Consider the following 54774-nt stretch of genomic DNA (forward strand, 5'->3'; position numbering starts at 1 on the left):
GGTCGGTGCCGTCGTAGGCCATCTCCACGCGGAGTAGCTGTCCGAGGGGTACGGCGGACCCGTCCGAGGAGTCCCACACCAGCGGGGCCGCGGCCAGGTCCGGCGTCTGTAGTCGGGTGCCGACGTTCCCTCCGGCGGTGCCGTGCACCGTCCAGGCGTGTGTGGGCAGGACGGCGGAGGAACGCACTTCGTCGGTGCCGTGTCCGGCGTCCTGGAGCTGGGGCATCCACACGTACCAGCGGGCCGACCACGGACCCGATGCGGGCAGGGACACCTGCAGGGCGGGGGTTTCGCCGCGGTGTCCGCCGGTGTCCAGGCGCACGGACGGCAGGCCGTGCAGGGTCTGGGTGTCGTCGTAGACGGCGCGGGTGCCGCCGTTGGCGATGGTGACGGTGCCGGTGTCGGCGGTCGCCGCCAGGGTCACGTCGGACACCTGCACGCCCACGTCGCCGTTCAGGCGGTTGTCGATCGTCAGGGTCACCGGATCATCACCTGCACCGTGACGTCCTCCACCTCATCCGCCGGGTCGGACAGGGTCACCCGGGTGGTGACGCCGGTTCCGTCCGAGACGGCCGCGGCGGGGGTGACGGTGGCGGCCTGGGTGGTGGTGTCGAGGACGACAGCGGCCACGACGGTGGTGGCTTGGGTGTCCAGGTCGACAGTGAGAACCTCGACGGTGACGCTGCCGGTGGTGACGGTGGCCTCGGCGCGCACGGTCTCGATCTCCTGGCTCGTGCCCTCCAGGTTCACGTACCGGTGCGGGCTGGTGGAGTCTTCCACGGCTCCGGACATGGTCCACACCAGCGGGTGCGCGGTTGCGACGACCTCCGTCCCGCCCTGTTCCAGGGTGGTCACGCGCGCCTCGACTCCGGCGACGATGGCGGGCCAGTCGATCGACGTGAGTACCCACTTGTTCAGGTCCGGGGGGTCGTCGACTCCGTCGAAGGTGTCCTCGGCCTGGCCGAGGAGGAGGGTCTTGGCCTCGTCGGGGCCGCGGAAGCGCGGGATCCTGCCGTAGCTGGTCGCGGTGATCTCGGTGACGGCCGCCCCGGTGTGGTCGAGCAGGTCGGTGATGCGGGTGCCGGTGGTGTAGTCATAGGCCCACAGGCGCGCGCCGGGCATCAGGACGGCGTTGTAGCCGAGCTGTTCGTCGGCCCAGGTGTACTGCTCGCCGGGGCCGACGACGAAGTCGGTGGGGCTGTCGCCGAACCAGTAGCGCATGCGCCCTCCTCAGTCCAGGACGTAGGTGGAGCCGTTGAGGTCCACCCACGTCGGGTCGTAGTCGGTGTAGACGAGCAGGCGGCCCGCGTCGGCGGGGCTGACCGAGGTGGACAGCATTTCCAGGCGCGAGGTGGTGCCGCCGGAGCGGGACGTGGTCGCGACCGCCCACCGCCGGTAGGTGCTCGTGCGGATCGCGGAGGGCACCCGCGCGACGTACTCGCCGCTGGTCAGTGCCCCGCCGCTCTGGCGTCGGATGCGTCCGTCCAGGCGGATGATGTCGGGGGCGTCGTAGCGCCACCTCGGCGTGGTTCCGGGGGCGGGCTCATACCCACTGCGCAGGGTCAGTAGCTGCCACGGGGACGGGTAGGTGGTGTCGGCGACCAGCCGCCAGGCTCCCTGCGTGTAGGTGATCAGGCGGCCGGTGTCGGTCTCGAAGGCGAGCATGCCGTCCCACGGGTTGGGCGGGCGGACGGTGGAGGCGCAGGGGATGGCCCCGGAGGGGGCTGTCCATTGGCGCACGGACAGGTCGACGTCGCCGGGGCCGACCACGGCGGTGGCTCCGGCGATGGTGTACCGGGCCAGGACCGTGTCCCAGGTTCCGGCCGGGTCACGCTCTGGCGAGGGCCAGGAGGACGAGCCCGCGGTGCCCTCGATGATGTGCGGGTAGCAGGTGCCGGTGCCGGTGTCGGCACGCAGGACCACCAGGTCCCGACGCTCCTGGCTGGCGCCGTTGGGTGGGATGGACAGCGGGACGGGGGCGTCGGTGCGGTACCACCAGCCGCCGACCATCGCGTAGCCGCTGCTCACGGTGAGCTGCGAAGTGGTGTTCGCGGTGACGGTGAGCTGGTTCCCCGCGTCAGGCCCGGAGGCCACCACACCGTCGGCGGCGTGGCGGCGCACCAGCCGCGCGTAGGAGGTATCGGCGGTGATGGGGGTGGCGGTGAACACCCCGTACTCCTCAGCCACGGGTCACCTCCTGTTCTGGAGTTGGTCGACGTCGCGCCGCAACCGGGCGACGCGCTGGTAGATGGCGGGCGCGTCCTGGGCGTCGCCGATGCTGGGCTCGATGCGGGGCCCCTCGTCGGGGGTGCGGGTGTAGGTCACCTCGCGGATGATGTCGGTGACGTCGCCGATCTCGGTCTCGGCGGTGACGATGTCGCCGAGCCAGTAGTCGCGCCCCCATCGGATCGCGTCGGTCTCGATCGGCTCGAAGGTCACCGAGGCTTTCCCCCCGGCTTCAGCGAAGCGCTCGTCAGCGCTCGCCTGGGCGGCGGCGTCCGGGTCGACGTAGCCGTCCGAGCCCGGCGTGGCGGCCGGGTCGACGTCGCGCCGGTCGATGAACTCCTCCCGGGCCAGGTCGGGCCACAGCGGGTCGGGCTGGGTGAACCGGTAGAAACGCCTGGCCTGGCCTTCACCGCCGACGCCGACGACGATGTCGGTGACCTCCGGCGGGGTCAGCGAGTAGCTGTACGAGCCGAGGGTCCCGAGCCCGGTGGAGAACCGCACCTGCGCGGAGCGGTCGACGGGCACGTAGGGCTCCCACACCAGGGACGCGCCCTGCTGCACGACCCGGAACCCGATCCCTCCGGTCTGGCCGATGCCCCACAGCGCGTCCAGGAGGACGTCGAACCTCGTCTTGGACTCGATCGTGGGGCCGCGACCCTGGGAGGCCGGGAGTACCAGGCCGGACACCTGCCGGTCGGCGAGCGCCGAGCCTCCGGCGTTGACGTCGATCAGGGTGCGCATGACCGTCTCGGCCGGACCGGTGGTGACGTAGTGGGCGTCGTCCTGAGTGGCTCCGGTGGTCGGGATGGTCTGGGACGGGCGGGGCCAGCACAACCGGGCCAGGGCGGCAGTGTCGGTGACCCCGGAGACGGTGACGGTGTCGGACTCGCCGTCCGCGGCGCGCTCGGTCGGCCGGGCTGGGCCGGACAGCAGCACCTGGCCGTCGCCGTCCAGGAGCAGGATGCCCGCGCCGGACAGGAGCAGGTCCGCCGACGTCGAGCCCGCCGGAACGCTGACTTTCCACGCGCCCAGGGCCAGGTGCCGCTCGGTGGCCTCCAGGGCCACCTCGTCCTCAATCAGGCCCGCCAAGGACAGGTCGGGGTTGCGCACGAGCAGCATCCACTCGTCGCTCATGCGGTCAGCTCCCAGGGGGTCAGGGCCATCTCCAGGAGGGACCCGGTGCCGAGCCCGGTGAGGATGATGTCGACGGTGTTGGCGCCGGGGGCGAGCGGCCACAGCACCGAACCCAGGGCCAGGTCCGAGAACCGGTTGGCTCCGGTGTGGTCGCGGACGGTCTTGTGTCGGGGGCGGGTGTCGATGATGATCTGCTCCCCGGCGGCCAGGGTCGCGGTGAACTCCAGCTCGGCGCCAGTTGACACGTTGCGCATGGTTGCGGTGCCGGAGAGCGGGCCGGTGATCGTCCAGACTGGCCAGCCCCGCACCGACCCGGGGTTGCGGATCGTCATGCCCTGGCCGACCACCCCGGAGTCGCGCACTTCCACGGGCAGGATCGGCAGCCAGGTGTCGGTGACGGGCTCCAGCGCCCACCGGACCGTGACCGGCGTCCGCTCCCAGTAGGGCTGGGCAGCGAGCAGGTTGAGCCCGTAGGTCGCCCAGTCCATGCCGGTGTCGCCCCCGCCCTCGGGGCCGTCCATGCCGGACACGTACCGGGCACGGATCCACCGCCGCTGGCCGGTCGACTCGGCGACCTCCAGGACGCCGTTGCCCCCGCCGTCAGCCTCGGTCGGGGAGAACGCCTGGGCGAGCGCGCGCCGCTTGGCGAGCACCTCGGGGCGAGTGGGCGCCTCGAGGTAGATGGGCAGGAACACCTCCCGCGCCTCGGTGCGGGTGCCGCGGATGACGGTGCCGTCCAGGAGGCTGTCGGACTGGTAGAGCTGGTAGGTCGGCATGGCCAACCCGCGCGCCCCCTCCAGGACCGCGTACCCCTGCCCGATGTCGGACAGAGGCACCTCCTGCCCGGCCGCCGAGGTCCAGGTGACCCGCGGCGGCGACCCGACCGGGCTGCCCGGCACCACCGGTTCCGGTGCCGGCACCACCGGTTCGGCTGGCAGGTACACGATGGGCACGACAAACCTCCTCTACGGGACGGGGTGCAGGCGCTCCCAGTCGGACAGCGCGGTCACGACACGGCGAGCCGTGCGGCGGCCGTCGCCGTCGCCGGTGATGTGGAAGGTGTGGCCGCTGATCTGGTGGCCGCGCCCCTCCAACACGCGCACGAGCCGGTCGATCCGGTCCTGCTGCGCCGAGGTGTACACCGCCTCCGGCTTCCCGGTGCGGTTCTCGACCATCGTGTAGCCGGGCCGGAGCCACCCGCCGTCGTCGTAGAGCTGAGCGCCCCCACCGGCGGTCGACTGGGAACCGGGGCCACCGACGGCGTAGGCCACGGGCGCGAACCCGTACCGGTCGGTGTACATCGAGTGCGAGGCGCCGCGCGCCGACGTGCCCTTGTGGACCCCCGCCGAACCGGAGGACTCGACGTTGACGCCGAGCAGGGTGCCGGACATGTGGCTGCCCCGGGCGCTGGAGCCGTTGACGACGCCGACCTCGAAGGGCGACCGTAGGCCGCGCACCCACCCGGACGGTGCGCGGGTGCCGCGGAAGTCCATCGTGGTGTACCTGCGTGCGGGCCGGAGGCCGCGGATCACGTTCTCGATCCCAGCCATGAACCCGGAGCAGTCCCAGGACGGGTTACCTCCGCCACCCCACTGGTAGGGCAGACCGACCTGGGTGTCGACCCACTCGGCGGCGGCCTGCAGGCGCCGGGAGGCGGTGGCGAGCCCGACCCAGTCCGCGGCCCCGCCGTTGGTGGCCTCCAACCAGGAGAAGGACTTGATCTTGTCCTTGAGGCCGCCGACCAGGTACTCCACACCCCGGGTGGGCAGACCCTTGATGCCGGTCCGGCCGAACTTGTCCTTGATGATGTTGACCAGCGGAGCGGCGACCTCGTCGACCGCGCCGGACAGGCCACCGGTCAGGAACCCGGTGACGATGTTCCGACCGAAGGACGACACGGCGTCGACGATGCCGCCCTCGGCGTAGCCCGGGAGCACACCGCCGCGGGCGTACCCGGCGCCCTGGGCGAGGTCGCGCACCCGCGGTGCGGTGCCCGACTGGGGGGCGCGTCCGGCCGCGTACCGCTGCAGCGCCGTCGTTCCGCCCTGCACACCGATCCGGTTCCACCGCAACAGCTCGGACCGCAGCGCCGGAACGCGCATCGCCTCGGACACCGCGACGCCCTCACCACGGCGGGCTCGGATGACCTGGTCGTCGCCCTGTCGCCAGGAGGACCGGCCACCGAGCACACCGCCCCGGGCGAACCCGGAGGGGAGGGTGACCTTGTCGATCGTGCCGAGCCCGACCTTGTCGGCGACCCAGTTCCACACCTTGCGGATGCCGGAGTTGTAGACGTCGTTGACGAAGAACTTCACGGGTCTCTTCGCCGCGCTGCGGATCTTGTCGAGGGCCTTGCCGATGCCCTCCTGGCCGCGGTCGAACGCGCGCTTGGTGGCGCCGATGCCGTCGCGCAGCCACCCCAGTGCGGTGCGCCCGCCCTCGACCGCGGTGGAGATCGCGGCCTTGACTCCGCCGACCGCTACGCCGACCCCGGTCCGGAAAGTGGTGAAGCTGCCCAAGACCTTGCCGACCACGAACTTGGTGATCGCGGCCAGCGGCGGCTGCAGGTACTTGTGCCACAGGTCGTAGCCGGTCGCACCGACGCCGAGCAGGGTGCGGGTGATCCACGCGAAGGGCGGCTTGATGCCCTTGTTGTAGAGCCACATCGCCCCGTCGGCGATCGCCGACAGGGCCGGAGACAGGTACTTGGTCCACAGGGCCTGGCCCTGTTCGCCCAGCCACGTCGCCGCGGCCCCGATGCCTGAGAACGCGGCGTTGACCAGGTCTCGGAACCAGCCGACCTTGTTGTAGGCCAGCACCACGGCGCCGATCAGCAGGCCGATGCCCACCACGATCAACCCGATGGGGTTGGCGGTCAGGGCGGTGTTCAGCAGCCACTGCACGCCGGTCCAGGCGATCGTGGCCAGGCGCACGGCCCGCTGGGCGACCGCGGTGGCGATGGTGGCGACTCGGGCCCGTGTGGCGGATACTGCCGCGCGGGTCTGGGCCAGGGCGAGCGCCCCCCAGTGTCGGGCGGAGGTGAGCGCGGCGCGACCGGCGCGGGTGGCGGCCGAGGCGGCGGTGGTGATGCCGCCCTTGGCGGCGGTGGCAGCCTTAGCTCCGGCGCCCTTGATGGAGTCCCCGGCGTACATGGCGCGCAGGCGCAGCCCGTCCAGGGCGGGGCGTCCCTTCCTGGCGAGGTCGCCGAGGGCCTTGCCGCCGTCGGCGGCGCCCTGGACGATGCCCTTGCCGACGTTCCAGGTGCCCGTGGCCACGGTCGCGGCGGTCGCGGCGACCTTGTACGCCGCCCAGGCCGCCCCGAGGCCGAGGACGGCGGCCCCGGCCTGCTTGACGGTGTCCATGTTGTTGGTGACCCACTCGGTCACCTGCGTCAGGACCGGAGCCAGCTCCTCGCCCAGGACCGTTTTCAGCTCGCGCCAGGCGGAGGAGAGCTGCTGGGCGTCGGTCTGCTCCATCGCGTCGGCGGCGTCAGAGGCGGCCCCGGCCACGGTGCCCAGCTCGGAGGCGGCCGTGCCCAGGTTCATCGAGTCAAGCGCACCGGCCAGGTCCTCGGCCTGGGTACCCATGAGGGCGAAAGCCAACTCGGAGCGCTGTGCGTCGTCCTCGACGCCTTGGAGACCGCCGAGGATCTCCTCGAGCGCGGTCCGGGCGGCAGGGCCTCCCTCGGCGAACGCGGCAGCCATCTGCTCGGCGCTGAGTCCGAGCCCTTCGAGCGCGCCGACGGCATTCGTGTCCAAGCTCTGGACACGGATGTTCAGTTCCTTCAGCGAGTCTCCGACCCGATCGGAGGACTGGGCGCCGTTCTGGGTGGCCTGGACGATCAGGCCCATGGCCTCCTCGCCGGACAGGCCCAAGTCCCGGAACTGGGTGGAGTACTCCTGCATGGTGTCGGCGAGGTCGTTGTACTCGTCCGCGCCGAGCTGGGCGCCCCGGATGAGCAGGTCCATCGCGGACTCGGCATCCGGGGCGATACCGGTGGTGACCATGTTTGCCACCGAGCGGGCGGCCTCGTTGACGTCGATGCCCAGGGTGTCGGCGAGGTTGATGGCCTGCCGGGAGATCTCCTCCAGGTCCGCAGAGCTGGCGTCGCGCATCCACTGCATGTTCTGCACGACCGACCCGACGGCCTGGCTGACCTCGGGCATGGACGCGCCGAAACCCGAGGCGTACACCTGACCGGCGACCGCGCCGATGCGGGCGGCCTCAGTCTCGGTGACGCCGAGCTGGGACTGGAACCGGCCGGTCGCGGTGGACATGTCCAGCGCCGAGGAGAACCCGGCGCCCAGGGCGGCGCCGCCGGCCGCGGCGGCTCCGGCCGCGACCGTGGACACGGCGCTGGAGATCTGCGACGCGCCGCGCCGGATCGAGGCTCCGGCGCGGCTGGTCAGCGTCGTGCCGAGGTCGTCCCCGGCCTGCCGCCCGGCCTTGACGATGGGCGCGTTGAGCTGGGAGCCCATCTGCGCGCCGATCCCGCGCACGGACGGGATGACGGTGAGCACGGCGTACCCGGCGTTCTCCGACGCCATGAGGGATCACCTCCCTCACAGCTCAGGACGCGTTGGCGTACCGCTTCTGGTGGTCGAGGAGCTTGCGCGACCAGTCACCGTCGGGTGGGGTGCCCCGCTGGGTCGTGCGCTGTCGGCCCTCGTCGACTGGTGGGCCCGGCCGGTCCGGGTGGGACTGCTCGGCCCACAGCTCCCACAGCCCGGCCAGGTAGTGCTCGGAGCGGGAGAGGTGGTCGACTCCGGCTGCGCGCCAGACCGTGGCGTCGGCGGGCAGCATCCGGATGAGCGTGCCCAGGCGCCGCCAGGTCAGGCGGGGCCCCGGCCGGTACAGGTCCACGAGGTCGACCTGGTAGAAGCGCAGCAGGTCGGCCTCCACCGCGTCCGCGTAGCGGCGGAGTAGGCGGAGGAGGCTCCTCATTCCCCCGCGGTCTGCCCGTAGGCGTCGCGCATGATGGTCTCCTGCAGGTCGCGGACGTCGCCGAACTTCATGGGCGTGTGTGCCCCCTTCAGCTCCGCCCACTGCTGCGATCCGAGCAGGGCGCGCAGGTGCTTCACGAGCTGGCCGTCCTCGGCGTACTCCTGGATCTCGATGTCCCAGTCGTCCACGGTCGGCGGGACCCGAACGTCGGTGCCGCGCCACTGCACGACCTTGAGCAGGTCGGCGGGCTCCATCTGCTCGCTGCGGGTCGCCTCGTCTTTCACGGCGGCGAGCCGCTCGGGGTGGGGTTCGGCGGCCGTCTGCGGGGCAGCGGGCTTGGCGGCGCGCGCAGTCTTCTTCGGAGCGGTCATGGGGTGCAGGTTCCTTCCTCGTGCAGGTGGTCAGAGGTGGGGTGGTGGGGCGGCGACCTGCACGCGCACCGCCCCACCACGCGGGGGACCCGTCGCTACGGGGCGACGTAGTTCGGGTCGGTCTTCAGGTCGCGCCAGAGCTTCCCGGCGCCGTCCGGGTACACGCTCAAGGTGGCGTTGTACTGCTGCATCGTGTTCTCCGCCATCTGCAGCTCGGCGACCTCGCCCAGCTCGACGGTGTCGATGACGCGGCGCTTGATCTTGTCGCCGTCGCGCAGCTCCAGGCCCATCTTGAGCTTGCGGCGCTGAGGGACGTACACCTCGTCGGTGATGACACCGGCCGCGACGGTGCGCGTGGAGTCGCCGGGGTTGATCAGCTCGAAGGTCGTGGCGTTGTCCTCGAGCATGACGACGTTGACGGTGCGCTTGTGCTGGCCGAACGTGGTCCTGACGAGGATGTTGCCCCAGGCGAAGTGGTCCTCGCTGGACTCGTCGCGGCCGTCGGTCATGCCGTCGTCGCCGTTGAGCAGCCCGGCGGGGATCCACAGCGGATCCCACGCGGTTACCAGGTCAGTGGGGCTGGGGGCGGTGCGGGTGAAGTCGAAGAAGACGTCCGCACCGCTCCAGATGTCGACGTTGTTCGGGTTCCCGGCCATGCCGGATCCTCCTCAGATAGATGGGTGCGCAGGTAGGCCCGGCCGGGCCGGTCAGATCAGGGTGGTGTGGCAGGTCGCGCGCAGCAGCGCGGAGCACACCGGGATGTCGGTGTCAGGATCGCGCCCGTGGACCAGGCCACCTGTCGGGCGCATGGACCGGATCACCTGGTCGTGGTGGTCGGCCAGGAGCGCCTGGGCGAGCACGGCCAGGTCGTGCGCGTCGTCCTCGGTACTCGCCCAGGCGGTGAGCCGGACCAGGCCGCGGGCGGCGGCGGGCCAGGCCCACGCGGTGGTGTCGTCGGTGGCGACCAGCACGTAGGGCAGGTGCCGCTCCTCCGGTGTCGCGCTGGCGGGCAGTTCGGTACCGACCAGGGCGTCGAGCGCGTAGGGCTCGGACCGGTCGGCGAGCAGGGCACGCAGAGCCACGGTGGCCGGAGCGCGGATGTCGGGCAGGGTCCTCACGGAGCGCGCACCTCCAGCCCGGCCTTGGCCGCGGCGCGGGTGAGCCGCCCGTGGATGGCCTGCTGCTCTGCAGGCACGCCCACGGAGGCCGCTTCACGGTCGGTGGTGTACTCGCCGACCGAGGCGTCCGGCCCGGCGCCGCGGGCGACCTTGCGGGCAGCCCGGTTCACCACGGCCCGCATCGGCGCGGCCTTGAGGATGCGGCGGATGCCCTTGGAGTCCACCCGCACGCTCCACTGAACCTGTGTGCCGGACACTGGATCACCCCCTATGTGGCGCGCTGAAGCGCGACCTTGACGTGGTGGACGAAGCTGGTGAAGGGGTCCGGCCACCGGGCGACGTCGCCGACGACCTCGCACAGGAGCCCGTCGAATTCGATCCGGTCGGCGGATGTAATGTCGGCGTCCGTGCCGGGGGCGGTCTGCAGCCACCACCCGGTGGTGACGCGGACGCCGGACTCGTCGCGGTCCTCCTCGGTCGTCCGGGGCGCGATGTTGAGGCGGGTGAGCGTCAGCCGATCCACGGCCTCCGGCGACCAGTCCGGGATCGTGTTGCCCGCCCGGTCCGTTCGGGTTCCGGCGCGGACCCGGACCGCTGACTGGTTGAACAGCAGGCTCACGCGCGATCACCTCGCAGGGCGTACCGGGTGACGGCGTCCGCCCAGGCTTGGGTGACACCGACCGCGGACTGGGTCCCGTAGGTGACCGACTGGCCGTCCACGGACACCGACTGCACGCCCTTGCGGATGTTGAACGCGGCCTCGGCCTGGTCCAGGACGACCTCTTGGACGTCCTCGGGAACGGCCATGTACCCGTGATCGAGGACGACCCGCACCGACCGAAGCCGGTCCGGCCAGCGCGCGCAGACCCTCCGCAGCACGCCCTCCTCCGACCACTCGAAATCGTCGGCGGCCAGGGCCTCGCCGTCGACCTCCACGGTGGTGACAGCGCGGACCGGGCACGCGGGCAGCAGCAGCGTGGTACTGCCGTCGCCGTTGAGCCAGATGGACGCGCCGTCCACCGGGGTGAACGAGGTCGGGCGTACCGCGCCGAGGAACCGACGCGACGCCGCGCGCACGCGAGCGACCAGCGTCGGGTCGTCGACTGGCACGCCCAGGACCTCGGCCAGCTCCGCAGGGTCAGCCAGCAGCCCCGCCGGAATCGGCATCGCCGTCCTCCTTCTTGCGGCGGCTGCGCACAGGCTTGGCCGTCTGGGTGCTGACGGGGTTGGCCTTGCCAGCGTCCTCAGCTGGGCGCTCTGGGGCGTCCTCGGGCCGGTAGCGGACGCCGTCGATGGTGATCATCTTGTGCTGGGGCACGCGCGCCTCCTTACGACGTGGCGGGCTTGGTGACGACCAGCCGGTTCGGGCGCCACAGGACCTGAGCGGCGCGCAGCTCGGCGCGCACGTAGGTCATGTTGCGCTGGGCGTAGTCCTTGTGCTGGTTGAACGCCATCACCGACAGGCCCTCCCTGTCGAGAAGCGCGACCTGGCGGAAGTCGCCGAGCAGCGGCTCGCCGACGGTCAGGCGCTCGGAGGTCACCCGGGTCCGGCCCCACAGGGTGCCGGGGCCGGACCCGAACGGGCCCTGCCCGTAGAACCGGTCGTTGGCGTCCTGAAGCAGGTCGATCGCCTCGTCGTCCTCGGGGGACAGCAGGATCGCGGTGACCGTCCCACCCAGCCGGGTGACGCGGGTGATGGACTTGCGGATGGCCTTGACCAGTGCCATCACGTCGGCGGGGTTGTTGACGTCGTAGATGAACGTGCCGGTGTCGGCGACGGTGTAGGTCTGCTCCTGCACACCCGTGGTGGCGAGGATGCCCAGCGGCTCACCGGAGACGCCGGTGCCGTTGAGCAGCTTGTCCTCCACCACCGAGTCCAGGCTGTAGCGCAGCTCGTTGTCCATGTAGGAGGCGAACGCGGGCGCGTCGGCCAGGAGCTGGTTGGTGACGTCGTAGCCGTCGGCGTAGGTGTAGACCTTCGCGTCGGCCAGGTTGGTGGTCATGTCCGAGGTGGGCTTGAGCGCGTTGGCGTCGGCCGGGCCGGTGGACTCGGGCACCACGGCGGCGTTGCGGGTCACTCCGGTCACCTGGACGTACTCGAAGTTGCCGCCGGTCTGGCCGCGCGAGATGAGGTCCAGCAGGGTCAGCCGGTCGCGGTCGACCAGGTCGACCATCGGCATCCGGACGTTCTGGACCAGGCCCGTCGCCGTGGTGAGGGTGGCCTTGCGCCCAGAGGCCCAGTCCTCCATCGTGCCGACCTTGACACGGCCGATGTTGATCGGCGTGCCGTGCCCGACACCGGACGGGTTGGCTTCCTTGAACGCCTGGTAGGGCGCGGACTTGGTGAACTTCTCGCCGAAGGTGCCGGCGCTCTTCTTGCGCCCCGAGCCCGGGGAGCCTCCGCCCTTTGCGCTGGGCGTGGCGGGCTCGCCGCCGTCGGGGTCGTCTTCGGGGGCGTCGCCGTCGTCGGCAGCCAGGCCCTTGACGAGCGCAGCGGCGTCGTCGGCGGCCTTGATCTTGGCGCGCAGGTCCTCGATGGTCTTGGCCAGCGCGGTCGCCTCAGTGATCTGCTCCTCGGACAGGTCGCCCTTGGCGGCGATGTCGTTCAGCTCCTTGGCGCGCTTGAGCGCGGCGTCGAGCTGGGCCTTGAGGTTCACGTCATGCTCCGTTCAGTGCGGTCATCAGGGTGAGCCGTGCGGCGGCCTGAGCGGACCGGCCGTGCTGCTTGGCGGGCGGGGCGTCCGGCTCGCGGGCCGGGTCGCTGCCGCTGGCCGCACCACTGGCGGGCTGGCTGGCGTGCTGCTTGGCGTCGTTGGTGTCTTCGGGGGTGGCTGCGTCCAGGACCGCGGTGATGGAGTCGCGGGCCTTGGTGAGCCGGTCGTAGTTGGTCTGGCTGAGTACGCGGCCGGCCTTGATCCCGCGGGTCAGGTCGGCAGCCTTGGCGGCGAGCAGCTCGGTCTCCTGGTTGGCGCCGATCAGGCACGGGCCGACCTCGTGGACGCGCATCTTGCGCAGCTCGTAGTAGCCGCCCCAGCGGTGGTCCTCCTTCTCGACGAAGGCGCCCTCCACCACGTCGTAGGCGAAGCTGAACTGCGTCACCCGCCGTCCCTTCAGGAGACGGTGGACCTGTCCGGCCTTCGGGTTGGTGTCCATGTCGTCGATCTGGGCGGTGACGACCAGGCCCTCTGCGGTCTCCTCTGCGTCCAGGACGTGGCCGACGTGGGAGAAAGGGTCGCCCCAGTCGTGGGACCAGATGAACGGGATCGGGTCGCCGCTGCTCTTCCAGCGGTCCAGGTCCTCGGCGAACGCGCCGGGGACGACCACATCGCCGTAGCTGTCCTCGTTGCCGAACACCGACACGAGCGCGCGGACCTGTCCGTCTTCGAGTCCCTGGTCGGCGCCCACGGCCTTGACCCGGGCGGGGAACGACTTGGTGTGCATCTCACTCCTCCCGGGAGTAGGTCATGCGGCAGTTGCAGTTCGCGGTCTCCTCGGTGCGCCCCGACCGGTCACCCGGCCAGCGCAGCCCGTTGGAGAACACGTCGTCGATGCCGGTGCTCTCGTTGTTCTGCGCCCGGTGCGAGGCGCGCGGATTGGCTCCGCCGGTCCGCCAGACCTTGAAGCCGACGCCGGAGGCGCGGGCGGCGTCGACACCGCCGAAGCCGCGGGCCTCGGTCGCGATCGTCTGGCCGTACAGGGCGGCCGTGGTCGTCCACCCAGCGAGCGCGTCGGCGAGGGAGTCCTCGACGTCGTCGGCGGCGAGTGCCTCCTCGGCGGCGGCCGTGGTGGTCTCCTCGAAATCCGTCGCCCAGGTGGCGGCTGCGGTGGTGAGCCAGGCGAGCATCACCTCGGGGTCCCACCCGTCGGCGGTCGGGTTCCACGAGGCCAGTGCCTCCCACGCGCCCACCTGGGCCAAGCGGTAGTTCCGGCCCGCGATGAGTTGGGCGAGCTGGTCGACGCGCTCCTCGGCGGTGGACCTCCAGGGGTCCAGAGTGCCAGCCGTATCGCCCAGGAGGTCGCGTAGCCGGTCGGCCTGGCCCTGGGCGTAGCTGATCAGGGCGGCCTCGAGCGCGGCGTGCTCGGTGGTGAAGTCGCCGAGGTCGTCGGGCCGATCCGCTTTGATCAGGACCGGCCCCGACCTTTTGGGGGCGGCGCGGTGTCCCGTGGAGAGGCGAGCCCGCCTACGGCGACGTTGAGCGGCACCACCAGGTCGTCGGCGCCCTCGATGGCGGGCAGGTTCGCGCGGGCGCGGGCCTCGGCCCGGAGCATCCACGGAGCGCCAACTGCCGAGGACAGCACGCGGGCCTGCTCCTCGAAGGACAGGCGCATCTTGGACTCGACGTTGGCCTCGACGTACAGCGGGCGGCCGTCGGCCAGGTCCGGGGTCAGCATGGCGTTGATGACCTGCTCCCACAGTGTGATGAGCGGCCCCAGTGCGTCCCGGTAGAGCATCTCTCGGTACGCCTCGACGTTGCTGTAGGTGCCTTCTCGGGCGCCTACCAGCTCCGGAGCGATGTGGTAGGCGGACGCGACCTCAGCGTCGGTGAGCTTGCGTCCCTCCAGGTCGGCGGTGTCGCGGGGGGAAAAGACGTCGACCTTCTTCAGGGTCATGCCGTCCTCGAGGATCGGCGTGCCGCCCTCCTGTCCGCCACTGCGCGTGTATCGGCGCCAGCTCTCTATGAACCGGTCCCGCGCTTTGGTCTTGTTCCAGTCCGGGGCATCGGCCGGGCGCTCGATGACCGCGGGCACCCGGGCGCCCCGCTTCCAGATACCGCGCCGATAGGCGACGGCCTCGGACGCCTCGGCCAGGATGTCCTGGAGGGTCTCCATCGGGCTGACGCCGTTGGCCCCGCGCGGGGAGTACCCGGCGTCGTACAGGTACCCGTCCGGGTCGCGGTCGGTGTAGTGGCCGTCGGCGGTCCAGATACGGATCTTGGTGACCCGGTCCAAGCCGTCGGCCACGAGCCGGAAGCGCCTGGCGGGGATGCGGACCAGCTCCATGCCGCCGTCACCTTGGGGGACCTTCTGCACGCACCAGCGGTCGTAGGTCAGGAAGTCGACCATGACCGAGTGCCAGAACCGGGCTGGTGCGGTTCGCGGGGCCGGGGTGCCCAGGACGGCGGCCAGCGGGTGGTCGGTGACCCGCTTCCGGTCGGTGTCGGAGACCCGGTCGTACAGGTGCAGCGGGATCGTGCTGATCTGCCGGGCGATGAAGTCGGTGACCTTGCGGACCGAGGGCTGGGTGTGCCACACGTGGCGGGCCCCATGGTCGCCAGTCAGGTCGGTCAGCGGCAGGCCCGGGTCGACGATCTCGATGCCGTTGGCGGTGACGTAGTCGCCGAGCTGGCCGAGGGACTCGAAGCTGGGCACGTCACACCACCTGCGTCCACAGCAGCGCGGCCCGGTCGATGACCACGGTCCCGTCGACCGGTGCGCGAGTGGTGCCCTGGACGAACGCGGCCCCGGTCAGCTCCACCTCGCGGCGGGTGACGCGTGACAGGGTGCCGCTCAGGGTCGATCCGTCGGCGAACTGGGCGTTGATCCGGCGGCCGATGTGCCTGCGCATCCTGGCCTCCTCTCATGGTGGGGCGGTCAGATGATCAGGACCTCGGCGTCCTCGCCGTCGTAGGCACTGCGCTTCGGAGGTTCGCGGGTCATGGTCTCGGCGAAGGCGTTGGTCAGCGCGGACACGGCGTCGATCTTGTCGCCGCTGTTCTTCTTGTCCGGCTTGACGTTCCCGGCCGGGTCCATCGCGACGGCCAGGTTGTCGACCTGCCATCTGACCGCGGGGTTGCCGCCGTGCCGCACCAGGGGCTCCTCGACGGTTCCCTTCAGCACGAGCCGCTGCAGCTCCTTGAGCGGTGGCGACTGGGTGACGAACCCCTGGCGGACCTTCACCATCGGGGCGCCGTCCTCGATCAGGTCGTTGGTCAGCGGGGTGGCGTTCCACGGGTCGAAGCCGATCGAGCGGACGTCGAAGGTGTCCATGTCGGTGTCGATGGTGCGACGGATGTACTCGTAGTCGGCGACGTTGCCCGGGGTGGTGGCCAGCAGGCCCTGGCGGACCCACACCGACGCCATTCCGGCCGTGCGCTTGTCCAGGCGCGGCAGGTTGTCCTCGGGGGTCCACAGCCGCCACAGGACGTCGATGCCGCCACGGTCGTCGTCGGGGAAGGCCCAGCACAGCGCGCACAGGTCGGACGTCGATCCCAGGTCCAGGCCGCCGTAGGCTTCCCGGCCGCGCAGGCGTGTCTCGTCGACCAGGCCCGCGTTGCGGTCCCATGCCTCCAGGTCGATGAACTTGGTCTCCTGCTTGGTACGGATGCCCAGGTGCAACCGCAGGTACTTCGCCAGGTCCGCCGGGGACTCCTGGGCCTCGGCCGCGGCCTTGCGCAGGTACGCGCGCGACGGCGAGACACCGAATCCGGGGTTGGCCTTGCGCTGGGTTTCCTCGGCGAAGGGGTCGGCGCCCTCCTCGGCGGCGAACACCACCCCGTAGGTGGTCGGGTCCTTCAGGGCGCCGCGGGCGAGCTGCTCGATCCGGCGGCGCTTGCGGTCGTAGATCGTGTTCTTCTTGCCGCTGTCGGCGGTGGTGATGATGGCGACGAGCGGCTGGGTGCGCGAGCCGGTGCCGGTCTCGATGGTCTCGACCAGCTCCGGGTCCTTGTGGACGTGCAGCTCGTCAACGACGGCGCAGTGGATGTTCCCGCCGTGCTGGGCATCGGCGACGCTGCTGACGACCTCGAAGTAGCTGCCCGACTTGGGGTGCAGAATCTTGCCAGTGAGCGGCTTGACGTGGCCCTTCAGTCCAGGGGCGCGCTCGGCGAGTTGCTTGATCGGCTGGAAGACGAACCCGGCCTGGCGGGTGGTCGTCGCGGCGGCCAGGACCTGGGCGCCCTGCTCGCCGTCGGCGGCGGTCATGTAGATCGCGATGCCACCGAGGAGCGTGGATTTGCCGTTCTTGCGGGGGACGTCCACGTACAGGGACGTGATGATGCGGACCCAGGCGTCGGCGTCGGCGTCGAAGTGGACCCACCCGAACACGGGGGCGAGGATGTAGGCGACCTGCCACGGGTCCGGCCGGAGTGGCTGTCCGGCCCACTTGCCCTGGGTGTGCCGGAGCACGGCGAACGCGGCGATGACCCGGTCGACCCTGACCGGGTCGAAGGCCGCGCCGGGCTCGTCTCGTGGCTCGGGCGTCTTCCACAGGGGCGGGCAGTCGGGCAGGCCGAAGCCGCGGGAGAGCAGGTACCAGGCGACCTCGGGCGAGATCTTGAGCCGGTCCAGCTCCTCGGCGTCCGGCAGCTCTACGTCAGGCGAACGGGTTGTCCTCGCCGTCATCGTCGGCCCCCCTTGCCAGGGCCTGCTCCGTGCTGGGCGTCAGGCCGAAGTGTCCGGCCCAGGCGCGCATCTCGCGTCCGGCGTTGCGTGCGATGGCGACGGCCGGGTGCGGCAGGGTGCCCTGGGCGGCGTCGATGGTCAGGCCCTCCCGCTGCACTTGGCGGGTTGCGTCGACGAACGTCGCCCACGCTTCGCAGTACGCGGCCAGTGCGGCGCGGTCGGCCTCCTTGATCAGGTCCAGGCGCGACAGCTCAGGGATGACGCGGCGCCACTCGGCGGCGGCTTCGCGCGACAGCCAGGTCGGGGGCTTGGGCGGGACCCGCTTGAAGGCCGGGCCGGTGTTGACCTTCCGGCCGCCGGAGTCGGTGCCGTTGCCGCGGCCCTCGATGAGCTTGAGTGCGGCGGGCTTGGGGGTGCGACCCATGACCAGACCCCCCTTCGGCATTCTGAGATCGCGAACGCCGAGTTAACCGCGGCGCTGTCCGCTATGTCCGATTCAGTGGCGTGAACTCCCCCTCCCCCTGGTGGGGGTGGGCGGTGACCCGCTCGGGTCGACTGGTGATGTTGCGGGCGTAGGACGGGCCGGTCGGCAGGATGCCGCCGCGCGCGTACCGGCCGTGGTGGATCGCGTGGACAGCCAGGGTGAACGTGTTCCAGGCGCGTGCCACCACGTCCCGCAGGGCCTTGCAGGAGGCTGTGAGGCGTGCCTTGAGGGTCCTCATCTGCGGTTCTCCTCTCGGCTCTTCGTGTCGTGACAGTCGTCGCAGATCGGCTGCAGGTTCGCCTTGTCGAACTTCGCGCCACGCTTCGACAGCGGTCTGATGTGGTCGACCTGCGTCGCGGGCTGACCGCAGCTTCGGCAGTTGGGCTCGTCGCGCAGAACCTTGTCGCGCAGCGCGCGCCACTTCCGCGAGCCGCCGGAGCCCCACGCCTTGGAGCGGCGCTGCCAGGGCGGCGGCTGGTGGTCCTCGCACCGGTTCTTCTTGGTGGACAGCTCGGGGCAGGGACGGCCGTCATCCCCCCGGTGGCCACACCGGGAGGGGGCGGAGTAGGGCACCGGGGGTCACCCCTCGGGGGTGGGGGCGTCCTCGGTGGAGGTACCCCCCTCGATATCGGTACCCACCCCCCAGATGGTGGGGAGAGGGCGGCCCCGGGTGTCGGTGGCGGGGGCCTCCTCGGCGTCGCCCTGGTCCTCGTCGGCGGCGAACCGGGCCTCGAAGTCGGCCTTGCCGATGACCTCCAGGGGCAGCACCAGGTAGTCACCGAACGCCGCACGAACCTTGCCGTCGCGGCTGCGGATGATCACCCCGGCGGTCAGGCCGAGGCCGGGGCCGGGCAGGTTGGCCAGTTCGCAGCGGACGTGTGCCCACTCCTCCACGGCCGCGAGGGTCTCGCGGGTGACCTGCATGGCCTGCACGGTGCGCGGCCGGGTGGTGTAGGTGCGGGGCTCAGACATCGGCGCTGGTCTCCTCGGTGTCGACGCGGATGCGGCGGGCGAACAGAGTGAGGGTGACCAGGGCCAGGCTCTGATCGTCCAGGTCGATCTCGTGGATCTTGACGGGGTGGCTGGCCGAGCAGAGGAGAGCCTGCCCGTTGATGCGGACCTCGGTGGGGACCACGACTCCGAGCGGGTGTTCGGCCGCGCCGGGCGGGAGCTTCTCGATGATCTCGATGACGACGCCCTTGGCGTCCTGATCGGTGGTGCTCATCATGGATTCCTCGTGCAGGTTGAGGGGTTGGTCAGGCCGGGTAGGCGTAGGCGCGCAGTTCCAGCTCGGCGTTGTCCACGTCGATGTGCAGCTCGCGGCCGTAGGCGCTGGCGGGGAAGTCGGCGAAGTAGTGGGTCTCGCCGAACGGGATGAGCTTGGTGCGGTCGGCGACGTCGAAGCCGTCCACGGTCGCCTGGGTGACGAAGGTGACGGTGTGGTCGGTGGTCGTGCCGACGTTGGCGACCTCCACGATCACCCGGCCAACGTTGGGCACGCTGTGGCCCTCGACGGGGTCGCCGACGACTGCGGCGGCACCAGTGACGCCGTCGCGGCTGATGGTGGTGACGGGGATGGCGATGCGTGCCATGGGCTCTCCTTGGCCGGGTGCGGCCATACCCTGCGCGGAGCGTGGCCTGTGAGATGTACTGGTCGGCGTCTATCCCTGAGGTGAGGAGAGCGCCATGAGGTGTGGTCTGGCGTGTGTGGTGTCCGTGCTGGCTCTGGCGGTGGCCGGGTGCGGGGGCGGCGAGGACGAGGCTGCGGCGGTGGACGTCCCGGCCTACGAGGTGGTCAAGGACGAGGGGCGCGTGACGGAGTTGCTGTCGGAGGGCGTGGACACCGAGGGTGCCGAGGCGATCATCGACCAGGTCATCGCGGAGAACGAGAACGGATGGGACCGGGAGCACAACGTTCAGGTGATCGCGGAGCCGGACGCCGGGATGGTGGTGTGCCGTGCCCGGTGGGTGGAGGACGAGCAGTCCTCGGAAGTCATGACCGGCGGGACGGTGACGTCCGAGGACGGTGAGTGGCCCGTGGTGGAGCTGGACTGCTTCGAGTAGAGCCCCGCCCCGGCTCGGCGCTCCCACCCCCCAGTGGCGCGGAGACGAGGACGGGACGGAGGGTCCCGGCCGCCTCCGCCCTTACAGGACGGCCGGGACGAGGGGGCGTCCGGCGGAGGAGCGTGAACCGCCGGGCACGTTTACGACGTCGCTACCACTCCAGATGGACACTGAGACCCCCTAATGGCAGGAGAGTCATGTCCAACCCAGCGGCACACGAAGCCATGAAGAAGAGCGGTTCCACCACGAAGCGTCTCGTCGCGAAGGCACAGAAAGCATGGGATGCCGGAGACAAAGAGGAGGCGCTCTTCCTCTCTCAGCAGGCGCATGCCTACGCGATCGGGAGCCTCCTCCAGCACGCCCCCGAGTTGGGGGCCATCGCCGAGGGAGCGAGCAACGATGTAGCGCAGACCCTCCGTGGTGCGCTTCGTCCGCTCAATGAAGCCCTAAAGCGCTCTGGCTGAAAGATGGAAACGGCGAAGGCCCGGTAGAACATCGCTCCCGGGCCTTGTGTGCCGTGCGGGCATAGCTCCGCTACGGCAACTTCATCACGAACTGTAGCAGTTCCTCAGGCAGCTAGGTTGCGGTCGGCGCGCTCGGAGATGAAGTCCATGATCTCCGGGGCCGGACGGAACCACTCGCCCTCGATCCGGTGGGCCTTGAACAGCTCGTGCAGCGCGGACTCGTGGGCGCGGCTCCCAGGCAGGGCTAGCAGGACCCGGTCGCCTTTCAGCGCGCGCAGTCGGGTGGGCAAGTTGGTGCTGTACCCGATCTTGATGCGGTCGCCGCGCCGGATGAAGTACACGACCGACTGGCGGGTGGGACCGGTGGCGGTGGTCATGCGGGCGGCTTCGATCAGGTCGCGCACGTACAGGTACGCGGCGGCCAGGTGTTCCACACACAACGGGGTGGGGGCGTCCTGCGGGGCCCTGTTGGTGCACCGCACGGGAAGGGCCTTGGGATCTTTCGGGGGGTGGCTCGCACGGCACATCGCCCCGCGCGTTCCAGCGGCCTCGGTGGCGAGGATGTTGGCGAGCATCTCCTGCGCCTGGTGCTGCCTGTCGGGGTCGAGCGCGGCCACCAGTAGCGGACTCCTCCACCGGTTGCACCGTTCGGCCTCGAACACGTCGGCGAGCCGGAAGGTGTTCTGCCGGCCCTTCTTACCGACGGGGGTGAGGTAGCCGCGGGACACCCACACGTTGACGGTGGCGGGGGCGACGCCCAGTTCTTCGGCGACCTGGTTGGTGGTGTACAGGGTCTCGGTCATGCGGGGATCCCTTCGAGGGCGGACCATTCGTGTCGGCGGGGGCGGTGTTCGTCGTGGCAGCCGCACGCCGGGTCGTCGCACCAGCAGCCGGGGTTCGCGCACACGACCACGCCCCGGTCGGGGAGTTCGCGCAGGGACCGTGCACCGCAGATGGGGCAGCGGTTGCGGAGCTGGCGGACGTCCTCGGTGTCGCCCAGGGCGTAGCGGACGCGGCGGTGGAGACGGCGAGTCTCGGACAGGACGTGGCCGAGGAGGTCGTCGTCGGCACCGACCTTGGTGAGCAGGGTGATGATCTGGGCGATGCGGCGCGGGTTGGTGGCGGACCGGCGGATGGTGGGGGCGACGCGGTCGCACACGGCGTCGAGGAGGTCGGCGAGGTCCGTTTCGACGTCGCGGAGGGTGTCGAGGACGATCAGGTCCGCGGGGGCGGGGGACGCTCCGATGGGGGCAAGGCCCTGGCGGAGTTGGTCGAAGGTCTCGGCCCGTTCGGCGGCGTGGCGGGCCCCGGCCTGGGCGATCTGCTCCGGCGACGGTCCCCATCCGGCCCACCGTCGGATTCGGCCGGCGCCCCTCAGGTCGCTGAGGTGGGCGAGGTCGGTGCGGAGCGCGGTGAGGGTCGCGCAGGTGGTGGCGGTGCGCTCGTGGTGGTAGCTGTCCATCTCATCCCCCGGGTGGTCGTGGTGGTCGGCGGGTGGGCCCGGGGCGCGGTTCGCGACGCCCCGGGCGGACGGTCACGTGGAGGGCTCGCAGTGATGTGCAGCGGCTGCTCGGATCATCGCGGCGAGCGTGTCCCCGGCGCGGATCAGCCGCACGAGGTGCCCCTCCTCGTCGGGGGTGGGGCGGTGGTAGAGCCAGGAGTAGCCGTCGTCGCGGTTGACGTAGAACTCGCTGAGTGCGGCGGTGTCGAGCTGCGCGAGGAGCTGGGCGACGCCTTCGTCGAAGCGGTCGGCGAGGTCGTTGATCCGGTCGGCGACCCGGCGGGCGGCGCGGTCATTCACGGGCGTTGTCCTCCTGGTTTCCGGTGAGCATGAGGGCGGCCTCGGCTTCGAGCAGCACGACCAGGGCGCGGTCGGTGCGCGGGGCTTGGTGTTCGAGGGCTAGGGCGAGGTCGTCTACGGCGGTGAACAGCACACCGATGGGGGACAGGCACCGGTCGTTGCCGAGTTGGTCGGCGGCCTGCACGACCCACCACAGTTCCTCGGCGAGCACCTCGGTGGTGGGGTTGTTCAGGATGCGGGGGAAGAGCAGGGACTCCTTGAGGTGGTCGGCGGCCGTGACGATCTCGGGGCGGAAGGGGGTGCCGTCGATGTGGCAGGCGAGTCGGACGGTCGCGACGAGGGTGTGGAGTTGCCCGGTGTCGACGGCGACGCGTTCGGGCGGGTCGATCAGCGGCATGGGCTGGTCCTCCCTGTGGGTGTGGAATCCTGTGGGGTGGACCGGGGCGTTATGGGCGCCCCGGTCCTTACTTGTTCAGGCCGGTCATCGGCAAGTGGGGCAGTTGAGTCGCCCGTCGGGGCGGACCTGCCAGGCGTCGGCTGGTTCCCACTCCTCCTGGTCGGTGCGGCCCGCGGTCACGGCGGCGGCGATCGCCTCGGCCGCGGTCGCGTAGTGGCGGCCGTTGCCTTCCCAACTCGTTCGGTGGGTCCCGCAGGTGGCGCACACCGCGGCCCGGCAGGTGCCGGTGTGGCGGACGGGGGTGTGGTCGGGGTCGACGAACCCCTCCTCGGCGAGCTTGGCCCGGTGGGCTTCGGCTTCTTCCCGGGTGGGCCAGTGGCCGTTGGCGTCCATGCGGGTGAGTTCCCGGGTGGGGTCGGCGAGGGTCCAGCATCCGGTGACGGCGACGGTGGCGAGCGCGGAAAGGTCGCCGGGTGTGGTGGGTGTAGCTACACCCGGTGGTGCCCACGCGATGTCGTAGTCGATGCCGTCGAGGACTTCCAGGAGCGGGCCGCGGCCTTCGAGGTAGTTCTGGAGGGTGACGGTCTGCCCGTCGGCTACCAGGACGGGGTCGATCATGCCGGTGCCGTAGTTGGAGGCGAGGGCGGCCCAGGCGACGATCGGGGAGGCCCACGACTGTCCGCCCTGGGTGAGGATGATGGTCCATCCGGGGGTGGCGGGGGTGAGGTTGAGGACCGTGCCGGGGGCGGGCTGGTTGGCTGTGGCCCGGATGTTGTCGGGGGTGACGTCGAGGTTCACGCACCCGTGGTGGGCGGGTCCGGCGTTGTCGGGGCAGAAGTGCCACCGGCCGTGGTCGAGGGTGGTGCACTCCTCGTTGGGCGGCGGGGCGGAATGCTTCTCACTCCCGACCATGTGCACCCCTGGGTCGATATGGCCCTGAGCTGCGTTTTTCTGCGATCCCGGGAAGTTCTCAGTGACGGTCACGGGGTCTCCTTCGTCTTGCTGTCGAGCTGGTGGATGAGGTCGGCGACGTTCTCGCGGAGCTCGTCGGGGAGGGTGGAGGCGGCGAGCATCCGCAGGGCGGCCTTGACGGTGCGGGCCTCGCGCAGGACCACGAGGGCGCACCCGGCGGCTTTCCTCGCGTCGCTGTTCGCTGGGGCCGCGAGGTGTCGGGCGCGCGCGGCGTCGGCCAGGTGCGCGAGCGGGGCGGTCACTGGATGCCCCTGATGGCCTTGGCGAGCTGTTGGATCCCGTCAGCCAGGAGGGTGTCCTTGTCGGCCCGGAGGTCGGTGGCGATCTCGGTAACGGCGGCGGCCTGCACGGCCGGCAACCAGTCGGCGAGCAGCTTCATGAAGTCGGGGAGGGTCGTCGCTCCGGTGACCTCGTACCGCTCGGGAAAGTCGACGATCACCAGGTACGAGGGGGACTCGGCTCGGTGGTAGGCGATGAGGGCGAGTGAGGCGTGCACGTTGCGGCCGTACTCGGAGAAGGCTTCGTAGCCCGAGGTGTGGAGTTCCGCGTCGAGGTCTTTGGTGAGGTCGATGGGCGACGGGGTGGTGGTCCAGTCGCCGTGCTGGAGGACGGGGATGCGGGGTGGATTGTTCATGAGGTGCTCCGTTCGGTGTCCGGGACATCGGGTGGTCCCGGATGTCTCTTGGGGTCTGACCTGCTATTTCCTGTGATCTCGGGGAGTTGTGATTGACGTCCGGGACGGCAGGTCCCGGATGTGGTTAGCGGTGGTGACCTGGGGTTTCGGTGGTCTGGGAGAGACGTCCGGGACATCCGGGACCTTCTTGGGGTGTGAGAGTTGGAGTGTGACCTTGTGTGCTCGAATGAGGGTCAAAAATTACAGAGAGTAGTAGTTACTATGAAATGGATTTATATAGAGGAGGTCCCGGATGTCCCGGATATCTCCGTGAGCGGTTGTTTTCGCAGGTGAGAGGGCTGAGACATCCGGGACCTGTGCGTCCCGGATGTCTCCCCGGATGTCCCCGAACGTCGAGAAACCGCAGGTCACCGCGCCCGGGACATCCGGGACCTCGAAGTCCCCGGATGTTCCACCGCTGAGCAGGGCCAACACAGCAGCCCGCCCACATGCAGGTCCCGGATGTCCCGGACATGTCCCGAACGCGGTCACAGCCGCTCCTCCAACAGCTCCGGGTGGACCACGAACGACCCATCGGGCATCCGCCGACCGGCCTTGTCGAAGCGCTGAACGCTCGCCAGCCACCCCTGGATCGCCAACCGGCCCAGCACCGTGCGGATCCCGTCGGCGCCGTGCTGCTGCACCCACTTGCGGCGCTTCATCCCGGACCGGATCTCATCGAGCGTCACCACGTCCTTCTTGTGGCGCCGCAGCCACGCCAGGACGTTTTCCTCGGCCTCCTGCCGGGTGCCCTTGCCTCCGCCAGCCCGGGTGCCCAGGACCTCCAGAGCGTGCTCGATGGCGTACTCTGCGATCTCGATCGCGTGGCTCATGGTGAGCTCAGAGATGGGCGTCTCAAGCTCGCTCCCACCGAGCAGATGTAGGAGCGCCGCGATCCGGTACGTGGTTCCCGGAAGCTTGTTCGCCCACCCCTCGATCACCGCCAGGTCGCCGGTGTTCGGGTTGATGCGCTTCTCGATTCCGGCCCTCCACCGAAGGTGCAGTCCTTCGGCCTCGGTGCCCACGAACAGACACCGGGACAGGACCGGTTCGCCTTCGGAGTCGAACTTCCCGCCTCCGGGGAGGACCTGGAAGAACGCGGCCCGGATGGCGTGCTCCCAGGACTGCTTCAGGTACTCGGGGACCTTGGGCGGCCGGGGGTCCCGGTGTCCGGCCAGGGATTCCGGCTGTGCGAACAGGACCCGGTTGAGTAGGCCGCGGTCGAGCACGGCCTTTGAGGAGGCCACGTCGTCGATCACGACTGGCTGCACGGCGAGGTTGACTGACAGGGAAGGGCGCTCGACTTCGAACGCTTCCCGGCCGACCCGGTCGACCCTGTAGGGCTCGGTCGAGTCGTAGGAGATCAGGACGAGTTCGAGGTTGGGGACCCCTTTGGAGTAGCGGCCGGACACGTTGCCGAGGAAGCCGCCTTCGGCGGAGATCAGCCCGATGTGACCGCCGACGCGCTTCATGATGATGCCGAGGGCTTCGGGTAGGACGTCGCCGACGAGGAGCTGGGGACGAGGAGGCGGTTCAGCCTCGCGCATCTCCTGTTTGGCGCTGTCGAGGTCGGCGAGGAGGTTCTTGCGCTTGTCCCCGCTGGCCTCGACGAGTTTGCTGACGATCTTGTCCTTGGTCTTGACGGCGATCTCGTAGAGCTCTTCGCGGTCGCCGAAGTCCTTGTCCCACGCCTGGCGGAGTTCCTTCTCCAACGCTCGGACCGGTGCGGTGATGGCGTCGAACGCGGGTGACTTGCCGCCACCGGAGCCGAGGATGGAGATGGTCCACAGGTTCAGAGTCTTCTCGGTCCAGTGCCCCTCGACCATGGCGTGCCCGCCGACGAGGGTGGGCAGGGTGCCCAGGACCGTGAGGGCGACCAGGTCGATGGGGACGCGGGTGAAGGTGGCGACGGCCTCGGCGAACTTCCCGATGTCGCCCGGCAGGGTGTGCACTGGGAAGGTGGGCAGGAGCCTGGTGTCAGCGTCGCTGGGCGACGGCCACGGGAGGGCCCGGACGTCTTCGACGTTGGCGAACACACCCCTGATCACCTGTTGGTCTTCTGCGGCCAGGGTGGCGGAGCGGACGTCTGTGTGCCGCGGGCGATCCCCAGGGGGCTCCCTGAAGTCCTCGTCGCTCCCGCCTGAGCCCTCCCAGGGATCTTCGGGGGGCTCCTCTTCGGTTGGTGGGGTGGATCGGGTTCGGCAGTTGTCCTTGATCTCGGCGAGGGCCTGCCGGGGCAGCCGTCGGGCAGCCGTTGAGGCGCGAGGGTCGTCGAGGGCAGCCCAGCGGAGGTCACGGGCGGCGGCCTTCTCGTCCCCGCCATGGTTGAGGTGGGTGAACAGTCGCCCCATCGTGAGGGGCTTGCCAGCGTGCTCCTCCACGGTGGGCAGGCCAGCAGACTCGGAGAACACGTTGAGGGTGGGGACGCCGTTGTAGCCGGCGCGCGCGGAGTACTTCGAGGTGGAGTCGCCGGGACGCAGCCACAGTTCAGCACCGTGGTCGTTGCCGACGTTCGTCCACCCGTGGGGGGTGAGCAGATCGGCCCATGTACAGGTGCGGGCCAGGACATCGAATGGTCCGTCGCCCTCGGCCCTTGAGGTCCGCTTCGGCTGGGTGAACTGGGGTGCGGCCTGGGCGGACACGGGGTGCGCGGCTTCGACGGCACCGATTGCCTCTCGGATCTCCTCCAGCGTGTAGACCAGTCCGGAGTGGGCGCCCACAGCCATCCGGTTCGTGCCGGGCTTCCTGTTGATGGTTCCTGGGACCCGAAGGACCCGGGCGAGATCCGATACGCCGGACCCGTAGGACCACCCGAGCTTCTCGCTGGTCGCCCGCAGTCCCCGGTGCCAGCGGCGCGAGAGCTCTTTGATTTCCTCGCGGGCCTCACGGCCGGACACGTCGACCGGGTCCCGCAGGACTACGTGGTGGTAGAGGCCACCGCCGGAGTTCACCAGGATGGTCGGCTCGGGGTACCCCGCGGCTTCGTATACCCGGCGCGCGGCGGCCTCATCGGGGGGAAGGTTGCCGTCCTTGTGGCCCGCGCCGGCATAGTCGACGTCGGTCCAGAACCCGAAGAACGTGTGGGAGTCGTCTGCGCCACCGCGCTTGCCTGGCTCCAACGGTCGGACGAGTGTGGTGGGACGGGCGTAGACCCCTTCGACGCCGGTGGCGTCACGTTGCCCGATGAGTTCGGTAGCTGCCTGGATGCCCTGCCAGTCGGTGGTGAAGGTCTGCCCGGTCCAGTCGCCCTTGAATGCGATGTGTAGGAGGCCGGGGGCGTCGCCGTAGTAGGTGGCCAGGAACTCCCGGACCGCGTCGAGGTCGGCCCGCAGCGGTGCGCTGACCGCTGCGGGCGTCGTCGGGGTGTTGTTCACGCCCCGCCCTCCCGCTCCAGGACGTCGGCGGGCAGGTATCCGTCTCGGGCCTGGCGTTCCAGTGAGGCGCGGCGTACTGCGCGGGACTCGGCGTCGTGGATGCGGAAGCTGCGCTCGATGTCGATGGCCTGCTCGACAGCGTTGTGCATGTAGGCCAGCCCGGTTCCGTGGGCCTGGATGAAGACGTCGTCGGCGTCCGCCATCGCCGCCCCCAGGTTGATGAAGGCGTCGCTGTCGACGAAGCGGACCTCACCGAGGATGAGGACGGTGACGGTCGCCCCGGTCGCGCCTGCCCTGGTAGTGGGGATGTGGTGTCTGGTGAGGTGTCCGTCGTCGACCTGGATGACGTAGCTGGGCTGGATGTGGATCTTGGTCATGCGGCTCTTCCCCCGAAGTCCGAGTGCGGTGGTGGTCCGGTCCGAGGGCGGGCAGTCGCCTCCTTCTGGGAGGTGACTGCCCGCCCGGTGGGGGTCAGGCGACCGCGCCCTGGGCGAACTCGGGCCGGTAGCGCGCGACGGTGTCCGGCGCGGCGGCCAGGAGCTCGTCGGGGTTGATGTCGCGGGTGGCGGCGATGAAGAGCACCGTCATGCCCTCGGGGGTGGTGAGCAGGGCGGGGCCGCTGCCGTTGCGGGCCGTCCAGTCGGGGTCGAGCTGGACCATGACGGTGATGGTGTGGCCGTTCACGGTGATCTCGCCGAGGTGGGCGGTGGTGAAGTCGCCGCCGTTGGGGTGCGGGTGGGTCACCCAGGTGACGGTCGGGCTGGTGCTGTTGTGCGTGCTCGTGTGCACGGATCCCCCTGAATCGGGTACGCCTCATGGCCGGACGGCGCGGTGCGTCGTCGGCGGAGGCGCAGGTGAAGAAGGGGCCGGCGGCTCAGGCCGGCAGGGGGCGCGTCAGAGGCGCCAGGTGTGGCTATGCGCTGGCGCGGCGGGCCTGGTCGGCGAGGCGCTCGGCCTCGAGGTGCGCGAGGACGTCAGCCTTCCATGCCACGACGCGGCGGCCTGAGCGAAACAGGTAGGGGGTCTGCCCGTTGTGGCGCAGCCAGCGCAGGGTGGCCTCGGACGTGCGCATGAGTTCAGCGACCTCGGGGAGCAGGAGGAGCTGGTCGTTGTCCCTGTTGGGGGAGGTCACGGCGGGTTCACCGGAATGCGATTGGGTGGCTCCTGTAGCCTGGAGAGGCATGCCTTAGTCCGATCAGTTGCTTGCCGGTAGCTGTCGAGTCGGTGTGCCCGGGCCGGTAGGGGGTGTAGGAGTCCCTTGCCGGCCCTTCGTCGTTCCCGGGTAGGAGACCGAGAACACCACCAACGGAAGCCACACTAACACCACGGCGACAAACTTCCGCGATGGAAGCTCGGTTCAGTGCACAGATTCTTCATTTTTGGAGGAATCTCCAAAGTCTGACTATGCACAAATTGGTTGGATGGCGTTGACAATGATGGGTATCCGTTGCGACACTCCTAGAGATAGGGGGCGTTCCGAGTCCCCTGCGCTTCCCCATGGACAAGGATGGTCGCCGTGTCTACCCCACAGACGCCCAGGTTGGGCGAGGTCTTCTTTCAACGCCGTGAAGCAGTGGGTGTCAGCCAAGCGGAGCTCGCTTGGCTGGCTAGGGTGAGCCGGAACACGATCTCGAACCTTGAACGTGGCAAAGGTGCCAGCCAAAACACCATCCGTAACGTGGCTCGCGTATTGGGGGGCGATTACTGGGACTTCCTCAGTTGGGAGAGTCGGGCCCACGAGCAAGCTACCGATGAGGTGTACGACTACGAGCCGATGGACCCGGCGGGGTCCTGGCTGATCCTTGAAGAGCAGGTTCGGGCGGTCCTGCGCGTAATCATTCGTTCGCGAGGAGATCAGCCAAGGGTGGCTCGGGGGATGGCAGATGCATGGATGAATTACAACTCAGCTCTTGCTGATCTGCAACTGCCAATGCCTAGTGAAGCGATGTTTGAGCGTGCTGCAGAGGAGCGCCAGGATTCGTTCAATGCACTCCGCAGGGATCTGGTCCCGTGCCTCCTTGGGGCGGAGGACGAGGGAGTTGTCTCGTGGCTTGAGGACAACGGATGGACCCCCGAAGATGACCTGCCAGCCGAGCGGCAAGCGGAGGCGGCTGTGCAGACGCCCACCGCCGGTGAGCAGTCCGGGGGCACGGCCTCCCTGGCCCTAGAGGACATGTTCACTCAGTTCGTGAAGGCGTGGGAAACGAAGGCGATCCCCACGTCGAATGTTCAAACTAAATCGGATGCCTTCTCGAAACTTCCGATGCTTGTCCAGAACGAACTCATGGCCAATGACGTTGGGAACGCTGTCGTGGATCACCCTGGAGGTGCTCCTGGGGTGACACACATCCTCCTCACTCTGACCAACGAAAATTCCCCAAGGTTCGATCAAAAGAAAGCACTCGACTCTCTCGGTGATGCCTTGTGTGCCAATAGAATTGCGCTTGATGTGATGTACAAGTTCGATGATCGACAGCCCACGCTGGACGAAGTGGTCGACACCGTCCGCGCCGCGATGTGGACGTATGGGGCCGGCAGGCGATCGGACGGTTGGAACCTGGACACTGAGCGCTACGGACAGAAGGAGAGCTCTGATGGCTCGACCGAGTAACGGACAGGTGGTCAAGCGGTGCGCGTGCCGCGACCCCGAAACCAACAAGCAGCTCGGAGCTAAGTGCTCAAAGCTGTCCAAGCGCGACCACGGAGCCTGGTGGGCCCGGTACACAGCCCCCACCAGCGAGGACGGCAAGCGGCGCCGCCCGTGGATCGGCCCCTACGACACCAAGACCGAGGCCAACACCGAGCTGCGCAAAGCCGTCAATGAGGTGGAGGAGCTCGGCTTCGTCCCCGACCGCACCGTCACCGTCGAGGCATATCTGCGGTCATGGCTCGAAGGTAAGAAGGGGCTGAAGCAGTCCACCCTCGACTCCTACACCGAGGCGTGCGAGCTCTACTACATCCCCGGCCTGGGCCACCTGAAGCTCACCGAGCTCCGAGACCACCACCTGGCAGCGCTCTACAAAGCCATGGGGCAGATCAACAACCTGCCCGAGGGAGAGAATGCATCAGAGATGCTGCGAAGGCTTCTCGCGGCGCGTGCGCTCGCTCCTAAGGTCAAGCTCGCCGAAGGTGAGAAGCCGGGGCTCAAGCGCAAGCGACCTCTGACCGCAGCTCGCATCCGACGCATCCACGCAGTGATCTCCTCAGCGTTGGGCAGCGCTGTGAAGCGCAAGCTCATCACGGTCAACCCGGCCGCGTTCGTGGAGCTGCCCAAGGCGAAGAAGTCCCGCCCGCTGGTGTGGACTGCTGAGCGGGTGCGCCGCTGGGAGGAGACGGACAAGCGGCCGGCGCGCGTGATGGTGTGGACTCCCCAGCAGGCCGGGGTGTTCCTCGACTACGCCGAGTCCACGCACGAGCGGCTGTTCTCCCTCTTCCACCTGGTGATCACCCGGGGGTTGCGCCGCGGTGAGGTGGCGTCGGCTCTGTGGGTGGACACCGACCTGGATGAGGCGAAGACCATGAGCGTGCTCGCCGGGCCGGACGACGAGGACGAGGGCCCCAAGACCGAGAAGTCGGTGCGCACCTTCAGCTTGGACGACGCGAACATCACTCTGCTGCGCAAATGGCGCGCGGTGCAGAACGCCGAGCGTCTGGCGGCCGGTGAGGACTGGGTCGACTCGGGGCTGATCTTCACCCGCCCGGACGGGTCACCGATCCGGGACGAGTACCTCAGCGAGCGCTTCGCGGCCGTGTCGAAGGCCGCGGGGTTGCCGCCGATCCGGTTCCACGACGCGCGCCACTGCGCGGCCAGCTTCGCTCTGGCGGCCGGAGTAGACATGAAGGTGGTGTCGGCGACGCTGGGGCACTCGCGCTACAGCTTCACGGCGGACACCTACACGTCGGTGGTGCCGGAGGTCGCGGCGGCGGCTGCGGAGGCCACGACGGCGATCATCCCCCGTGGGCAGAGGTTGGGCAGAGTGTGAGCCCTACGGGACGTTTGGCCTCACATTGGCCTCACATCCTGCCCTCTGGCAGAACGAAAGGGCCCCGCTCGATGAGCGAGACCCCTCGTGACCTGCGGAGGATCGGGGATTTGAACCCCGGAAGGCGTTGCCACCTAACCGCATTAGCAGTGCGGCGCCATAGACCTGACTAGGCGAATCCTCCTGGCTGTGACAAGGGTACAGACCTCATGGGGTGCTGCGCAAAACGAATCGGGAGGCTCCCCCTCGGCCGTCATCCGATGGCGCGCTCGATGATCAGGTCGGCGTCGCGGCGGAGCTTCTCCACCGCCCTGGACAGGGTGCTCTTGACCGTGCCGAGCGTCACCCCCATCCGCTGGGCGATCTGCGCCTCCGTCAGGTCGTCGTAGTACCTGAGCACGACCGTCGTGCGCTGGCGGTCGGGCAGCTTCTCGATGGCCCGCTCCACGACGTCGGCGAGGTCGCTGCGCCACGTCGGGTCGTCGACCCTCTGCTCGGGGATGTCGTCGGTCGGGTACACGTCCAGGTGGCTGCGGCGCCATTCGGAGATCTGCGTGTTGACCATCGCCCGGCGCACGTAACCGTCCCGGGCCCGCGGGTTCGCGATGCGGTCCCAGGCGAGGAAGGTCTTGACGAGCGCGGCCTGCAACAGGTCCTCGGCGTCCGCGTGACTGTTGGTCAGCGACCTCGCCATCCTCAGCAGCGCGGGGCCCCGTTCCTCCACATAGCGGCTGAACTCGTCGTACCGGGGCGTCCGGGTCGTTCCCCCCACACCGACCACCGACTTTCAGGCGCGCTCGTGAGCTCAGTCACTTTTCTTCCTCTCACTCTCACACAGCAAACGCAAACATCCAGGAACTTACGCACCACGTGCTGACAAACCGCATGTATGGGGCAATTCGCGCGGTGGCCACGAGCGCCCGTCCCAACTGGGACGCTGCCGCCATGGCCGTCGCGACCGGGGCAATGCCTGGGACATGTCACCGGCACGAACCGGTGCGGGTCGGCGTGTGAGCGCCCGAACGGGGTCGTGAGCAGGACAATGGGCACTGAGTGACGAGTCGGGTGACAAGGGGGCGCGGACGACATGTCAGTGATGACTGGGAGGGGGAGCGATCGCAGGCGGTTCACCGCGGCGGTGCTCGGCCCCGACGCCGTTCCCGAACCCCTCCCGCTCAGCGACCGCGTCGCCCGCGGCGTCGTCGTCGACGTCACCTCCTACATGCTGTGCCTGGCCACCACGCGGGGGGAGGAGCGCTTCCTCTTCGAACGGGTGACCTCCTTCTGGAAGGGCGACGAGGCCGACCCCACCGATCTGAGCCCCGGCGACGACGCGGTCGTCCTGTGCTCCCACGACGGCCGCCTGGTCGCCGAACGGGTGTGGGCCCAGCCCGCCCGCGCCACCGGGGTCATCGTCGGTGTCGAGGGCGAGGAGCTGGAGATCGACCCGGGCCACGGTCGTCCGCGGGTGCCCGTGGTCGTCCCCTACCGCTCCTCCGGCCGGATCGGCGTCCGCCACCCGCGCCTGGAGCCCGGCTACGTCTTCGACGCGATCGGCGTGTGGCGCGCGGGCGCGGTCTGGGCGACGCGCCCCGCCACCACCCAGCCCCCGTATCAGCTCCACGCCACGCCGCACCGGCCGCCCACGCTCCAGTACGCCGATACCGTCAGTGGGATCGCCACGTGGTACGACCCCGTGCTCGGGCGCTCGTCCCACCTGGACCCCCGCGCCCTGGCCAACGCCGCGGCCTACCCGGCGATCGACCCCGTCGGGCACAGCGAGGGGTGCGACCGGCGTACCCCGTGCGCGCCCCTGCCGCTGCTGTCCACCGGCGCCACCCTGCGCCTGCGCAACGACTGCACGCGCGACACCACGGTGGTGCCCGTGGTCGACTGCGCCGCCGCCGACAGCTGGATCTGCGACCTGTGCCCGACGTGTGGCGGTCAGGGAGCGGGCCGGATCGCCTCCCTCACCATGACCGCGTTCGTCGCCCTCGGAGGGCGGCTGGAGGACGGCTGCTTCAACGCGACCGTGACCGTCGCCCAGGGGGAGGGATGACCATGCTGCCCGAGATCGTCGACGTGGTCCGCGAGGTCCAGCTACCGCTGCTGGCGGTTCTGCTGCTGTTCGGCGCCGTCGCCAAGACCACCACCGGGGCCGCCATGTCCGGCCTGGCCGTCCTGCTGAACGAACGCCTGCGCAGACCGGTCACGGTGGCGTCAGGACTTCTGGAGGCCGTGCTCGCCGCCGGTCTGCTGGTTCTGGCGGGAACACCGGGCGGTCTGGCGCGCGCCGGTACGGCGGCCCTGTTCGCCGTGTCGGTCGGCGTCCTGCTCCTCGCGCGCCGACGCGACCCCGAGGCGGGCTGCGGGTGTTTCGGCGGACTGAGCCGGGCCCCGATCGGCTGGCGCACGCTGACCCGCGCCGGGCTGCTCTCGGTCGCCGCCCTGTCCACGCTCGGCCTCGACCCGACGGGGTGGCAGGTCGTCACCGACCCGACCGCCACGCACGCCGTGGTCATGGGTGTGGAGCTGGCCGTGCTGGCGGTGCTCAGCCCCGAGCCACGGGAGCTGGCGACGCGCCTCCTCAACCGGGAGCCCTGCGCCCTGCGGCCGGTCTCGCGGCGCAGGACCATGGCGCGGTTGCGCTCCAGCGACGTCTGGCGCACCAACCGGCCCGTGCTGCTCGGTACCGAGCCGGAGGACGTGTGGCGGCACGGCTGCTGGCGCTTCCTCCGCTACGACGGCATGCGGCACGGCCGCCGCGTGGACGTGGTCTTCGCGGTCCGGGTCGGCGGACGCGGGCGGACCGCCGTGCGGGCGGTGCTCGTGGACCGGGCGAGCGGGACCGTGGCCGCCTCCTTCGGCGCCGTGACCACGCGCCCGTTGCAGGGCCCGCCCCGCAGACTGCCGCGCCCCCGTGCGGCGGCCAAGCGGGACGAGGCGGTCCGCGACGCCGAACGGCAGGCCCGTGGGCTGCGTGCGGCCCGGGAGCACCCCGCCGCACGGCCGACCGGAGAGAGGGAGACCGACACGGGCCAGCTCGCGTGAGCGCGGTCCGGGCCACGCCGCCGCGGGTCAGCCGAGCATCTGGTCCTGTCGGTCGATGGCGGCCTCGGTGAACGCCGTCAGCATCTCCTCGTAGTCGGCCTCGTCGCCGCCGCCGAGGATGGAGGTCATGCCCAGCAGCGTGCCGTTGCGGTACATGACGCTGAGCATACGGCTCTCCTCCTCGCCGGTGCGCACCTCGATCAGGAACGCGCGCGACCCGTCGCCCATCTCGGGCATGTCGAGGTCGCGCACGCCGTACTCCGAGGACGTACCGTCGGCGTAGGTGGCGTTGTAGGACTCGCAGGAGCCGGGCGGTTCGACCGCCATCGCTTCGACGGCGGTCTCCTCGTCGACTTCGACCAGCATGCTGGACACCGAGCCCTCGGGCCACTCGTAGGCGGCCACCGACGCGGGCGCGCCGCGCACGCCGTCGAGGTCGCCCCAGCGGTTGGCGGCGTCCACGCATTCGGGTTTGTCGATCTCGGTGGACTCGCGGACCTGCTCGCTGTACTGCACGGTGGCGAGCTCGGAGTAGGTGCCGCTCTCGCTGCCCTCGGGCAACAGGGTGGCATCGCGGACGGACGTGGGCTGGGCCTCCTGCAGCCGGGTGGCGGCCTCGGCGTTGGGGTCGGCCGGGGGCTGTTCCTCCTCCGCGGAGCCGCCGCCGCACGCGGTGAGTGAGAGGCCGATGGATAGGGTCATGGGGAGGGCCAGTGAGCGGATGAATCGCCGACTCCTGCGCACACCGGTGACCTGACCTGCCAAGATCCGCACGGAACCGGCGGGGCGATGACGCGAAAGCATGGTGCTATCTCCTCGTTTGTGCGATATTTCCGCTTGGGAGCGGTGATCAATCCGGGCGCGATATCGCTGATCGTGTCGCGGGGATAACACAAAGTATTGAGGAAGGACAATGGTGTCGGAGCCGAAATCGCCATATCTGCGGTCGGTGCTGGAGAGCATCCCCGCCTACAAGCCCGGCAGGAAGGTCGTCGGGCCCGACGGGCGGTCCATCAAGCTGTCCTCCAACGAGAGCCCCTTCGGGCCGCTCCCGTCCGTGCGCGAGGCCGTCGCCCAGGCGTCCGCGGAACTGAACCGCTACCCCGACCCGGGGGCTACCGCGCTCGTCACGGAGCTCGCCCGGCACCTGGGGGTCCCCGAGGAGCACGTGGCGCTGGGCGCCGGTTCGGTCGGCCTGCTCCAGCAGCTGCTGGAGGCCGTCGGCGAACCGGGCGCGGAGGTCGTCTACGCCTGGCGTTCCTTCGAGGCCTACCCGCTCCTGGCCGAACTGGCCGGGGTGACGTCGGTGCGCGTCCCCCTCCGGGACGAGACCCACGACCTCGACGCGATCGCCGACGCGATCACCGAGAGCACCCGGATGGTGCTGGTGTGCAACCCGAACAACCCCACCGGCACGACCGTGCCCGAGGGCGAGCTGCTCGCCTTCCTCGACCGGGTCCCCGAGCACGTCCTGGTCATCCTCGACGAGGCCTACCACGAGTACGTGCGTGACCCCCGGGTGCCGGACGGCGTCGAGCTGTACCGTGACCGCCCCAACGTCGCGGTGCTGCGGACGTTCTCCAAGGCCTACGGTCTGGCCGCGGTGCGCTTGGGCTACCTGGTCGCCCACCCGCACGTGGCCGCCGCCGCGCGCAAGACCCTCGTGCCGTTCGCCGTCAACCACCTGGCCCAGGCCGCGGGGATCGCCTCCCTCGCCGCCCGGGACGAGCTGATGGAGCGCGTTGAGGCCACGGTCGGGGAGCGCACCCGGGTGCGGGACGCGCTGATCGCCTCCGGGTGGACCGTTCCGCCGACCGAGGCCAACTTCGTGTGGCTGCGGGTCGGGGAGGACACGCTCGACTTCGCCGCCGAGTGCGCGAAGGTCGGTGTCTCGGTCCGCCCCTTCGAGGGTGAGGGGGCGCGCGTCAGCCTCGGTACGCCCGAGGAGAACGACGTGTTCCTCTCCGTCGCCACCGCCTACGCCGAGCGCCGCTAGGGCGTGTTTCTGAGAAGGGCCACCCGAACACGGTCCGAGGCGAAGCGGCGGGACCCGAAGAACACCGCTGGTCGGTAGGACGCCGACGGGGGCGCCCTCCGGCGGAGGGCGCCCCCGAGTGGGCTGGGGACGGGCCGTGGCTACTTGCCCGCGGCGTCCTTGTCGAGCTTCTCCACGATCAGCCGGTACAGCTGGCGGGGGCGGCCCGGTTGGAGGGTGCGGTTGGGCGGCAGCGGCCACGCCAGCCCCTCCTCCACCAGGGTCCGCAGGAGCCGCCGGGCGGTACGTGAGGTGACACCGAGCATGCGGCCCGCGTTCTCCGCGTCGACGACCAGGGGGCCGTCCTCCTCAGCGATCTTCTCCGACAGCCGAATCAGCGTCTCCCGGCCCTTGGTCCGCAGCGGTTCGGAGGACTGCCGTGCGGGCGCGCGCTGGGCTGGGACCAGGGAACGACCCTCACGGTCCACCGCGAAGCTCTGACGCGACGCCTGAGCGCGGTTCAGGGCCGCGCGAGCGTGGGCCTCGGCGTCCTGGGTGGTGCGCCCCATGCCGATCCCGACCTCGATCGCGATCCCCAGCTCCGCCTTGATCCGCTCCACGAACGGCGGCTGCCGGAACCCCTCGGTCGCGGTGACCAGGGAGCCGCGGGTCGCGGTGATCATGAACGAATGGTCGTCCAACCGGTGCGCCGTCGCGTTGATCCGGTGGGCCTCCTGGAGCAGTAGCCGGTGCAGCGACAGGCGCAGCTCCTCCCGCCAGTACCGGGGGGTGGACCGCCGCGAGGAGTCGCGCAGCGTGGGCACGTCGACCACGACCACACCCAGCTGTGCCTCCTCCAGCCGGTGGTGTGCTCCCAGAAGCCCGGCGGTCTGGAGGGCGCTGCGCACACCCGCGTTGGTGGGCCGCAGCCGGACCACGGGGACGCCGATCGCCTCCAGCCGCTCGGCCACACCGCGCACGCACGTGATCGCCATCTTGGTGGCCTTGCGCCGCCACAGCCCCTCGTGGAAGGAGGTCAGCTGCGCGGTGTTGGTGAGCTCCTCGTGCACGTGGATCCCGTCCACGGGGAGGTCGACCTCGGAGTAGGCCTCCACGACGTCGGCGCGGCTGAGCACGTCCAGGCTGGCTCTGGTCGGGTCGTAGCGGTCGTCAAGTGTCGCTCGGAGCAGGGCCTCGTGCAGGCTCGCCCCGCCGAGCGGCACGAAGGTGGCGGGCATCGTCAGGACCCCGGCCTTGCGTGCGAACTCGTAGGGGACAGGGCTGGCGAACAGATAGGCGTCGATCGCCGAACCCAGCCTGACGACCTTGTCCGTCGCCTCTTGCTCATCTCGGTACGCGGCGGCGATGAGTCTGGCGTTGAGGGGTCCCGTGGACCCCGGACCCATGAGCATGACCCGTTCGACCACCTCATGGGGCCCTATGACGCCGATCGTCAAATCGCCAGTACGCTGGGCACTCACCTCGGGTTGCTCCCCGCTACCATTCCACGCTCTTCACTATGTGCGCCCACTGGTTTCCCGACCCGATCTCTGTCACGGCATGATTGCCGAGATCGTACCCATTGTGCGGGGCCAAAGAAGATCGTTTTCCATATCAACGCCGAAAGCCCGGGTGGGGGCGACCCCCCACCCCGGCTTGAACTGCGCCTTCGGCTCCTACGAGACGGTGATACGCTCCACGTCGCCGCCGAGCGCGGCGAGCCGCGTCGCGAACTGGGAGTGACCGCGGTCCACCAGATAACCAGGCGCCACGATTGTCTCACCTTCGGCGACCAGTCCTGCGAGGACCAGTGCCGCGCCGGTGCGGAGGTCGTGGGCGATGACCTCGGCACCGCGCAGGTGGGTGGACCCGTGCACGATGGCGCGGGTGCCCTCCACCTCGATCTTGGCGCCCATCTTGTTGAGCTCGTCGGCCAGGGCGAAACGGCCGTCGTAGATGGCCTCGTGGATGTAGCTCTCACCCTCGGCCAGCGTCGCCAGGGCCATCAGCGGCGACTGGAGGTCGGTCGCGAAGCCGGGGAACGGCGAGGTGACCGCGTTGATCGGGCGGAGCTGGACGGAGGGGTCCCGCTGGACGTGCAGGACGGCGCCCTCCTGGGAGAAGCCGACCCCCATCTGCTCGAGTTTCCAGCGGGCCACGCCGAGGTGGTCCAGCTGGGCGCCGACCAGGCTGACCTCGCCACCGGTGGCGGCGACGGTCATCGCGAAGACACCGGCGTCGATGCGGTCGGACATGATCGTGTGCTCGACGGCGGTGAGCTCCTCGACGCCCTCGACCGTGATCAGACCGGTGCCGCCACCGGTGATCTTCGCGCCCATGGCGGACAGGAACTCGATGACGTCCAGGACCTCGGGCTCCAGGGCCGCGTGCTCGATCACCGTGGTGCCGGGGGCCAGGACCGCGGCCATGATGAGGTTCTCGGTACCCGTGTGGGACGGGGTGTCGAGGTAGAGGCGGCCGCCGCGGAGGTTGCTGGCCTCGACGTTGATGTGGTTGCGCTCGGGGTCCTCGGTGACCTCGGCGCCCAGGCGCGCGAAGCCCCGGTAGTGGAAGTCCAGGTTGCGGCTGCCCAGGTTGCAACCGCCGACGCCCTCGATACGGGCGCGGCCGGTGCGGTGCATCAGCGCCGGGACGAAGAGCACGGAGCCGCGGAAGCGGGCCGCGATGTCGGCGGGCAGGACGGCGCGCTCGGGGTCGTTCAGACCGGAGGCGTCGATGACGACGGTCCGCTCGGCCTCATGGAACTCAACCTTGGCGCCCACGTGCTCGGCGAGCTCGAGTGCCCGGTAGACGTCCTCGATGACCGGGACGTTGCGCAGCACCGTACGGCCCTTCGCCGCGAGAAGGGCGGCGCCGATCATCGGCAGGACGGCGTTCTTCGCGCCCTGGATGAACGCCGTTCCGCTGAGGGGGCGTCCGCCGCGGACGCGGTAACGAACCTCCTGGCCCATGCTCTTGTGCTCCTTTGTGAGGCAGATGTGAAAAAAGGGTCGCCCTCGTCGGGCTTCGCTTGTATGCGGTTTGGACGCGGGTGGCCCCTCGAACGTTGCGACCGTCTTGCGCGTGACCTGCGTGGCCAGTGAACCGGTGGTTCGCGACGACTCTATAGCACCCACCCGCGTGTACCGGCCCAGAACGTGGTATACCCGCAGATCGCGGATAGAGTCCCGGCAAATCACCAAAGTGGCATAAGTCTGACGGAAGAGACCAGGGTGGGGGTAGCGCCTCGGGCGATGTTCCAGCGCCCGGACACGACCTCACCACCATACGTGCTCCGTGGGGCGCAGGCCGCGCCGCGTGCGCCGAATCACGCACGCGCCGCACGTCACAGCTCGGGTTTGGTGCCGGTCAGACGCTCGTGGATCTCGACGTAGCGGCTCAGGGTGCGCTCCACCACCTCGGCCGGAAGTTCCGGTGGCGGGGTGTCCGACGCCCGGTCCCACCCGGAGGCGGGAGAGGTCAGCCAGTCGCGCAGGATCTGCTTGTCGAAGGAGGGTTGCGGACCGCCGGGGGCCCACGCGTCGGCGGGCCAGTAGCGGGAGGAATCGGGGGTGAAGACCTCGTCCGCCAGCACCAGCCGACCGCCGGAGTCCCGTCCGAACTCGAACTTGGTGTCGGCCAGGAGGACGCCGCGCTCGCGGGCGACCTCCCGACCCCGGCGGTACACCGCCAGGGTGAGGTCGCGCAGCTCCGCGGCGAGTTCCGCCCCGTGCCGCTCCGCCACGACCTCGAACGAGACGTTCTCGTCGTGGTCACCGACCTCGGCCTTGGTCGCGGGGGTGAAGATCGGTTCGGGGAGCTCCGACCCGTCCGTCAGCCCCTCGGGGAGGGGCACGCCGCAGACCGTGCGGTCGGCACGGTACTCGGCCAGGCCGGAACCCGCCAGGTAGCCGCGCGCCACGCACTCGACCGGCACCATGTCCAGCCGCTCGCACACGAGCGTCCGCCCGGCCCAGGACGCGGGCGCGCCCGCGGGCGGGACGTCGGAGACGACGTGGTTCGGGACCAGGTCCGCCAACTGGTCGAACCACCACAGGGACAGCTGCGTGAGCAGGCGCCCCTTACCGGGGATCTCCGTGGGCAGGACCCAGTCGTAGGCCGAGACCCGGTCGCTGGCGACCATGACGAGCCGGCCGTCGGCGGTCGCGTACAGATCGCGGACCTTGCCGGTGTGCAGGTGGGTCAGCCCCTCCACCTCGACGTGCGGGGGCTGGACGACGAAGCCGCTCATCGGATGCCCCCTACAGCTGCGCCGCGGCGCGCTCGGCGATGTCGGCCCGGTAGAACGAGCCGCGCAGCTCGATCCGGCTCACCGCCTCGTACGCCCGCTCACGGGCCTGCCGCAGGTCGGCGCCGGTGCCGACCACGTTGAGGACGCGTCCGCCGTTGGACTTGACGTCGCGCGCCCCGTCCCAGTCGGTGCCCGCGTGCAGGACGTAGGCGCCGTCCAGGGCGTCCGCCGCGTCCAGACCGCCGATGATGTCGCCCTTGACCGGGTCGCCGGGGTAGTTCTCCGCCGCCACGACCACGGTGACCGCCGCGCCGGGCTTCCACTGGAGCGAGCCGATGGAGCCCAGGCCACCCGTGTCGGTGGCCTGGAGGACCGCGCCGATCGGCGTCGCCAGACGGTCCAGCACGACCTGGGTCTCCGGGTCGCCGAAGCGCGCGTTGAACTCCACCACACGCGGTCCGCGCGAGGTGAGCGCCAGTCCCACGTACAGCAGGCCCTGGTAGCGCATGCCGCGCCGGTTCATCTCCATGAGGGTCGGCCGGACGACCGACTCCATGACCTCGTCCACCAGACCCGCCGGAGCCCAGGGCAGCGGCGCGTAGGCGCCCATCCCCCCGGTGTTGGGGCCCTGGTCGCCGTCGTAGGCGCGCTTGAAGTCCTGGGCGGGCAGCAGCGGGAGCGCGTGGGCGCCGTCGCTGAGCACGAACAGCGACACCTCGGGGCCGTCGAGGAACTCCTCGATGACCACGCGGCCGCACTCCCGCGCGTGCTGCTCGGCGGCGGCCCGGTCCTCGGTGACGACGACGCCCTTGCCCGCGGCCAGGCCGTCGTTCTTGACGACGTAGGGGGCGCCGAACTCGTCGAGGGCCTCCGAGACCTGGCTCGCGTTGCGGCACACCCGCGCCTTGGCGGTGGGCACCCCGGCGGCCTCCATGACCTCCTTGGCGAACGCCTTGGAGCCCTCCAGCCGCGCGGCCTCCTGGTCGGGGCCGAACACCGGGATGCCGCGGTCGCGCAGCGCGTCCGCCACCCCGGCCACCAGCGGGGCCTCGGGGCCGATGACGACCAGTTCGGCGCGGACGCGCGCGGCCAGCTCGGTCACGGCCAGGCCGTCGGTCACGTTGATCACGTGGTTCTCGGCCAGGTCCGAGATGCCGGGGTTGCCCGGTGCGCAGTGAATACTGGTGACACCCGGGTCAAGGGACAGAGCGCGGACGAGTGCGTGCTCGCGGCCTCCGCCGCCGAGAACGAGGGCTTTCACTACAGGGGCCTCTTCGTGTTGAAGGCGGACTGACTGTGCGGCGTCGGATCAGACGAGGGAACGCAGTTCGAGCGTCTCGTCGCGGCCCGGGCCGACACCGATGGCGGAGATCGGTGCTCCGGCCATCTCCTCAAGGGTACGCACGTACCGCTGGGCGTTCTTGGGCAGATCCTCGAAACTGCGAGCTCCCGTGATGTCCTCGGTCCAGCCGTCGAGGTACTCGTACACCGGGGTGGCGTGGTGGAAGTCCGTCTGGGTCATCGGGATCTCGTCGTGGCGCACCCCGTCGACGTCGTAGGCGACGCAGACCGGGATGCGGTCGAGGCCGGTGAGGACGTCGAGCTTGGTGAGGAAGAAGTCCGTGACGCCGTTGATCCGGGTGGCGTAGCGCGCGATCGGCGCGTCGAACCAGCCGCAGCGGCGGTCGCGGCCGGTGGTGACGCCGTACTCACCGCCCTGCGTGCGCAGCCACTGGCCCTGCTCGTCGTGGAGTTCCGTGGGGAAGGGACCGGAGCCGACGCGGGTGGTGTAGGCCTTGAGGATGCCGACCACCTTGGTGATGCGGGTGGGGCCGATGCCCGCTCCGGCGGCCGCGCCGCCCGCGGTGGGGGAGGACGAGGTCACGAACGGGTAGGTGCCGTGGTCGATGTCCAGGAGCGTGCCCTGGGAGCCCTCCAGGTAGACCGTCTTGCCCTCGTCCAGCGCCCGGTTGAGGATGAGCGAGGTGTCGGCGACGAACGGGCGCAGGCGCTCGGCGTAGCCCAGGTACTCCTCGAGGATCGGCTCGACCTCGAGGCCGCGCCGGTTGAACACCTTGGTGAGGAGCTGGTTCTTGTCGTTGAGGGACAGCTCGATCTTCTTGCGCAGGATCTTGGGGTCGAACATGTCCTGCACGCGCACGCCCTGGCGGGAGACCTTGTCGGCGTAGGTGGGGCCGATACCGCGGCCGGTGGTGCCGATCCGGGCCTTGCCGAGGAAGCGCTCGCTGACCTTGTCGAGGGCCCGGTGGTAGGGCATGATCAGGTGCGCGTTGGCGGAGATGAGCAGCCGGGAGGTGTCCACTCCGCGTTCGTTGAGCCCCTCGAGCTCCTCCAGCAGGACACCGGGGTCGACGACGACGCCGTTGGCGATGACGGGCACCACGTTCGGGGAGAGGATGCCGGACGGCAGGAGGTGCAGGGCGTACTTCTGGTCGCCGATGACCACCGTGTGACCGGCGTTGTTGCCACCCTGGTAGCGCACCACGTAGTCCACGCGGTCGCCGACAAGGTCGGTCGCCTTGCCCTTGCCCTCGTCGCCCCATTGGGCTCCCACGAGCGTGATCGCCGGCATTGTCTCAACCTCTTCGCTCGACGCCTGACCGAGGCTTTCCCACCCCGAACATGGATGAACCCCTGGCGCAAGGCAGCGACAGGGGCCGTTGCGTATTGAGGGTACACGACCAGTGGTTCCGGGTTCGGGGTGGTGATGTCCACAGGGTGTGGACGGCGTGGAGTGTCCTTCGTCCACACCCTGTGGATACGCGGGTTCAGGCCTTGAGCGCCTCGGCGGCCTCGGCGCTGGACTCGCGCAGGAAGGTCGAGCAGCGCTCGGCCTCCTCCGTCTCACCGATCTCACCGGCGGCCGTGCCGAGCGCGTGCAGGGCGCGCAGGAAGCCCTGGTTCGGCTCGTGGTCCCAGGGGATCGGCCCGTGGCCCTTCCAACCCGCGCGGCGGAGCTGGTCCAGGCCCCGGTGGTAGCCCGTGCGCGCGTACGCGTAGGCGGTCACCGGCTGGCCCTGGGCGAGGGCGTTCTCCGCGAGGAGGGCCCAGGCGGCGGAGTAGGACGGGAACCGACCCGCGACCGGAGTGGGGTCGTCGGCCGCGGCCAGCGCCTCGCGGGCGTCAGCGTCGTCGGGCAGGCGGGTGGCGGGCGGTTCGCCCAACAGGTTCTGGTGCAGGTTCATGGGCCCAATCCTGCCATCGGGCGGGCCTCACCGCTCGGCCTCCGCCCTCAGATGCACGCGGGTGGTGGCGCCCCGGGTGGCGGCGTGGACGGCCACCGCCGCCAGGGCCGCCGTGACGGCCAGGCCGAACACCGTGCCCGGCGGCAGGAGTTCCGGGGCGACCCACCCGTCGCCGTCCGCGTACGCGTACGGGACCACCCGGTTCAGCCCGGGGGCGAGGTTGCAGGCGGCGGCGCCCGCGAACACGCCCGCCAGCACGGCGGCCCCCGCGACCACCGGGCCGAGGAAGGGGGTCAGCAGATACACGGCGGAAGCCGCGAACAGGACGTTCGTGACCATCAGCCACCGGTGGTCGACCGTCAACGCCGTGGGCAGGACGGCCAGGATCGCGAGTACGGGGAGCGCCACACCGACCGCGGCCACCGCTGCCGCGCGCAGCCGGGTGCGGACACCGCCCAGGCGCTCCCAGACCCACAGGCGGGGCCGGTTCCACCACGCTCCCGCCGAGGCCGCACACACGCACAACAGCTCCGCGACGGGGACGCGCTGCTCCTCGTGCGGCCAGTCGGCCACCGCCACCGGTACCACGGTGCCCGCCGCCGCCAGACCGAGCGCCGCGGCGGCCAGGGCGGTGAGTACGGCCCCGGCCATCGGCAGGAGCGAGGGGCGCGTGATCACGTTCGCCACGGCAGTTCCCCCGGATCCACGTCGCACGTCGACAGGCGTTCGGGGTTCCGCCGGATCCACTCCCGAACCCGCTCGGGGGCGGCTCCGGCGAACACTCCGTCGTCGACCGGTCCGTCTTCGTGGGCACGGGTGATCAACCAGGTCCGAAGGTCCGCAAGCACGGCGGCCCGGCGTGCTTCGGGCGGTGCGTCCGCCGCCAGACTGGCCACGCCGCCGGACCCGCAGCGGAACACATCGGGTACCAGCCACTCCGCGGCGGCCGAGGGCACCTCCTGTTCCGGCTCCCATCCCGGGTACACACGCAGCCATAGTGTTTGCTGATCCTGACTTAGCACCTCACCGTCGCTCTCGGCCAGGCTGAGGTCGCGGACCTCGTCGGGCGCCGCGTCCGCGAGGCCGTGTGCGTCGAAGATGGGGACGGAGAGGTCGGCGATCGTGGTGAGTTCGTCCCGGTGCCCCTCGTGGACGCAGTAGCGGACGCCCGCGCGCTCAGAGCAGACCTCGGTGCCGTCCCCGGCGTGGGCCAGGAGCGGGAACGGTCGCAGGTGCGGCAGGACGACGGCCACGGCCACGGCGGCGACGGCCAGGCCGTATCCGGCCGAGAATCGTCGCGGAGTCCGCAGCAGTGCCGCGACCGTCCACGCGAGCGCCACGGCCAGCAACAGGAAGAACCCGATCCGGTAGGGGCCGACGGCCGTGCTCTCCCGTGTGCCCAGGGAGGGGGAGACGGGCAGTTGGAGGGAGAGCGAGCTCCAGGCGTCCGAGACCAGGGGCAGGCTGGCGAGGAGGAACACCAGGCCGACCGCGACGGGGACGGCGAGCGGGCCGCGCAGCGTGACACCGCACAGGTAGCCGAACAGGGTCAGGGCGGCGAAGCCGGTCAGGGCGCCCGCGATGGCGGTCAGATCCGGGACCCCCGCTCCGTACGCGGCGACGGCGAGGGAGAGGGGTAGCAGCCCCACCAGGTAGGCGGTCAGGCACCAGCCCGTCACCACCGCACAGTGGCGCCATGGAACGTCCCGTTCCACGCGTGGTTGCCAGCGCTGGGCGAACACCAGGCCGGGCCGGGTGAATCGGGCGCCCACCAGGGCGGCGGCCCCCGCAGCCACCACGACGGGGAGTCGGGCCCGCGTGCCCACCTCCGCGGACAGGTACACCCAGTCGAGCGCCCGCCAGGACAGCTGGCTCCAGGTGTCGGCGAGGGTCAGCACGAGGATGAGCGCGGCCGGGACGAGGACGAACACCGGCGGCAGCGGCCAGAACAGGACCGAAGTCCGGGTTCGGGAGCAGGTGGATGTCATGCGCGTTCCCCGATCCGCGTGATCAGCCGGTCGTAGGCACGCTCGAAGCCGGAGCCGTAGGCGCTTCCCGCGGAGGTGTCCTCGATCATCGCCTCCAACTGGGGGAAGGTTCCGTGGAACTCGATCCGGCCTCCCGCCAGCACGCCGATCCGCGAACACAGGTGGGCGACGTCCTCGATGAGGTGGGTGGAGACCAGGACGGTCCGGTCCCGGCCGAGCCGGGCGACGACTTCGCGGACACGCAGCCGCTGCCCGGGATCGAGCCCCGCCGTGGGCTCGTCCAGGACCAGGACTCCGGGGTCGTGGGCGAGCGCGGCCGCGATGCCGACCCGCTGCCGCTGGCCTCCGGACAGCGTCCGGGTGCGGTGCCGGGCGAGATCGGCGAGATCGACCAGCTCCAGGGCCCGCAGGGCCGCCGCCCCGCACTCCCGCCGACTCAGGCCGTGTGCCCAGGCCGCGTAGGCGACCGTGTCCGCCACGGTGAGTTCACCGGCGAGGGAGAAGCGCTGGGGCACGAACCCCAACGCCCTCCGCGCGCCTTCCCGTCCACCCGCGGTGGCCAGGTCGTGGTCACCGACGAGGAACCGTCCGCCTCTGACCGGGAGCAGCGTCACCAGGAGCGACAACAGGGTGGTCTTCCCCGACCCGTTGGGCCCGAGCAGTCCGGTGATACCGGGATCGACGGTCCAGGAGAGGCCATCCAGGACCCTTCTCCCACGCCGGTACCCGAAATTCAGGTCCTCAGCGGTGACGCGCATGGGCTCGTCCGTTTCCACTCTCGAACTCATGTGTTGGCCGGGGGATTTCGGTCGGGCTTTTTAGCCCGGATCGATCAGCATCGATTGACGCGCCCGGAAGACAGCTTGTTTCCGGTCGAACTCCGGATCTCGGTGAAGTACGTTCCGTTTCCCTCGCAGTTGCCGTGCGCCGTGAGATTTCCAGATGAGAAATTGGTCCTTGTGGTTTCGGCCACGGACGAATCGGGCCACGCACGACGGTGCTTACGGACCTCGACGGTGAGAGTCACCGTTCCGCTGCACTCCGTGCGCGACCCTGTCCCCGAGATGAGGTTCCCGTATTGGCCGGGGTTCGCGGCGCCGAGGCCGCACGCCGCGGCCGCCCGGTTGGCCACGGTGTCGGTTCCGGCCGACGCCGCCGTGGAGGCTCCGACGAGCGCGGTACCCACCGCCAGTACGCCGACCGCCAGGGTGCGCGTGATGCTGTTCCTGGTCTTCAATTTTCCTCATTCTCCGCCGAGGGGTAGGGGCGTTGAGAAGAATTCCCGGGCGCGCACCGCTGAAACGGGGGTGTGGACAACCTTCTTCCCGATGGGCGATTGGTCATGGTTTGTTGGGTAATGTGGCCAAGATATTCCGTGTATTTGAGCTCTGGACTGTGGAAAACCTGCGGAAAGCGCGAAGGGGGTTCGCGGGCGCACCCGCGAACCCCCTCGTCGGTCGGTCCTACTTCATCTTGTTGCCAGCGGACTTCAGCTGCTGGGCCGCCTCCACGATGCGCGCGGCCATGCCCGCCTCGGCCGCCTTGCCGTACGAGCGCGGGTCGTAGACCTTCTTGCTGCCGATCTCGCCGTCGACCTTCAGCACACCGTCGTAGTTGCGCATGATGTGGTCGACCACGGGACGGGTGTACGCGTACTGCGTGTCGGTGTCGATGTTCATCTTCACCACGCCGTACTCGATGGCCTCGTGGATCTCCTCCAGGGTCGAGCCGGAGCCGCCGTGGAACACGAAGTCGAACGGCTTGGCCTTGCCGTACTTCTGGCCCACCGCGTCCTGGGCCTCCTTGAGCACCTCCGGGCGCAGCTTCACGAAGCCCGGCTTGTAGGAGCCGTGCACGTTCCCGAAGGTCAGGGCCGTCATGTAGTAGCCCTTCTCGCCCAGGCCCAGGGCCTCGGCGGTACGCAGGGCGTCCTCGGGGGTGGTGTAGAGCTTCTCGTTGATCTCGCCGACGATGCCGTCCTCTTCGCCGCCGACGACACCGACCTCGATCTCCAGGATCGTGTTGGCGGCCTTCGACGCGGCCAGCAGCTCCTCGGCGATCTGGAGGTTCTCCTCGAGGTCGACGGCCGAGCCGTCCCACATGTGGGACTGGAACAGCGGCTCCTGGCCGCGGCCGACGCGCTCCTTGGAGAGCTCCAGGAGCGGCCGGACGAAGCCGTCGAGCTTGTTCTTGGGGCAGTGGTCGGTGTGGAGGGCGACGTTCACGGGGTACTTGTCGGCGACCACGCGCGCGAACTCGGCGAAGGCGACGGAACCGGTGACCATGTCCTTGACCGAGGCCCCGGAGAGGAACTCGGCGCCGCCGGTGGAGATCTGGACGATGCCGTCGGTCTCCGCCTCCGCGAAGCCGCGGAGGGCGGCGTGGAGCGTCTGGCTCGAGGTCACGTTGATCGCCGGGTAGGCGAAGCCCTGGGACTTCGCGCGGCTCAGCATCTCGGTGTAGACCTCGGGGCTGGCGATGGGCATGCTTACTCTCCCTGGAATCGGCCTGGAGCGAGCGGCCGCCGGTCCTTCGCCCGGCGGCACCCCACGTGCGTTGCCCCGGTGGAGGCCGGCCGCCGGGGGGATGGCCCATGGGGAGGGCCGCGTCCGGGGGTGTCCACCAGGTGTGAATCCAGTATCCCGAATGTGCGGAGCCGTTCAACAGGTCTAGACCAAATTGACCCAAAGTAGGCACGTAAGCGCAGTTCGTGGGCTTGCTTCTCGGAAGCCGCGTCCAGCACGGACTTCGGATCGTGCGCGATGCGTACGAGAGTGGCCGGATTGATGATCACGTGAGGTATTCGGGCGTCTGCTGTCGCTTTTTGCCGTGATACACGCTACATTCAACGCCGTGGGAAGGCACAGGAATGATCCGCGCGGCGTTGGCCAGGTGATGGCCATCGTCGGAGCCGTCCTGCTCCTGGTCGCTCTGGTGGCCCTCGGAGGTTATTTCCTCTATCGGTCGCTGCCGAGTGACGGCGCCAGCGTCAGCGCCAACGCGTCGGGAGCCTCCTCCGACGGGGAGGAACCGGAGAACATGGGCGTGCTCTACGTGCGCGTCATCGGCGAGTCCAGCAACGTCTTCGTCCGGGAACCCGGCGGGGACGTCCTGCACGATCAGGTGATCAGGCAGGGCAGCTCCATCACCTACGCCGAGGCGCCCGAGGCGGGCCTCGAGGTCACCATCGAGGATCCCGCCGCGGTCGAGGTCTTCGTCAACGGCAACCAGCGCGACATCTCCGACCGCAGTGAGGGCTACACCTTCACCATCGACGGCTGACCACGCGTCGACGGCGGGGCCGTCGACCCCGCCGTCGGAACGCTCCGCGCCGGATACGGAGACACTCGTGCGCGTCGACCCGTGACCGGGTCGACGGAACCGGTACCTGGGCTCAGAGGTCCAGGTCGGAGGCCTCGAACACCGCCCGGTACTCCAACCCCTCCTTGGTCACGCGCTCACGCGCGCCGCGGTCCATGATCAACGCGACCGCCACGACCTCGGCGCCCGCCTCCCGGAGCGCCTCCACGGCCGTCAGCACCGAGTTGCCCGTGGTCGAGGTGTCCTCCAGGGCGAGGACGCGCCGCCCCTTCACGTCGGGGCCCTCGATCCGGCGCTGGAGGCCGTGCGCCTTGCCCGCCTTGCGCACCACGAAGGCGTCCAGCCTGCGGCCGCGCGCGTGGGCGGCGTGCAGCATCGCGGTCGACACCGGGTCGGCTCCCAGGGTCAGCCCGCCCACGGCGTCGAACTCCAGGTCCGCGACGTTGTCCAACATGACCGAGCCGACCAGCGGCGCGGCCTCCCCGTCCAGCGTCACCCGGCGCAGGTCGACGTAGTAGTCGGCCTCCATTCCGGAGGACAGGGTCACCTTCCCGCGGACGACCGCCTTATCGTTGATCTGACGCAGGAGTTCATCACGTTCGCTCATGATCAGTGAGCCTAGAACACCGGGCGGCCCGGCGCGGACGCCGCCGTCCAGGTGAGGAGGGGTGGCCGTGCCAGGACCCGAGGGCATCGTCCGGGTGGAGACCACCGTTGACAGCCGGGAGGGCGCCGAACGGGTGGCACGGTCGCTGATCGAGCACCGTCTCGCCGCGTGCGCTCAGGTCAGCGGACCGATCACCAGCTTCTACCGCTGGGAGGGCGAGGTCCAGACCGACGAGGAGTGGATGGTGGTCGCCAAGACCTCCGCCGATCGGGTGGACGGTCTCACCGCGCACGTGGTGGAGGTGCACCCCTACGACGTCCCCGAGGTCGTCGCCGTCCCGGTCACCGGAGGCAACGCGTCGTATCTGGCGTGGGTGGGAGACGAGACGCGGGGTGGCGGCACCGCGTGATCGCCGTCCTTCTTCCCCCACCCCTCGGACGTCCCTCACGCCTCCCCCGCCTCGCGGAGCGGCTGGCCGACCGGGGCGTCACCCCCATCCGGCCGGAGACGGGCGGAGACGAGACACCGCCGCACGCGGCCCGCTACGTGGCACGCGCCAGCATGGAGATCAATCGTCTGGTGGCCGCGGCGAGTCCGGTCGCCCTGGTCGGCGAGGGTGACGCGGGCCCCCTCGTCGGCGCGGTGGGCGCGGCGCAGCGGGCCGCGCACCGGCCGGTGTTCGGGTACGTCCTGGTGGACGCGCTCCTGCCCCAACCGGGCAGCCCCACCCGTGCGGAACTGGAGCGGGCCCAGAGCCCGGAGGGCGCGGTGGGCGACGGGGGAGAGGGCCGCCGGTCGGGCGAGCCTCCCGCCTACCGGTCCGAGCGCCTGCCGATGGTCGCGGACTGGCCCGACGCTCCGTGCGGCTACCTGCTCACCGATCCGTCCCGCGCGCACGTGGCGCGCCTCGCCCGGATGCGCGGCTGGACGGTGCGCGAGACCGCGCCGGAGGAGGCCGCCGAGGCCCTGCGGGAGCTGCTGACCGAGCTGCGGGGGACGGGCTGAGGGACGCCGCTCCGGGCGGGACGGGCGGTCGGGTGCGCGAAAACCAGGTGACGCGCGGGTTCCGTGGGGCGGAGAATCGGCGCATGCTGAGCACCTACTTCCCACCGATGGGACTGCGCCTGACCACCCCGCGACTCGAACTGCGGCTGCCCGGCACGGAGGACCTCGGGCGACTGGCGCAGACCGCCGCCGGCGGGATCCACGAGACGGATGCGATGCCCTTCGCCGAGCCGTGGACCGACGGGACCCCGACCGAGGTGGGGCTCAGGGCGGTGCAGTACAACCTGGCACGGATGGCCGAGGTGGGGCCGAAGAAGTGGAGCCTGAACCTCGTCGTGGTCCATGAGGACACCGTGCTCGGGATCCAGGACATCGGGGCACGGGACTTCGCGATCACCCGCCAGGTGAGCACCGGGTCGTGGCTGGGGCGCCGCCACCAGGGACGGGGGTTCGGAACCGAGATGCGCGCGGCCGTGCTGCACCTGGCGTTCGCGGAGCTGGGCGCGGTGGCGGCGGAGACGGCGGTGTTGGAGGGGAACACGGCCTCGGAGCGGGTGTCGCGCAAACTCGGGTACCGGCCGAACGGCGCCTCACTGACGGCGGTGCGCGGTCAGGCCGTCGTGGAACACGGGTACAGACTGACCAGGCAGGACTGGGAGAAGCACCGCACGGTACCGGTCACCGTGACGGGGTTGGAGCCGTGCCTGCCGCTCCTCGGCCTGGCGGCGGCCGAGTAGGCGGTGCGGGCCGGGCCCGTCCCGCCGTGGTCGTGTCACCCCCGGCCGGAGTCGCCCGGCCCCCGCAGAGCGGTCTGCATCAGCCGGGCCGAACCGCCGCGCGCCACCCACTTGCCGCGCCCGGGCGGCTGCGGCGAGGCGTACAGCCGCGGCAGCAGCTGTCCCTCGCTGCGGTCACCCGACATCACCAGGGCGCCCGTACCGATCTCCCGGATCGCCTGCACCAGCGGATCGAACAGACCGCGCCCCGCACCGGCCACCCGGCGCGCCACCACGAAGTGCAGGCCGATGTCGCGCCCGTTGGACACGAACGGCACGAACGGTGCCAGCGGCTTCTGGCCCGCCGTCGTGAGGACGTCGTAGTCGTCGGCCAGTACGACGATCCGGGGGCCCTTGATCGACCCCGGCTCCAGCGCGTCGAGGTCCCCGTCCTCCGGCAGACGGCCCTCCACCTCCTTGGCGACGCCGCCCGCCAGCCCCGCGCACACCCGCGGACTGCTCGCGTAGCCGCCCATGTACTCCTCGGGAACCACGTTGCGCAGGGTGCGCCGGGGGTCCATCACCGCGAACACCACCTCGTCGGAGCTGTACCGCTCCACGAGCCCCTCGGCGACCAGGCGCAGCAGGTTGGTCTTCCCGCACCCGCCGTCGCCCAGGACCAGCAGGTTCTGGTCGTTGTCGAACAGGTCGAGCAGCACCGGCTCCAGCGCCCGCTCGTCCACCCCGATCGGCACCTTCTTGGGCTCGGTGTCCCGGGTGGGAAGGGTGCGCGCCGACAGCTCGTGCGGCAGGATGCGCACCTCCGGCGCCCGCTTGCCCTTCCACGCCCGGTTCACGGAGCGCACGGCGGCCTCCACGACCTCGCCCAGGTCCTCGTCACCGGCCACGCCGTCGAACCGGGGCAGCGCCACCTGCCCGAACAGCTCCGCGTCCGTGAGCACCCGGCCGGGTGCCTTGGCGCTGACGGTCTCCGCCAGCTTGCGGTCGATCGTCGACTCCGACGCGTCGTTCAGGTGCAGCTCCACCTTCTGCCCGAAGTTGGACTGCACCGCGATGCGCACGTCGTTCCACCGCAGCATCCCCGCCACCACGTGGACGCCGTACCCGCCGCCGCGCTGCAACAGGTCGGTGACCATCGTGTCGATGTCCTCGAAGTCCTTGCGGATGGCGCCGAACCCGTCCACGCACAGCACCACGTCGGCGCTGGCCAGCTCGGGCACGTCACCGCGCGCGTGCATGCGCCGCAGCTGCTGCACCGAGTCGATCCCCCGGTCCCGGAAGACCTGCTGCCGGTGGTCCAGCATGCCGCGCAGCTCCTCCACGGTGCGCCGCACGCGCTCGGAGTCGGTGCGCACGGCCACGCCGCCCACGTGCGGCAGTCCGGCCAGGGACTGCAACCCGCCGCCGACCAGGTCCAGGCCGTACACGGCCACCTGCTGCGGCGTGTGGGTGAGCGCGAGGGACAGGACCAGCGTCCGCAGCAGGGTCGTCTTGCCGCTCTGCGGGCCGCCGATGACCGCCGCGTGCCCGCCCGAGGCGGTCAGGTCCAGCTCCCACACGCCCTGCCACTGCTTGGTGGCGTCGTCCAGCAGCCCGATCGGGATCCGCAGGTACCCCCGTTCGCCGGGGAGCCGCAGCCCCCGCTCGGTCTCCTCGGGCTCCCCGACCACCGCGTCCAGCGTCGTCACGGGCGGCAGGGGCGGCAGCCAGATCTCGCGTGTCCGCTCCCCGTGCCGGGAGAACTGGCCGACCATGACGTCCAGCAGCGTGGGACCGACCGTGCGGGAGGGCATCGGCGACTCCTCCGGGGCGGATTCGGCCTCCTTCACCGCCGAGGTGTCGTCCTGCTGGTTGTAGGCGGTGTACGGGCGCACCGACGGCGCGGTGTCGTCCTCCTCCTCGGCCACCGGGCCGCGGTAGGGGCCGGACACGTAGCCCGCCTTGAACCGCTGGTAGACGCTGGTGTCCACCTTCAGGTAGCCGAAACCGGGCAGTGACGGCAGATGGAAGGCGTCGGGGGTGTTGAGCACGGTGCGGCTCTCCTCCTCGGAGAAGGTCCGCAGGCCGAGCCGGTAGGAGAGGTAGGTGTCCAGACCGCGCAGCTTGCCGCCCTCGATGCGCTGACTGGACAACAGGAGATGCACGCCGATGCTCCGGCCGATCCGACCGATGGACAGGAACAGTTCGATGAAGTCGGGGCGCGCGGTCAGCAGCTCGCCGAACTCGTCGATGATGACGAGCAGGTGCGGCAGCGGCGGCAGGCTCGGGTCGTGTTCGCGCTTGAACGTGTAGTCGCCGATGTTGGCCACGTTTCCCGCGTCGCGCAGCACCTGTTGGCGGCGCTGCACCTCGCCCGACAGGCTGGAGTACACGCGCTCGATCAGCGCGGCGTCGTCCTCCAGGTTGGTGATCACACCGGCCACGTGCGGCATGTCCTCGAACGGGGCGAAGGTGGCGCCGCCCTTGTAGTCGACCAGGACCATGCTCACCCGCTCGGGCGGGTGCGAGGCGGCGAGCGCCAGGACGAGGGTACGCAGCATCTCGCTCTTGCCGGAGCCCGTCGCGCCCACGCACAGCCCGTGCGGGCCCATGCCCAGCTGCGCGGACTCCTTCAGGTCGAGGACGACGGGTTGGCCCATGTCGTCCACGCCGATGGGTACCCGCAGGAACGCGCGCTCACTGCGTGGGGACCACAGGCGCTGCACGTCCATCGAACCGGGGTCCTGCACCCCCATCAGGGAGGGGAAGTCGACGTTGCCGCCCTCCTGGGCGCTCTCCTCGACCGACTCCGGGGAGAGCCGCAGCGGCGCGAGCATACGCGTCAGGCCCATGAGGGCGGCCGCGGAGACGTCGTCCACGGTGCCGGTGGTCACGACGGGGTCGGCTCCGCGCAACTCCTCGACCCGGACCTGGTCACCGGTCACCGTGACGCGGACGTTGACGTCGCTGGGTTCGTCGATCTGCCGCGACACCAGGTGCAGCACGGTCACGCCCAGGTCCGCGGGGTCGAGCGCGTGGTCGGGGCGGACCAGTTCCGCGGCGACCCTGCCGTGGGTGTCGTGGACGACGAGCAGACGGCGGAGCATCTGGTACGCCTCGCGCTTGCCCATCCCCCGTCGCACCTCCGACGCGAAGTCGGTGCGCGAACGCAGTTCGTCGGCGAGCAGCCCGCCCAGCTTTCCGGGGTCCGGGGCGATGAGGCGGACCGCGGCGCCGCCCTCGCGCCGCTGCGGGTCCAGGACCTGCGGCAACCACGGCAGCCAGGTCCAGTCGTCGGCGTTGTCGG

Annotated in this window: 63 protein-coding genes and 1 tRNA gene (2 of these 64 only partly in view); 11 read left to right on the forward strand and 53 right to left on the reverse strand. The window is 70.3% G+C overall.

Annotated features, from left to right (window positions below):
* The 26 genes from KIK06_RS23340 to KIK06_RS23465 all read right to left on the reverse strand — a co-directional run.
* Positions 1-481 carry the 5' portion of a peptidoglycan-binding domain-containing protein gene (locus tag KIK06_RS23340; RefSeq protein WP_268645098.1) on the reverse strand. 458 nt of this gene lie to the left of the window's left edge, so the window shows 481 of its 939 coding nt (coding positions 1-481); it begins with the start codon at positions 479-481; its stop codon lies off the left edge, out of view.
* Complete coding sequence (locus KIK06_RS23345; protein WP_268645099.1) at positions 478-1221, reverse strand: hypothetical protein; 744 nt, start codon at positions 1219-1221, stop codon at positions 478-480. The genes KIK06_RS23340 and KIK06_RS23345 overlap by 4 nt, the downstream gene beginning before the upstream one ends.
* Positions 1222-1230: 9 nt before the next feature.
* Positions 1231-2187, reverse strand: coding sequence for a hypothetical protein (locus KIK06_RS23350; RefSeq protein ID WP_268645100.1), 957 nt, complete (start codon positions 2185-2187; stop codon positions 1231-1233).
* Positions 2188-2190: 3 nt separating this feature from the next.
* Positions 2191-3360 carry a siphovirus ReqiPepy6 Gp37-like family protein gene (locus KIK06_RS23355; protein ID WP_268645101.1) on the reverse strand — a complete coding sequence of 390 codons (1170 nt, stop codon included), beginning with the start codon at positions 3358-3360 and terminating at the stop codon, positions 2191-2193.
* A complete protein-coding gene (locus KIK06_RS23360; protein ID WP_268645102.1) occupies positions 3357-4313 on the reverse strand; it encodes a phage distal tail protein in 957 nt (318 codons plus the stop codon). Before KIK06_RS23360 ends, KIK06_RS23355 begins: the two co-directional genes overlap by 4 nt.
* Before the next feature lie 12 nt (positions 4314-4325).
* A complete protein-coding gene (locus KIK06_RS23365; protein ID WP_268645103.1) occupies positions 4326-7907 on the reverse strand; it encodes a phage tail tape measure protein in 3582 nt (1193 codons plus the stop codon).
* A 22-nt stretch (positions 7908-7929) separates the two neighbouring features.
* Positions 7930-8304: a hypothetical protein gene (locus KIK06_RS23370; RefSeq protein ID WP_268645104.1), complete on the reverse strand. Its 375-nt coding sequence runs from the start codon at positions 8302-8304 to the stop codon at positions 7930-7932.
* Positions 8301-8675 (reverse strand): hypothetical protein, encoded by a 375-nt coding sequence (locus KIK06_RS23375; RefSeq protein WP_268645105.1) that lies wholly within the window; start codon positions 8673-8675, stop codon positions 8301-8303. Before KIK06_RS23375 ends, KIK06_RS23370 begins: the two co-directional genes overlap by 4 nt.
* Positions 8676-8770: 95 nt before the next feature.
* Positions 8771-9331, reverse strand: a complete 561-nt coding sequence (locus KIK06_RS23380) for a phage tail tube protein (RefSeq protein ID WP_268645106.1) — start codon at positions 9329-9331, stop codon at positions 8771-8773.
* 51 nt (positions 9332-9382) lie between these two features.
* Positions 9383-9793: a hypothetical protein gene (locus KIK06_RS23385; RefSeq protein WP_268645107.1), complete on the reverse strand. Its 411-nt coding sequence runs from the start codon at positions 9791-9793 to the stop codon at positions 9383-9385.
* Positions 9790-10050 carry a hypothetical protein gene (locus KIK06_RS23390; protein ID WP_268645108.1) on the reverse strand — a complete coding sequence of 87 codons (261 nt, stop codon included), beginning with the start codon at positions 10048-10050 and terminating at the stop codon, positions 9790-9792. Before KIK06_RS23390 ends, KIK06_RS23385 begins: the two co-directional genes overlap by 4 nt.
* An 11-nt stretch (positions 10051-10061) precedes the next feature.
* Entirely contained in the window at positions 10062-10412 is a 351-nt protein-coding gene (locus KIK06_RS23395) for a hypothetical protein (RefSeq protein WP_268645109.1), read from the reverse strand.
* Complete coding sequence (locus KIK06_RS23400) at positions 10409-10960, reverse strand: hypothetical protein (protein WP_268645110.1); 552 nt, start codon at positions 10958-10960, stop codon at positions 10409-10411. The genes KIK06_RS23395 and KIK06_RS23400 overlap by 4 nt, the downstream gene beginning before the upstream one ends.
* A complete protein-coding gene (locus KIK06_RS23405) occupies positions 10932-11111 on the reverse strand; it encodes a hypothetical protein (protein WP_268645111.1) in 180 nt (59 codons plus the stop codon). The genes KIK06_RS23400 and KIK06_RS23405 overlap by 29 nt, the downstream gene beginning before the upstream one ends.
* A 10-nt stretch (positions 11112-11121) precedes the next feature.
* Positions 11122-12450 (reverse strand): phage major capsid protein, encoded by a 1329-nt coding sequence (locus KIK06_RS23410; RefSeq protein ID WP_268645112.1) that lies wholly within the window; start codon positions 12448-12450, stop codon positions 11122-11124.
* Position 12451: 1 nt separating this feature from the next.
* Positions 12452-13234: an HK97 family phage prohead protease gene (locus KIK06_RS23415; protein ID WP_268645113.1), complete on the reverse strand. Its 783-nt coding sequence runs from the start codon at positions 13232-13234 to the stop codon at positions 12452-12454.
* A 1-nt stretch (position 13235) separates the two neighbouring features.
* Positions 13236-13709 (reverse strand): hypothetical protein, encoded by a 474-nt coding sequence (locus tag KIK06_RS23420; RefSeq protein ID WP_268645114.1) that lies wholly within the window; start codon positions 13707-13709, stop codon positions 13236-13238.
* 206 nt (positions 13710-13915) lie between these two features.
* On the reverse strand, positions 13916-15163 hold the full coding sequence (locus KIK06_RS23425; RefSeq protein ID WP_268645115.1) for a phage portal protein: 1248 nt from the start codon (positions 15161-15163) through the stop codon (positions 13916-13918).
* A gap of 1 nt (position 15164) precedes the next feature.
* Positions 15165-15359 (reverse strand): hypothetical protein, encoded by a 195-nt coding sequence (locus KIK06_RS23430; protein ID WP_268645116.1) that lies wholly within the window; start codon positions 15357-15359, stop codon positions 15165-15167.
* Positions 15360-15385: 26 nt separating this feature from the next.
* Positions 15386-17134, reverse strand: coding sequence for a terminase large subunit (locus tag KIK06_RS23435; RefSeq protein ID WP_268645117.1), 1749 nt, complete (start codon positions 17132-17134; stop codon positions 15386-15388).
* Positions 17106-17558, reverse strand: coding sequence for a phage terminase small subunit P27 family (locus KIK06_RS23440; RefSeq protein ID WP_268645118.1), 453 nt, complete (start codon positions 17556-17558; stop codon positions 17106-17108). The genes KIK06_RS23435 and KIK06_RS23440 overlap by 29 nt, the downstream gene beginning before the upstream one ends.
* A gap of 61 nt (positions 17559-17619) precedes the next feature.
* Positions 17620-17856: a hypothetical protein gene (locus tag KIK06_RS23445; protein ID WP_268645119.1), complete on the reverse strand. Its 237-nt coding sequence runs from the start codon at positions 17854-17856 to the stop codon at positions 17620-17622.
* Positions 17853-18191 carry an HNH endonuclease gene (locus tag KIK06_RS23450; protein ID WP_268645120.1) on the reverse strand — a complete coding sequence of 113 codons (339 nt, stop codon included), beginning with the start codon at positions 18189-18191 and terminating at the stop codon, positions 17853-17855. Before KIK06_RS23450 ends, KIK06_RS23445 begins: the two co-directional genes overlap by 4 nt.
* A 6-nt stretch (positions 18192-18197) precedes the next feature.
* Complete coding sequence (locus KIK06_RS23455) at positions 18198-18590, reverse strand: hypothetical protein (RefSeq protein ID WP_268645121.1); 393 nt, start codon at positions 18588-18590, stop codon at positions 18198-18200.
* Positions 18583-18843: a hypothetical protein gene (locus KIK06_RS23460; protein WP_268645122.1), complete on the reverse strand. Its 261-nt coding sequence runs from the start codon at positions 18841-18843 to the stop codon at positions 18583-18585. The genes KIK06_RS23455 and KIK06_RS23460 overlap by 8 nt, the downstream gene beginning before the upstream one ends.
* Positions 18844-18874: 31 nt before the next feature.
* A complete protein-coding gene (locus tag KIK06_RS23465) occupies positions 18875-19210 on the reverse strand; it encodes a hypothetical protein (protein WP_268645123.1) in 336 nt (111 codons plus the stop codon).
* Positions 19211-19304: 94 nt separating this feature from the next.
* Between KIK06_RS23465 and KIK06_RS23470 the strand changes: the two genes are divergently transcribed.
* Together KIK06_RS23470 and KIK06_RS23475 are read left to right on the forward strand one after the other, a co-directional pair.
* Entirely contained in the window at positions 19305-19682 is a 378-nt protein-coding gene (locus KIK06_RS23470) for a hypothetical protein (protein ID WP_268645124.1), read from the forward strand.
* A 197-nt stretch (positions 19683-19879) separates the two neighbouring features.
* Entirely contained in the window at positions 19880-20146 is a 267-nt protein-coding gene (locus KIK06_RS23475; RefSeq protein ID WP_268645125.1) for a hypothetical protein, read from the forward strand.
* 104 nt (positions 20147-20250) lie between these two features.
* On the opposite strand, the gene KIK06_RS23480 is transcribed toward KIK06_RS23475, so the two are convergent.
* The 11 genes from KIK06_RS23480 to KIK06_RS23530 all read right to left on the reverse strand — a co-directional run bounded on the left by KIK06_RS23480 (position 20251) and on the right by KIK06_RS23530 (position 28495).
* The gene (locus tag KIK06_RS23480; protein WP_268645126.1) at positions 20251-20949 is read right to left on the reverse strand and encodes a helix-turn-helix domain-containing protein; all 699 of its coding nucleotides are present in this window, start codon (positions 20947-20949) and stop codon (positions 20251-20253) included.
* Entirely contained in the window at positions 20946-21608 is a 663-nt protein-coding gene (locus tag KIK06_RS23485) for a hypothetical protein (RefSeq protein WP_268645127.1), read from the reverse strand. The genes KIK06_RS23480 and KIK06_RS23485 overlap by 4 nt, the downstream gene beginning before the upstream one ends.
* A 72-nt stretch (positions 21609-21680) precedes the next feature.
* The gene (locus KIK06_RS23490; RefSeq protein WP_268645128.1) at positions 21681-21947 is read right to left on the reverse strand and encodes a hypothetical protein; all 267 of its coding nucleotides are present in this window, start codon (positions 21945-21947) and stop codon (positions 21681-21683) included.
* Positions 21940-22344: a hypothetical protein gene (locus tag KIK06_RS23495; protein WP_268645129.1), complete on the reverse strand. Its 405-nt coding sequence runs from the start codon at positions 22342-22344 to the stop codon at positions 21940-21942. The genes KIK06_RS23490 and KIK06_RS23495 overlap by 8 nt, the downstream gene beginning before the upstream one ends.
* 84 nt (positions 22345-22428) lie before the next feature.
* Positions 22429-23328 (reverse strand): hypothetical protein, encoded by a 900-nt coding sequence (locus KIK06_RS23500; RefSeq protein ID WP_268645130.1) that lies wholly within the window; start codon positions 23326-23328, stop codon positions 22429-22431.
* On the reverse strand, positions 23325-23558 hold the full coding sequence (locus KIK06_RS23505; protein ID WP_268645131.1) for a hypothetical protein: 234 nt from the start codon (positions 23556-23558) through the stop codon (positions 23325-23327). The genes KIK06_RS23500 and KIK06_RS23505 overlap by 4 nt, the downstream gene beginning before the upstream one ends.
* Positions 23555-23950 (reverse strand): hypothetical protein, encoded by a 396-nt coding sequence (locus tag KIK06_RS23510; protein WP_268645132.1) that lies wholly within the window; start codon positions 23948-23950, stop codon positions 23555-23557. The genes KIK06_RS23505 and KIK06_RS23510 overlap by 4 nt, the downstream gene beginning before the upstream one ends.
* 527 nt (positions 23951-24477) lie before the next feature.
* Positions 24478-27363 (reverse strand): YfjI family protein, encoded by a 2886-nt coding sequence (locus KIK06_RS23515; protein WP_268645133.1) that lies wholly within the window; start codon positions 27361-27363, stop codon positions 24478-24480.
* A complete protein-coding gene (locus KIK06_RS23520) occupies positions 27360-27740 on the reverse strand; it encodes a hypothetical protein (RefSeq protein ID WP_268645134.1) in 381 nt (126 codons plus the stop codon). The genes KIK06_RS23515 and KIK06_RS23520 overlap by 4 nt, the downstream gene beginning before the upstream one ends.
* Positions 27741-27834: 94 nt before the next feature.
* Positions 27835-28152, reverse strand: coding sequence for a hypothetical protein (locus KIK06_RS23525; protein ID WP_268645135.1), 318 nt, complete (start codon positions 28150-28152; stop codon positions 27835-27837).
* A gap of 124 nt (positions 28153-28276) precedes the next feature.
* Complete coding sequence (locus tag KIK06_RS23530) at positions 28277-28495, reverse strand: helix-turn-helix transcriptional regulator (RefSeq protein WP_268645136.1); 219 nt, start codon at positions 28493-28495, stop codon at positions 28277-28279.
* A 384-nt stretch (positions 28496-28879) separates the two neighbouring features.
* On the opposite strand from KIK06_RS23530, the gene KIK06_RS23535 reads away from it, so the two are divergent.
* Positions 28880-29974 carry a helix-turn-helix transcriptional regulator gene (locus tag KIK06_RS23535; protein WP_268645137.1) on the forward strand — a complete coding sequence of 365 codons (1095 nt, stop codon included), beginning with the start codon at positions 28880-28882 and terminating at the stop codon, positions 29972-29974.
* On the forward strand, positions 29958-31346 hold the full coding sequence (locus tag KIK06_RS23540; RefSeq protein WP_268645138.1) for a site-specific integrase: 1389 nt from the start codon (positions 29958-29960) through the stop codon (positions 31344-31346). Before KIK06_RS23535 ends, KIK06_RS23540 begins: the two co-directional genes overlap by 17 nt.
* Positions 31347-31441: 95 nt before the next feature.
* On the opposite strand, the gene KIK06_RS23545 is transcribed toward KIK06_RS23540, so the two are convergent.
* Both KIK06_RS23545 and KIK06_RS23550 read right to left on the reverse strand, forming a co-directional pair.
* Positions 31442-31530: transfer RNA gene (locus KIK06_RS23545), tRNA-Ser, on the reverse strand.
* Positions 31531-31599: 69 nt separating this feature from the next.
* Complete coding sequence (locus KIK06_RS23550) at positions 31600-32127, reverse strand: SigE family RNA polymerase sigma factor (RefSeq protein ID WP_017599135.1); 528 nt, start codon at positions 32125-32127, stop codon at positions 31600-31602.
* Positions 32128-32433: 306 nt separating this feature from the next.
* Between KIK06_RS23550 and KIK06_RS23555 the strand changes: the two genes are divergently transcribed.
* Positions 32434-33405: a hypothetical protein gene (locus KIK06_RS23555; RefSeq protein WP_442789794.1), complete on the forward strand. Its 972-nt coding sequence runs from the start codon at positions 32434-32436 to the stop codon at positions 33403-33405.
* A 2-nt stretch (positions 33406-33407) separates the two neighbouring features.
* On the forward strand, positions 33408-34397 hold the full coding sequence (locus KIK06_RS23560) for a MauE/DoxX family redox-associated membrane protein (RefSeq protein WP_268646147.1): 990 nt from the start codon (positions 33408-33410) through the stop codon (positions 34395-34397).
* 27 nt (positions 34398-34424) lie between these two features.
* Here the strand turns inward: KIK06_RS23560 and KIK06_RS23565 are convergent, their stop codons facing one another.
* On the reverse strand, positions 34425-35099 hold the full coding sequence (locus KIK06_RS23565) for a hypothetical protein (protein ID WP_017599138.1): 675 nt from the start codon (positions 35097-35099) through the stop codon (positions 34425-34427).
* Between the two features lie 211 nt (positions 35100-35310).
* Here KIK06_RS23565 and hisC point away from each other — a divergent pair, with 211 nt between their 5' ends.
* Entirely contained in the window at positions 35311-36393 is a 1083-nt protein-coding gene (gene hisC / locus KIK06_RS23570; RefSeq protein ID WP_268645139.1) for a histidinol-phosphate transaminase, read from the forward strand.
* A gap of 140 nt (positions 36394-36533) precedes the next feature.
* On the opposite strand, the gene KIK06_RS23575 is transcribed toward hisC, so the two are convergent.
* The 11 genes from KIK06_RS23575 to fbaA form a co-directional block, all read right to left on the reverse strand.
* Positions 36534-37799: a hypothetical protein gene (locus KIK06_RS23575; RefSeq protein WP_017599140.1), complete on the reverse strand. Its 1266-nt coding sequence runs from the start codon at positions 37797-37799 to the stop codon at positions 36534-36536.
* A 249-nt stretch (positions 37800-38048) separates the two neighbouring features.
* Positions 38049-39344, reverse strand: coding sequence for a UDP-N-acetylglucosamine 1-carboxyvinyltransferase (murA, locus tag KIK06_RS23580; RefSeq protein ID WP_268645140.1), 1296 nt, complete (start codon positions 39342-39344; stop codon positions 38049-38051).
* Between the two features lie 374 nt (positions 39345-39718).
* On the reverse strand, positions 39719-40624 hold the full coding sequence (locus tag KIK06_RS23585) for a phosphoribosylaminoimidazolesuccinocarboxamide synthase (RefSeq protein WP_268645141.1): 906 nt from the start codon (positions 40622-40624) through the stop codon (positions 39719-39721).
* 10 nt (positions 40625-40634) lie between these two features.
* On the reverse strand, positions 40635-41885 hold the full coding sequence (gene purD / locus KIK06_RS23590) for a phosphoribosylamine--glycine ligase (protein ID WP_017599143.1): 1251 nt from the start codon (positions 41883-41885) through the stop codon (positions 40635-40637).
* 48 nt (positions 41886-41933) lie between these two features.
* On the reverse strand, positions 41934-43217 hold the full coding sequence (locus tag KIK06_RS23595; protein WP_268645142.1) for an adenylosuccinate synthase: 1284 nt from the start codon (positions 43215-43217) through the stop codon (positions 41934-41936).
* Between the two features lie 196 nt (positions 43218-43413).
* Entirely contained in the window at positions 43414-43830 is a 417-nt protein-coding gene (locus KIK06_RS23600) for a DUF3151 domain-containing protein (protein ID WP_017599144.1), read from the reverse strand.
* Between the two features lie 27 nt (positions 43831-43857).
* Positions 43858-44517 (reverse strand): hypothetical protein, encoded by a 660-nt coding sequence (locus tag KIK06_RS23605; RefSeq protein ID WP_268645143.1) that lies wholly within the window; start codon positions 44515-44517, stop codon positions 43858-43860.
* Entirely contained in the window at positions 44505-45818 is a 1314-nt protein-coding gene (locus tag KIK06_RS23610; protein ID WP_268645144.1) for an ABC transporter permease, read from the reverse strand. The genes KIK06_RS23605 and KIK06_RS23610 overlap by 13 nt, the downstream gene beginning before the upstream one ends.
* Complete coding sequence (locus KIK06_RS23615; RefSeq protein ID WP_268645145.1) at positions 45815-46576, reverse strand: ATP-binding cassette domain-containing protein; 762 nt, start codon at positions 46574-46576, stop codon at positions 45815-45817. The genes KIK06_RS23610 and KIK06_RS23615 overlap by 4 nt, the downstream gene beginning before the upstream one ends.
* A gap of 74 nt (positions 46577-46650) precedes the next feature.
* Positions 46651-47055: a hypothetical protein gene (locus KIK06_RS23620; RefSeq protein ID WP_268645146.1), complete on the reverse strand. Its 405-nt coding sequence runs from the start codon at positions 47053-47055 to the stop codon at positions 46651-46653.
* A gap of 226 nt (positions 47056-47281) precedes the next feature.
* Positions 47282-48304: a class II fructose-bisphosphate aldolase gene (fbaA, locus tag KIK06_RS23625; RefSeq protein WP_017599149.1), complete on the reverse strand. Its 1023-nt coding sequence runs from the start codon at positions 48302-48304 to the stop codon at positions 47282-47284.
* A gap of 409 nt (positions 48305-48713) precedes the next feature.
* On the opposite strand from fbaA, the gene KIK06_RS23630 reads away from it, so the two are divergent.
* Positions 48714-49100 carry a RodZ domain-containing protein gene (locus KIK06_RS23630; protein WP_017599150.1) on the forward strand — a complete coding sequence of 129 codons (387 nt, stop codon included), beginning with the start codon at positions 48714-48716 and terminating at the stop codon, positions 49098-49100.
* Positions 49101-49212: 112 nt separating this feature from the next.
* Here the strand turns inward: KIK06_RS23630 and pyrE are convergent, their stop codons facing one another.
* The gene (gene pyrE, locus KIK06_RS23635) at positions 49213-49746 is read right to left on the reverse strand and encodes an orotate phosphoribosyltransferase (RefSeq protein WP_017599151.1); all 534 of its coding nucleotides are present in this window, start codon (positions 49744-49746) and stop codon (positions 49213-49215) included.
* A gap of 61 nt (positions 49747-49807) precedes the next feature.
* Between pyrE and cutA the strand changes: the two genes are divergently transcribed.
* From cutA to KIK06_RS23650, 3 genes are all read left to right on the forward strand, one after another.
* Entirely contained in the window at positions 49808-50155 is a 348-nt protein-coding gene (gene cutA, locus KIK06_RS23640; protein ID WP_268645147.1) for a divalent-cation tolerance protein CutA, read from the forward strand.
* Positions 50152-50751 (forward strand): hypothetical protein, encoded by a 600-nt coding sequence (locus KIK06_RS23645; protein WP_268645148.1) that lies wholly within the window; start codon positions 50152-50154, stop codon positions 50749-50751. Before cutA ends, KIK06_RS23645 begins: the two co-directional genes overlap by 4 nt.
* 83 nt (positions 50752-50834) lie before the next feature.
* Entirely contained in the window at positions 50835-51488 is a 654-nt protein-coding gene (locus tag KIK06_RS23650) for a GNAT family N-acetyltransferase (RefSeq protein ID WP_268645149.1), read from the forward strand.
* Positions 51489-51523: 35 nt separating this feature from the next.
* On the opposite strand, the gene eccCa is transcribed toward KIK06_RS23650, so the two are convergent.
* On the reverse strand, positions 51524-54774 hold the 3' portion of the coding sequence (gene eccCa, locus KIK06_RS23655; protein ID WP_268645150.1) for a type VII secretion protein EccCa. 748 nt of this gene lie beyond the right edge of the window; the window shows 3251 of its 3999 coding nt (coding positions 749-3999); its start codon lies off the right edge, out of view — the gene reads right to left on this strand; the stop codon is at positions 51524-51526.

The organism is Nocardiopsis sp. EMB25 (assembly GCF_026797795.1).
In the GTDB taxonomy this organism is placed as follows: domain Bacteria; phylum Actinomycetota; class Actinomycetes; order Streptosporangiales; family Streptosporangiaceae; genus Nocardiopsis; species Nocardiopsis lucentensis.

Coding starts and splice junctions, on each gene's coding strand:
- KIK06_RS23345 (WP_268645099.1), bottom strand. CDS start 1,221: ATGCGCTACTGGTTCGGCGACAGCCCCACCGACTTCGTCGTCGGCCCC.
- KIK06_RS23355 (WP_268645101.1), bottom strand. CDS start 3,360: ATGAGCGACGAGTGGATGCTGCTCGTGCGCAACCCCGACCTGTCCTTG.
- KIK06_RS23365 (WP_268645103.1), bottom strand. CDS start 7,907: ATGGCGTCGGAGAACGCCGGGTACGCCGTGCTCACCGTCATCCCGTCC.
- KIK06_RS23370 (WP_268645104.1), bottom strand. CDS start 8,304: ATGAGGAGCCTCCTCCGCCTACTCCGCCGCTACGCGGACGCGGTGGAG.
- KIK06_RS23375 (WP_268645105.1), bottom strand. CDS start 8,675: ATGACCGCTCCGAAGAAGACTGCGCGCGCCGCCAAGCCCGCTGCCCCG.
- KIK06_RS23380 (WP_268645106.1), bottom strand. CDS start 9,331: ATGGCCGGGAACCCGAACAACGTCGACATCTGGAGCGGTGCGGACGTC.
- KIK06_RS23400 (WP_268645110.1), bottom strand. CDS start 10,960: ATGCCGATTCCGGCGGGGCTGCTGGCTGACCCTGCGGAGCTGGCCGAG.
- KIK06_RS23415 (WP_268645113.1), bottom strand. CDS start 13,234: ATGCACACCAAGTCGTTCCCCGCCCGGGTCAAGGCCGTGGGCGCCGAC.
- KIK06_RS23430 (WP_268645116.1), bottom strand. CDS start 15,359: ATGCGCAGGCACATCGGCCGCCGGATCAACGCCCAGTTCGCCGACGGA.
- KIK06_RS23435 (WP_268645117.1), bottom strand. CDS start 17,134: ATGACGGCGAGGACAACCCGTTCGCCTGACGTAGAGCTGCCGGACGCC.
- KIK06_RS23440 (WP_268645118.1), bottom strand. CDS start 17,558: ATGGGTCGCACCCCCAAGCCCGCCGCACTCAAGCTCATCGAGGGCCGC.
- KIK06_RS23445 (WP_268645119.1), bottom strand. CDS start 17,856: ATGAGGACCCTCAAGGCACGCCTCACAGCCTCCTGCAAGGCCCTGCGG.
- KIK06_RS23455 (WP_268645121.1), bottom strand. CDS start 18,590: ATGTCTGAGCCCCGCACCTACACCACCCGGCCGCGCACCGTGCAGGCC.
- KIK06_RS23460 (WP_268645122.1), bottom strand. CDS start 18,843: ATGAGCACCACCGATCAGGACGCCAAGGGCGTCGTCATCGAGATCATC.
- KIK06_RS23465 (WP_268645123.1), bottom strand. CDS start 19,210: ATGGCACGCATCGCCATCCCCGTCACCACCATCAGCCGCGACGGCGTC.
- KIK06_RS23470 (WP_268645124.1), top strand. CDS start 19,305: ATGAGGTGTGGTCTGGCGTGTGTGGTGTCCGTGCTGGCTCTGGCGGTG.
- KIK06_RS23475 (WP_268645125.1), top strand. CDS start 19,880: ATGTCCAACCCAGCGGCACACGAAGCCATGAAGAAGAGCGGTTCCACC.
- KIK06_RS23480 (WP_268645126.1), bottom strand. CDS start 20,949: ATGACCGAGACCCTGTACACCACCAACCAGGTCGCCGAAGAACTGGGC.
- KIK06_RS23485 (WP_268645127.1), bottom strand. CDS start 21,608: ATGGACAGCTACCACCACGAGCGCACCGCCACCACCTGCGCGACCCTC.
- KIK06_RS23495 (WP_268645129.1), bottom strand. CDS start 22,344: ATGCCGCTGATCGACCCGCCCGAACGCGTCGCCGTCGACACCGGGCAA.
- KIK06_RS23510 (WP_268645132.1), bottom strand. CDS start 23,950: ATGAACAATCCACCCCGCATCCCCGTCCTCCAGCACGGCGACTGGACC.
- KIK06_RS23520 (WP_268645134.1), bottom strand. CDS start 27,740: ATGACCAAGATCCACATCCAGCCCAGCTACGTCATCCAGGTCGACGAC.
- KIK06_RS23540 (WP_268645138.1), top strand. CDS start 29,958: ATGGCTCGACCGAGTAACGGACAGGTGGTCAAGCGGTGCGCGTGCCGC.
- KIK06_RS23555 (WP_442789794.1), top strand. CDS start 32,434: ATGTCAGTGATGACTGGGAGGGGGAGCGATCGCAGGCGGTTCACCGCG.
- KIK06_RS23560 (WP_268646147.1), top strand. CDS start 33,408: ATGCTGCCCGAGATCGTCGACGTGGTCCGCGAGGTCCAGCTACCGCTG.
- KIK06_RS23565 (WP_017599138.1), bottom strand. CDS start 35,099: ATGACCCTATCCATCGGCCTCTCACTCACCGCGTGCGGCGGCGGCTCC.
- hisC (WP_268645139.1), top strand. CDS start 35,311: ATGGTGTCGGAGCCGAAATCGCCATATCTGCGGTCGGTGCTGGAGAGC.
- murA (WP_268645140.1), bottom strand. CDS start 39,344: ATGGGCCAGGAGGTTCGTTACCGCGTCCGCGGCGGACGCCCCCTCAGC.
- KIK06_RS23585 (WP_268645141.1), bottom strand. CDS start 40,624: ATGAGCGGCTTCGTCGTCCAGCCCCCGCACGTCGAGGTGGAGGGGCTG.
- KIK06_RS23595 (WP_268645142.1), bottom strand. CDS start 43,217: ATGCCGGCGATCACGCTCGTGGGAGCCCAATGGGGCGACGAGGGCAAG.
- KIK06_RS23600 (WP_017599144.1), bottom strand. CDS start 43,830: ATGAACCTGCACCAGAACCTGTTGGGCGAACCGCCCGCCACCCGCCTG.
- KIK06_RS23610 (WP_268645144.1), bottom strand. CDS start 45,818: ATGACATCCACCTGCTCCCGAACCCGGACTTCGGTCCTGTTCTGGCCG.
- KIK06_RS23615 (WP_268645145.1), bottom strand. CDS start 46,576: ATGCGCGTCACCGCTGAGGACCTGAATTTCGGGTACCGGCGTGGGAGA.
- fbaA (WP_017599149.1), bottom strand. CDS start 48,304: ATGCCCATCGCCAGCCCCGAGGTCTACACCGAGATGCTGAGCCGCGCG.
- KIK06_RS23630 (WP_017599150.1), top strand. CDS start 48,714: ATGGCCATCGTCGGAGCCGTCCTGCTCCTGGTCGCTCTGGTGGCCCTC.
- pyrE (WP_017599151.1), bottom strand. CDS start 49,746: ATGAGCGAACGTGATGAACTCCTGCGTCAGATCAACGATAAGGCGGTC.
- KIK06_RS23650 (WP_268645149.1), top strand. CDS start 50,835: ATGCTGAGCACCTACTTCCCACCGATGGGACTGCGCCTGACCACCCCG.